This is a genomic window from Alteromonas sp. Mac1 (assembly GCF_001562125.1).
In the GTDB taxonomy this organism is placed as follows: domain Bacteria; phylum Pseudomonadota; class Gammaproteobacteria; order Enterobacterales; family Alteromonadaceae; genus Alteromonas; species Alteromonas stellipolaris.
The window spans coordinates 1,651,101-1,708,771 of the sequence record NZ_CP013932.1; the positions used below are offsets into that span (position 1 = coordinate 1,651,101).

The window sequence follows — 57,671 nt, forward strand, 5'->3', positions numbered from 1 at the left end:
CAGGGATCACCAGTACCTTATTGCCACCCATTTGCGCCGTACCACTTAACTTGGCAATACCTTCTCGAATTTTATCCACGCCCAACTGCTTTTCGCTTTCTAGCACGTAAAAATCGGGGTGATTGCCAGCAAGGCGCAAATGACAGCTTTGGCATGCGTTACACGCACCTTGCGGTGTTGGTTTTTTACACAAAAGGGTGTCCGACAGCCCTGCAACCAGCTTCGCTTTACCAATACCTTTAGCGCCAATAAATAACAGCGCATGATGCAGCTTGTTATTAAAATAGCGTACAAGCAATTCGTTATAGGTATCAGAGAACCAAGGTAGCATTTGCCCAGATTGCATTAAGAAAGATACTCCTGCACGGCTGTGATCACGTCTTTATGCACATCTTCCATAGCTTGCATGGCATTAATCACTACAATACTGTCATCTTGTGCTGCTAGGCTTAAATACCGTTCACGGGTACGCTCAAAAAAAGCCAAGCCTGCTTGTTCAATACGATCAAGCTCTCCCCTGCCCCTAGCGCGCTCTAAGCCGATGGCTGGCTCAACGTCTAGGTACAAGGTTAAATTAGGTTTAAAACCGTTAAGTGCTATTTTGCTAATGGCACTCATGGTATCAGCACTCACGCCACGACCACCGCCTTGATAGGCTTGTGAAGACAAATCGTGCCTGTCACCGACTACCCACTTCCCTGCATCTAACGCTGGAAGAATACGGTTAGTTAATAACTGCACTCGCGCCGCATACATCAACAGTAGTTCTGTTTCTTCGGCTACGGTCTCGTTCCAGTCGTGTTTAACGCACTCGCGAATGGCCTCAGCCATAGGCGTACCGCCTGGCTCGCGTGTTTGCTCAACCGCAATATCTGCATCTTGCAATTGCTTTACTATAAGCCCAATCACTGAACTTTTTCCGGCCCCTTCAAGGCCCTCTACTACAATAAACTTTCCGTTCATAATTATTCGTTGTTGGACTTTTTATTTTCTATTTAACTGATATTTTCGCACAGCCGCATTATGAGCAGCTAGCGAAGACGAAAATTCGTGGCTACCATCACCCCTCGCAACAAAATACAAAGCATCGGTTTCCATCGGGTTTAATGCGGCCCAAACGGCTTCTTTACCCGCCATCGCGATAGGCGTGGGCGGCAAACCTTTAATAGTATACGTGTTGTAAGGTGTGGGCGTTCGAAGGTGCTTACGGGTAATATTACCATCATACGCATCACCAATGCCGTAAATTACGGTGGGATCCGTTTGTAAACGCATATTCTTACGTAGGCGGTTCACAAACACGCCCGCAATTTTGGTTCGCTCTGCGCTCACCGCGGTTTCTTTTTCAATAATACTTGCCAATATTAGGGCGTCGTACGGTGAGTTCAATGGCAAATCTGCTTGCCGTTGCTGCCACTGGGTTTCAACATAATCTAACATAGCCTTGTGGGCACGTTTTAAAATGCTACTGGCCGCAGTATTCGCGGTAAAAAAATACGTGTCGGCTAAAAATAAACCTTCGGCGCTGCTAGCGTCATTCACCCACGGCGTTAAAGCTGCCTTTTCCTCGCTTAACTGGCTTGTGGTTTTAATCGTCTGTTCAACCTGCTCGAAGGTGACGTCGTTGATAAGCTCAGATTGCGCGTTTAGCGTAACCAACCACTCTTTTAGTGTAAGCCCTTCTACCAAGCTCACCGCAAAATAATGCTCTTCGCCACGGCTTAATGTGGCAAACACTTCGCGCAATGATTGCCCAGGTGTTAAACGGTATGTACCCGATTTCACATGGGTATTGGTCGCAAAGAATTTAAGCCAAAGCTTGGTGGCTAATTCAGGGCTATCGATTAAATCCCGCGCCCGAAGATCCCTTACCACTTTATATCCGCTACTGCCCTTTTCTACCGTATAAAGCTGGGGTTGAGAAATCGACAAGGGCGATGAAGCTTGCCCATTTACATATAAAACGCCAAAGGTAATTGCACCCACTACAAGCGCCAGCATTATCCCAATGCTAATAACTATTCGCATGATCTTCCTGAATTTTATCTAATACTAACCTAGCGAGGGTCTTTGCCCCTTCATGAGACGCATCAAATGCTAACTCATCGCCAGTTTTTCCGTTGTTTAGCACAACGTTATTAACGGGTATTACGCCCATTAAGGCATTGGTGATCACTAGAGCCTTGGCATTGGCTACATCAGCCAGAGTGTATTCGCCTTCGTGAACGACCAAGGCGTTATCGCTTATGTCGCTGCCTTTTGACGAGCTTGGTTGCAACATACTTAATATACACTGACGCACAACACCATTTACACCGCAGTTGTTTACCTTAGGCGTGTGCCAACCGCTGTCAGTTTGAAAAAATACGTTACCAGCACTGGCCTCAATAACGCGCCCTTGCGTGTCGAACACTAAGGCATCATCGGCATTGGCCGCAATAATTTCACGCTTAACCAATACCTGCTCTAACCGGTTCATATGTTTAATGCCACCAAGTAAAGGCTGTATTGCCAGGGGTGTTTTCGCGTTTATAAGGGTTAAACCACTAGCGGCAAGGTCAGAATAATGTGCCGGATACACATGGGTGGAGAACCGAACAATGGCCGGCGCTTGGCTATCTCGTGCGTATCCACGACCGCCCTCTCCTGAAGATACATGGATCTTCATTACCTTTTTAATGTTGGGATGTTCAAGTGATGCAGTAAGCGAACTCACATACTCATCAATAGCCTGTATCAGTGCAGCCATGTCGAGGGAAATGGCTAACGCTTTGGCATCATGATTTAGCCTAGCAAGATGAAAAGACAGTAGCTCTACTTTTCCATGGCTAACGCACATGGTAGTAAAAACGCCATCACCATAGTTCAGTGCCCTGTCGTTTAAGGCAATTGCATCGGAAGATGAAGGGGTTGACGATGTGGTGTCGGTGTTTGCGACTATTTTCACAACTAGCTCTAATAATTAACGTCTGCCGTGCAGTATACCAAGTTGTTGTGCGCAAACAAGAAAGGCAGCTTGCGCTGCCTTTAATCAATAACTAAGGGTGTCCAAACGATTGTTTGGGCTTAAATTCGTTTGAAAATAAGCGAACCGTTAGTACCACCAAAGCCAAATGAATTACACAGCGCATAGTCTGAAGTAAACATTTTTGCTTTATTTGCTACGAAGTCCAAATCGCATCCTTCGCTTGGCTCATCCAAATTAATCGTTGGCGGTGCCATTTTGTCACGTAGTGCCAATATGGTGAAAATAGCTTCTACAGAGCCTGCTGCACCAAGTAAATGACCAGTCATCGACTTAGTAGAGCTCACTAGCATGTTGTGCGCATGTTCGTTGAACACGCGTTTAACCGCTGCAACTTCAGCAATATCACCCGCTGGTGTTGATGTTCCGTGAGCATTAACGTAACCAATTTCACTGCTTTCAATTTTTGCATCGCGAATAGCGTTACTCATTGAAGCCGCCGCACCTTCACCGTCAGCAGGTGGTGATGTCATATGATAGGCGTCGCCACTCATACCAAAACCAACAAGTTCAGCGTAAATGGTTGCACCACGAGCCTTCGCCGCTTCGTATTCTTCTAGCATTACTACACCAGCGCCTTCGCCCATGACGAAACCGTCACGATCTTTATCCCAAGGGCGACTAGCGCCTTGAGGATCGTCGTTTCGAGCAGACAATGCACGTGCCGCAGCAAAACCAGCAATACCTAATGGGGTAATAGACGCTTCTGAACCGCCTGCAAGCATGGCATCTGCATCGTCATACGCGATAGTACGCGCAGCAATACCTATGTTATGCACACCAGTGGTACATGCCGTCACCACGTTTAGGTTTGGCCCTTTAAGCCCTTCCATGATAGACAAAAAGCCAGAAATCATGTTGGTGATAGTGGAAGGTACAAAAAATGGAGAAACGCGCTTAGGACCGCTATTCATTAATTTGGTGTGGTTTTGTTCAATTTGCTCTAGCCCACCGATGCCTGAACCAATAGCTACACCTACTCGGTGTGCATTTTCTTCAGTTATCGTTAAGCCCGAATCAGCCATAGCCTGTTTACCCGCTGCAATACCCAGCTGAATAAACCTGTCCATTTTCTTCGTTTCTTTTTTTTCTATATATTCCTGCGGGTCGAAGTTATCAACTTGACCTGCGAAACGGGTGGAATAGTCACTGCAATCAAAATGGGTGATTTCACCAATACCGCTTTCGCCTGCTAACAGACGACGCCAAGTCTCATCTACAGAAAGACCCAAAGGTGAAAGCATGCCAAGACCAGTAACCACTACGCGACGTTTTGTCACAAAAAGCCCTCGCATTGGAACCAATAAGGTGGGAATACAAAAACGGCTCTAAAGAGAGCCGTTTTTTAATTTACTATAACGAAGACTTAAGCGTCTTTGTTAGCATTGATGTAATCAATCGCTGACTGAACAGTAGTAATTTTTTCTGCTTCTTCGTCAGGAATTTCAGTATCGAATTCTTCTTCTAACGCCATTACTAGCTCAACAGTGTCAAGTGAGTCTGCGCCCAAATCATCAACGAATGAAGCTTCAGCTTTTACTTCTTCTTCTTTTACGCCAAGTTGTTCAATGATAATTTTCTTAACGCGTTCTTCAATGTTACTCATAATTCTAGGTTTCCCTTAAACGTCACTAGATAGTCAAAGTGCCGCTAGTTTATTTTGCAAGGTACAAGCTTGCAAGCACCAGTTTAAACAAACTTTCTGGTCAAACCAGCGACATCCCAAATTCTTAATGTTCTATTTTTACATCCAAGTTCGGGGAAAATCCACCCCAAACACAGTTAAATTCACAATTTTCGTGAATTTAACCCATATACATACCACCGTTTACATGGATAGTTTCGCCTGTAATATAGGCTGCACCGCTGCTCACTAAAAAGGCAACAGTGGCTGCTATTTCATCAGGTTCACCTAAACGGTTAGCAGGAATATCTTTAAAAATTGCGCTTTTTTGATCGTCCGTCAATGATTTTGTCATGTCAGTATCGATAAAACCAGGCGCAACAACGTTAATAGTTATACCACGAGAAGCCACTTCACGTGCCATAGATTTCGAAAAACCAATAACACCTGCTTTCGCTGCTGCGTAGTTTGCTTGCCCAGCATTACCCGAACTACCCACCACAGAACCGATATTTACGATACGACCAAAGCGTTTCTTCATCATACCGCGAAGTACCGCTTTTGACAGCGTAAAAATGGCTGTAAGGTTGGTATTAATGATGTCTTGCCATTCGTCATCTTTCATACGCATTAACAAGTTATCACGGGTAATACCTGCATTATTAACCAAAATATCAATGCCACCGAAGGTGTCATTAATTTCCTTGATTATAGCATCTATACTGTCTTTATCGGTAACATTTAGTGCAATACCTTTGCCACCAAATTCAGATAAATATTCAGTAATTGCACTTGCACCACTGTCACTTGTAGCTGTGCCCACAACCGTAGCACCCTGCGCTGCAAGCTGACTAGCAATAGCCTTACCAATGCCTCGGCTTGCGCCTGTTACCAGTGCTACTTTGCCTTCTAACTGACTCATAGCGTTTCCTTATTGTTTTAATGCTTCCACACTTTCGGGCGTGTTTACAGCAATGGATTCTAAACTTTTATTAATGCGTTTATTTAATCCTGTAAGTACCTTACCTGGGCCTACCTCAATGATGCGTTCAACACCTGCGGCAGCCAAGTACTCAACGGTACGCGTCCACTGTACAGGGCAATATAATTGGCGTACCAACGCACTTTTTATTGATGCACCGTCAGTTTCAATGGTCACATCAACATTATTAATGATATTGATTGCAGGGGTATGAACGTTTAATGTCGCCAGCGCGTCTTCTAATTTGTCAGCAGCAGGGCGCATAAGTTCGCAATGCGAAGGCACACTTACCGCTAGTGGAAGCGCTCGCTTAGCACCCGCTTCTTTACATGCAGCAGCAGCTTGCTCAGCGGCCACTTTTTCGCCCGCAATTACCACTTGACCTGGCGAGTTAAAATTAACCGGAGACACTACATCACCTGTTGCAATCGCCGTTTGGTGGCACACATTAGCAATGGTGTTGTCATCTAAACCAATAATGGCATACATAGCACCGGCACCCGCAGGCACCGCCTCTTGCATATATTGTCCACGAGCTTCAACCAGCTTTATCGCATCGGCGAATGACATGGCACCGCCACACACTAACGCAGAATATTCACCTAGACTATGACCCGCTAAGTAGCTCACTTCAATGCCTTGAGCTTCTAGTACGCGCCAAGTGGCAACACTACCTGCAAGCAAAGCGGGCTGAGTGATATGGGTTTCGTTCAGTTTCCCATCGGCGTCATTTTGTACCAGATCCCAAAGATCGTAACCTAATACGTCTGAAGCCTCTTTGAAGGTATCTAAAACCGAAGGATAGCTGTCGGCCAACTCTTTAAGCATGCCCACTGATTGTGAGCCCTGCCCAGGAAAGACGCAGGCTGTTTTTGTCATTGTTGTTCCTTATATTTTTTATAAACAACGGGTTTTTGAATGCAACGAATTCAATAAAATTAATAGAAGAAACTAGTATCGTACCAGCGCAGATGCCCACGCAAAACCGCCGCCGAATGCTTCTAATAATAAATGTTGCCCACGCTGAATACGACCATCGCGAATAGCGGTGTCTAGTGCTGTGGGTACTGTGGCAGCCGAGGTATTACCGTATTTCTCTAACGTCACCACCACTTGTTCTAACGACATATCTAGTTTTTTTGCTGTCGCTTTGATAATTCTGAAATTCGCTTGATGAGGCACTAGCCAATCCAGATCAGATTTTTGCATATTGTTGGCCGCAAGGGTTTGCTCAACCACTTCAGACAATTTGTTCACGGCAACTTTGAAAACTTCGTTTCCGCGCATCACGCCCCAGTTTTCGTGAACCGATGCTTCATCACCACGGGTTGGGTTACCAACGTAAAGTAAATCGCCGTAAGAGCCATCAGCGTTAATGTGAGTTGATAAAATACCCGGCTCATCACTGGCTTCTATAATAGTGGCACCGGCAGCATCGCCAAATAAAATGACCATAGTGCGGTCTTCAGGCGCTATCAGGCGACTAAGACAATCTGTACCTATAACTAAGATACGCTTGGCCATGCCTGATTTGATGTATTGGTCGGCCACACTTAATGCGTAGCAATAACCTGCACAAGCAGCAGCCACATCAAATGCAGGAATACCGTTAATACCTAAAATGCGCTGGATTTCACAGGCAGTACTAGGAAGTGCATAGCGTCCGCTAGTAGTAGCACACACTATCATGTCAATTGATTGAGGGTCGATGCCTGCCATCTCTATGGCTTTTTTACTTGCCTCTGCCCCCATGGTCGCAGCGGTTTCTTCGGCACCTATAATTCGGCGTTCTTTAATACCGGTTCTATCAGTGATCCATTCATCACTGGTATCAACCATAACTTCCAAATCGGCATTGGTTCGTATATCACTAGGGTAATAACTTCCGGTACCGATAAATCGAGAATATTTGCTCAAAGCTGCTCCAATAAAACCGTTTCTATCTTCGTTTTTATCTTGTCTGGAACTCGCATCTTTGCTTCTTTCATTGCTTGCACAATGGCGTAATAAAAGGCGTCTTTAGATGCATTTCCATGACTCTTGATAACAATGCCGCGCAATCCTATCAGACTCGCACCATTATACTGGTCGGGGTTCACGCTGTTATAGATAGATTTGAGCAATGGAAAAGCAATTTTGGCCATTAGCCGCGTATAAAAGTTCTTTTGTGACTGGCGCTTCACTTCGTTGATAACCAACTTAGCCAGCCCTTCACTAGATTTAAGCGCAACATTGCCGGTAAAACCATCAGTCACCACCACATCGGCTTTGTCGGTAAAGATGTCGTCACCTTCTACATAACCAATATAGTTAATACCTGGTGCATCTTTGAAGAGTTGATCGGCTAACTTTACGTACGCATTCCCTTTTATATCTTCTTCGCCCACGTTTAGTAACGCAACACGAGGAGAAGGAATGCCTGCTGCTTCTTGCGCTAACACCGATCCCATCACACCATACTGAAATAGAATTTCAGGCGTGCAATTAACATTCGCGCCTAAATCGAGCAAGAAAACATTATGATGACTCGCGGTGGGCATCATGCTGATAAGCGCAGGTCTATCAATACCCGATAAGGTTTTTAGTAAGTAAAACGATAAGGTTAACAACGCACCTGTATTGCCTGCACTTACGCACGCATCGGCTTCGTTGCTTTGAACATATTCAATCACACGACGCATTGAAGAGCGTTTTTTATTTCGTAACGCAGAGGTAGGCGCCTCACCCATTTCAACCACTTGGTCGCAATGAGATACAGTTACCCGACTTCGTTGAGAAGCAGTGAGATTTTGAATTGCTGGGGAAATAACGGCTTGGTCGCCGCATAGCAAAAAATGAACGTCAGAATGAAGTTCAATGGCTTTTACAGCCGCAGAGAGGATAACAGGGGGACCATGATCGCCCCCCATGATATCTAACGCGATGGTTAGCTTAGACAAAATGTAGACGCCGTATTACGCGCCGACTACTTTATTGCCTTTATAGTAACCGTCAGCTGTCACGTGGTGACGACGGTGTGTTTCACCCGACGTTGGGTCGACAGACAAAGTCGACGCAGTCAATGCATCGTGTGAACGACGCATACCACGCTTAGAGCGCGTTTTACGATTTTTTTGTACAGCCATAACTTACTCCTGGTCTCGCTTAAGTTCTTTCAAAACCGCGAAAGGGTTTTCTCGCTCTTGTTCCGGTTCAATCTTTCCAAATGACATATCATCTTTTTTCACTGAGCACTCCTCCTCTGCATGAAGGGGTACGATGGGCAAAGATAAAAGTAACTCGTCTTCAAATATCTGAAGCAGATTAACTTCTCCGTGGTCGTTGACCTCTACCGGTTCGTAAGCCTCGGGTATTGGATCTTCTTCATTTCGTTCTTCTCCCTGCACTGGAGTAAAACAAAAACCCACATCAAGTGTGGTATCAAATTCACCATTACACCGCTGGCAGAGAAGTGTTACCTGAGTGCCTAAATGGCCGTGAAATACAGTAAGACCCTGCTCGTCTTTTTTGAACTGCACATCAACGTCCACATATTCACTACATCGGACAACAGCCCCACTTAATCGTTCCATATCTTCAGACACAAGAACACCCCGATAATCGGAACGTTTCATAGCGCTGCTGGTCGGTTCGACCGTATGAGGGAGTTTCACTTTCTGCATAGGGCGCGCATTCTATAGATTCCACATCCCACTGTCAAAGATTTAATGGGCGTTTTTGTATAATAATTTAGCGATTTTGTACTTCTTTTCATAAACCGAATTTTAAGGGAATAGCACCAAATAACAAGTAAAAAGAACATGATGAGTCTAAAACATAGGGCGGTAGGCAAAATAGCGTATTGTTGAAAATACCCAAGTTGGCAAACGGGATTACGCTCGTTTATTAAAACACGCTATATTTAGGGTAAGTTGTGATTACTCTTTAGAGGATACGCAACGCGTAATTCGGTTAATTAACACTTAATGTAAGATTGAGGTTTTGTAGTATGACCACACTCGTTCTAGCTTCATCATCGAAGTACCGCCAGCAATTATTGTCGAATATTGGCATTCAAGCTGAAATAAGCAAACCAGATATAGATGAGACTCCCCTACCCGATGAAACACCCCTTGCGTTGTGCAAACGTTTAGCGTTCGAAAAAGCAAAAAAAATTGCCCAACAACAGCCGGGGAGAATTGTAATTGGAAGTGATCAAGTTGCTTCTGTAGAAGGACCTGATGGCAAGGTCATATTAGGCAAGCCCGGCACAGTTGAAAATGCTGTAGCGCAATTAAAAATGTGCCAGGGGAAATCGGTGTATTTCTACACTGCGATAAGTCTGTGTAAAGCAGAAGACGATGAAGACCTACCCGATATTCTTACTAGTAATTTAGACACCATTACCCGAGCCGAAGAAACCTGTGTGTATTTTCGTAGCCATAAAGAAGCGCAGCTACGCGCTTATGTTGAAGCCGAAATGCCACTTGATTGCGCGGGGAGCTTCAAATGTGAAGGCATGGGTGCCTTATTGTTCGAACGAATTACCAGCCGCGATCCTAATACTTTAATAGGGCTTCCCGTGATGCTGCTGCATAATATGTTAGACAGACATTTTAATATCGATTTGCTAGACCTAGCTACTGCCAAAGCCTAGCGGTTGAAGATTTGCTTTGCTATAGAACGCTAAACTAGCGAAGCAAAAATTGCTGAAGTTCACCAATGGAATGCACAATGGTTTCGGGCGCCAATGCTTCAAGGTGAACTTGTGCGTGCACCCCATATGAAACCCCTATTCTGCGCATACCAATAGATTTCGCCATTTGCATATCGTAGGTGGTGTCGCCAATCATAACTGCATCTTGGGCACTAATTTTTAGCTCGTCTAAAATTTGCAGTAACATGTCAGGTGACGGTTTCGACTGGGCATCGTCAGCGCACCGTGATGCACTGAAAAAGTGGCCAGTTTCGGTTTGCGACCATGCCCGATCAAGACCTCTACGCGCTTTCCCTGTTGCTACAGCAAGGGTAGCCCCCTCTGCTTTTAATGCTGACAACAATTCTTGTACACCATTAAATAACGGACATGGCGTAGCGTCATGGCTGACGAAGGCCTCTTTATAAGCCAGTACTAAACGCTCAGCTAGGGCGTCATCATCAATATCAAATAACTGCTTAATAGCGGGTTTTAAGCTAATACCAATAATGTGACTCACCGCATCAGCACTAGGAACAAGCATGTCACAGTGTTTTGCTGCTATCTGCATACAGTTGATAATTTTATCGGCAGAGTCCATTAAGGTGCCGTCCCAATCAAAAATAACCAACTTATAGCGCATAGTTACCGCGTTCCTTGTGTATCAGAGAGTTTATATAAATAAATAGAACTTAATTAATAAGTAAATTTACCGAATACCCTAAAAGCCTTATGACAACGCTTTTAAGGTATTGGTTAACGTGGCATCTAACGGTGCGGTAAATTTAACCCGCTCTTCTGTGCCAGGATGAATTAGCGAAATGCTATGTGCGTGCAAAAATAAGCGGTTTAACCCTTTTTGACGCATAGACTCATCAAACTCGGCATCACCGTATTTAGGGTCGCAAGCAATAGGATGCTCAGCGTGTAAACAGTGAACTCGGATTTGGTGGGTTCTACCTGTAATAGGTGAAGCTTCTACCAAAGTGGCGGTGTCGAATTTTTGCAATATGCGGTAACGGGTTTCGGATGGCTTGCCATCTTCACTCACGCTCACCATGCGTTCACCAGACTGCAACACATTCTTACGAAGTGGCGCTTTTACTTTAAAACGGTTTTCAGGCCACTGCCCTGCCACTAATGCTTGGTAGCGCTTATCCATTTTACCGGTACGCAACTGCTCATGCATATGACGAAGCGCCGAACGTTTCTTAGCAATTAAAATACAGCCAGAGGTGTCTCTGTCTAAACGGTGCACCAATTCCATAAAATTAGCATCGGGGCGCAGTGCGCGTAAGCCTTCAATGAGACCAAAGCTCAAACCACTGCCACCATGAACAGCAATGCCTGAAGGTTTATTAATTACAATAATGCGCTCGTCTTCAAACAATATTTGAGATTCTAGCGCTGCAATTTTATCGAGTTTGGGCGATGGGCCTGGTGTTCCTTCTGATACACGTACAGGCGGAATACGCACTACATCATCGGCAACGAGTTTATATTCGGGTTTTACTCTACCCTTATTTACGCGCACTTCACCTTTACGCAAGATGCGATAAATCATACTTTTGGGCACGCCTTTTAATTGGGTGCGCAAAAAATTGTCTACACGTTGCCCTGCTAAATCGGGTTCAACGGTAACGAAACGGACTGATTGTTGGGTTTGTTCTTTCATAGACTTCATTATAACGCAATGCAAAAGCAGACCGATACAGAAACTTTGATGTGCCTTAAAAATAAAACCCTTTGACTACTTTTGATACTAAACGAGCATTTAGCACAGAAAAACCGCATTATCTGGGCTTATTTACCCCTCACGCCTTGCTTAAATTGAACCTTTGATGCCATAATAAAAACTGTATTTTACGCGGCCAAATCATGCCGGTGAAAAACAACATTTAACATAGTGAGCATTTAGAGCTGGTTAATTCGTTACCCGCTTATTTCGCCACTTTTGTTATCCATAAGAACAGCGTCACGTTCCAATTGCATTATTCAATAAACACGCAATTTTATATCTGGAACGAGAATTATAGAGGCAACGACTACACTGCCGTTAGATAATTCAGATGCTGTTTGCGAACATAAAATAAGTTCGCCGTTTAGCTAACAGAATTGAATTGACAAACAAGCGCCAGCCTAAGAGCGGTGTTTGTTAAAAAGATAGATAGAGATAAGGGTATGTCGCTCCCGACATTCTTAAGAACAATATAAAACGCGGAACGAGTAACGAAAAACGTTACATGCCACGTAAGTTCAAGGATAATGCGGCGTTACAACAAGGTCCCCGTACAATCGTGAGATTGCGCGGTGAGGGTTTGTACATGTCACTTTAATTTTGTATCTGGACGGCTGTATTAAAAACAGAGTTAGATACAATGAAAAGAATGTTAATTAATGCAACTCAATTAGAAGAGTTGCGTGTTGCCCTTGTTGATGGGCAGCGGTTATACGATTTGGACATCGAAAGTCCTGGGCACGAACAGAAAAAAGCAAACATTTACAAAGGTAAAATAACCCGCGTTGAGCCAAGCCTCGAAGCGGCATTCGTAGACTACGGCGCAGATCGCCACGGTTTCCTACCTCTTAAAGAAATCGCTCGCACTTACTTCCCCAAAGGCTATCGTTTCGAAGGCCGCCCAAACATCAAAGATGTCATTAAGGAAGGCCAAGAAGTTATCATTCAGATTGATAAAGAAGAACGTGGTCAAAAAGGCGCAGCGCTTACCACTTTCCTATCACTGGCTGGTAGCTACTTAGTATTAATGCCAAACAACCCTCGTGCCGGCGGTATTTCTCGTCGTATCGAAGGTGATGAGCGTACAGAACTTAAGGAATCTTTGAACAAACTAGACCTGCCTGATGGCATGGGCTTAATTGTTCGTACCGCAGGCGTAGGGAAATCTTACGAAGAATTAGAGTGGGACTTAAAAGTACTACTTACCCATTGGGAAGCAATTTCTAAAGTGGCTGAAGAGCGTGAAGCGCCCTTCTTAATTCACCAAGAAAGTAACGTAATTGTACGTGCAATTCGTGACTATCTACGTCGCGATATTGGTGAAATCTTAATAGATAAAACAAGCATCTACGAACAAGCATTGCAGCACATCCAACTTGTGCGCCCTGACTTTGCCAACCGCGTGAAGCTTTATCGTGGCGAAGTACCTTTGTTCAGTCATTATCAAATTGAGAGCCAAATTGAGTCGGCCTTCCAACGTGAAGTTCGCTTACCTTCTGGTGGTTCAATTGTTATCGACCCTACTGAAGCACTTACCTCTATTGATATCAACTCTGCCCGTGCAACAAAAGGCGGTGATATTGAAGAAACAGCACTAAATACGAACCTTGAAGCAGCTGACGAAATTGCTCGTCAACTTCGTTTACGCGACTTAGGTGGCTTGGTTGTTATCGACTTTATCGATATGACCCCAGTACGTCACCAACGTGAAGTTGAAAACCGCATGAAAGACGCGGTTCGCAGCGATCGCGCTCGCGTTCAGCTAGGCCGTATCTCTCGCTTTGGCTTGCTGGAAATGTCACGTCAGCGTTTACGCCCATCATTGGGTGATTCAGCGCACCATGTGTGCCCTCGCTGTTCAGGTCACGGCACCATTCGTGGTACCGAGTCATTAGCACTGTCTATTTTGCGTATTCTTGAAGAAGAAAGCATTAAAGAAAACACAGGCCAAATTGAAGCACAGCTTCCTGTATCAGTAGCAACCTATTTGCTTAACGAAAAGCGTAAAGCGATTCAAAGCTTAGAAAAGCGTCATGGCGTTAACTTATTGCTTATCCCTAACGCCAACCTTGAAACACCTCACTACCAAGTAACACGCCGCCGTCCAGATGATATTCTAGATGATGCAAGCTACGAAGTAGAGTTGATGCCAACGGTTGAAACGGAAACTGAAACCACAACTTCAGCGCCGGTTAAACGTGAAGAGCCAGCATTAAAAGGGCTAGTTGCTCCTACCGCTGCGCCAGTTGTTGCACCTAAAGCAGAAGCACCTGAAGCTAAAGCTGAAAGCTCACCCTCACTCTTTGCCCGCATTGGTAAATGGTTAGGTGATGTACTTGGCGGTGAAGACGAAAAAGCAAAGGCAGAAGCTGAAGCGAAAGAAAAAGAAAAGCAGAAGCAATCTGAAGGTCGCAACAACCGTGGCGGCAATCAGTCTCGCAACCGCAATGGCGATGATCGTCGTCGTAAACCAAGAAAGAACACTCGTCGTAACCAGCCTCAAAACAAAGATGGTGAACAAGAACAGCGTACGCCACGTTCTGAGCAAGACGACAAGCCACGCGCGAGTAATAACAAAGGCCGTAAGCCTCGTAAACCTCGTGACGAGACTCAGAAACTTAAGCAAGAGCAAAGTAGAGATAACACCCAAGACGAAGCGCCTAAGACACAAGATAACAAGTCTCAAGATGCTAAGCCTCAAGAAGCGCAGAAGAAACAAGAAGTGGCTGAGCGCCGCAAACGCAGAGATACTCGTCGCAGCGTACGTGTGAAAAAAGATGACAATACTCAGTCAAATGAAGCACCGGCTAGCAAACCAGTTAAATCTCTTGCCGTTGAGAAACCTAAACCTGCTAAAGCAGCGCCTGCTGAAACTGAAGAAGTTAATACTGCGCCAGTTCAATCAACTGATGCACCAGCAGCTTCTGAATCAGCAGCACCAGTAGCGCAAGCCTCTCAACCAGCTGAAGTTAAGTCGACCACTGAACAAGATGCTCAATCTTCTTCAGAGCAAGCGAACAACGACACTGATGAAAATGGTCAAAAACGCGAAAGCCGTGGCCGTTCACGTCGTTCTCCTCGTCATGTTCGTGCTGCTGGTCAGCGCCGTAAGAAGGAAGCGCAGCAGTCTAATGATGACAACAGCGCTCCGGTAGATGAACAGTCAACTGCAAACGTTGACACTACGCCTTCACAAGAAGCACCTGCTGCCGACGTGAGTAAATCAGCACCTCGTGCAGAAGATACTCAAGCGGCAATGCCAGGTAAACTTGAGGCAGATACTGCGCATACTCAAAACGAGAATGCCCAGCCAGCTACTGTTGATACCGCTGCCGAAAATGCTGAAGCGCCTACTGTTGCTAAGACAGAAGACACTCAAGCCACTAAGCCTGGTGTATTAGCCCCATCGGAAGAAAAGGCAGCGCCTGCGACAACAGAAACTGCAACCGCTAAGCCAGAAGCCCCAAAAACTGAAACAGCATCTGAAGTCGTTCAAGACGAAATGCAGTTCGAGCTAGCTTCGCCAAAAAGTGAAGCGGATGCGCCTAAGCCAGCTAAAGCTGAAGTTACTCCTGCACCTGCCGCCGAAGCTGCACCTAAACAGGTTGAAATAAACCTAGGTGACGATTCGGCTAAAGCAGCAAGTGAAACTAAAACTAAGCCTGTGCCAAAAGCGAACCTTAAGAAAGCGAAAGCTGCGGTAACTAAGCCTATTACTACAGGTGCACCTGCTAGCAGCCGTGGCCGCATTAATGCATCTGCGCCAATGGCAGCACCTGCATCGGTTGATGATACTTTCAATGACGTAGCGCTTACCGCTAAGTCTGATGATAGCCGCCCAGCCATTGTAGTATCGGGTAGAAGCGCAGCTATTGCGAAAGCAAGTGCCGCTGCATCAGCACCAACAACACTCCCAACCAGTGTTGATGAAAACGCCTAAGCGTGACTAGCAAAGCCCTAGTTACTGATAACGATAGTCACTGCTGACTATCGTTATTACTAGGAACTAAGGTTGCTAATAAACGATAAGAAGCCGCTTAATTGCGGCTTTTTTATTGGTTATTTATATTATTGTACTGTGGGAGTAAGGCAATGGATAAAGTTAAACCCAACTTGATTGATTGGTTAGCGAGAGCAACCAATAAAGAGGTGCGCTCCCCATCGCTTATTCAGTCACTCTGGAGTGGTTATGGCGCGTGCTTTCGCGCTACTCTGTTTGATAACGCTGATAACTCCTTAACACCTGTAGTGGCGAAGTGCGTTCAACCTTCTTTAGAAATCAGCCACCCTAAAGGATGGCAAAGCAATACCAGTCATCTTAGAAAATGCCGTTCATTTGAGGTAGAGCACTACTTTTACACCCAATTGCAACCTAGCACTAATGCAAACTGCTTAACTCCTACGTGCTTAGCAGCCGCTAGCGAAACCAGCGTCACTTCAAATACACCTGCAAATTCCGCGGCTAATCTAGACGCCAAGGCAGTCATTAACGTAGATAATAATTTAGAGTCTAGTGGTAAGAACAATAGCAGTGCACATATCTTAGTGATGGGCGATCTGGTTGACGCGGGATACACCCAATGTGCAACCTCGCTAAGTGTTAAACAAGCGCAATCGGTATTGCGTTGGCTAGCAGCATTTCATGCCCGCTTTATGGGCATTGTTGATCCCAATGTTTGGCCAGAGGGCACTTACTGGCATTTGAGTACGAGGCAAGATGAATGGCAAGCTATGGAAGATGGCCCTTTAAAAAAAGAAGCCAACAGGTTGTCGACCCAGCTTTCATCAGCACGGTTTCAAACCTTATTGCACGGCGATGCCAAGGTTGCGAACTTTTGCTTTACGCCTGATTTTAGCCAATGCGGTGGTGTGGATTTTCAGTACACGGGGTTAGGAGTAGGAATGAAAGACGTGGCTTATTTTATTGGCAGCGCGTTAAGTGAAAGCGATCAAAGCGCCCATACTACTAGCAGCTTAGATTATTATTTCGATTGCCTTGGCTCTCAGCTAATAGGCACACAATACGAATTTCAATATCCTGAAATAGAACAGGAATGGCGAGCGCTATACCCCACTGCTTGCGCTGATTTTAATCGGTTCTTAGCGGGTTGGAGCCCCGACCACTGGAAAATAAACGGTGAATTGACGAGGCAAACCAATATCGCCTTGGCAACATTAATTTAGTGTTTTTTCCAAGGTAACCAGGGTAAACTCAGCCTCAGGCTTTCAAGTACATCAGCCTCATTTGGCTGCTGATAGCCGTATACCCGAATACCAAAAATAGCCATCATGACCGATGTGGCATACACTTCACTCAGCGCATCACCATATTCGCTAGCAATCGCTAGTTTGTATTGGGCTTTAGTTCGGCTTAAGCAGCTACCAGCGAGCTCTGCCAGTTTAGGTTCGGTGCTGGTAAGTTCCAATTGGGTTTTAATAATAAAGCAGCTTGCATATTCTTTTTGGGTATAGTCTTTCTGACCTCTTGCGGCCACCATGTCGGTCAGCAGCATCATAATGCCCTCGCCTGCTCCATGCGCCATTGCTCGCTTCATTTTGTCAGCACTACGCTGTGCGTAACGATTTAGGCTTGCAATAAACAACTGCTCTTTGTTGCCAAAGCTATTATATAAACTACCAGGCTTTAATCCTGTGGTGCTGGTGACGTCTTGCATTGACGTACCATGGTAGCCTTGTTGCCAAAACAGCATAATGGTTTTATCCAAAATGCTGTTTTTATCGAATTGTGCTTTAGCCATCACGAGAGCCTTTCGTTCGTTTATTCTCTATTTATCTGTTTACATCATAACAATTTTGAACAAACACTCAAAAAGTTATTGAACACTAGTGCAAAGTCCTTTATCGTTTTGAGCAATCATTCAAAATGTAAGCACCTATTTTTAGGTCTCTACTTTTAGATCCTCCGTCAAACTAGCGCCTATTATTCATTCGCTTACTTAGCCTACTCATTAAAAAAGGACATCCTATGAAACGATTTATTACTGCGGCACTTCTCATATTGCCGTTATTTTCAAGCTATGCTCAACAGCCTGCTGACACCACAATGGAAAAGGCTAAGCCTGTACCTCCTAAAGTTATTTTCTTCGATGTAAATGAAACCTTGCTCGACCTTACTGCAATGCGCAGCTCCGTAGGCGAAGCGCTAGGAGGCCGTAATGAGTTACTACCTTTGTGGTTTTCAACTATGCTTCATCACTCGTTGGTAGACTCTACCACCCAGCGTTTTCACACTTTCGGTGAAATTGGTGTGGCGTCGTTACTAATGGTGGCTGAAATAGAAGGTATTTCGCTAACCCAAGAACAAGCTAAAACCGCTATTGTTACCCCACTACGTAGTTTGCCGCCTCATGCAGATGTACGTAGTGGCTTACAAGCGTTGAAAGATAAAGGTTATACACTGGTAAGCTTGACCAACTCTTCTAACCAAGGTGTGTATACCCAGTTCAAAAATGCTGACTTGCTTGAATTTTTTGAACACCGCTTAAGTGTTGAAGATATCAATCTATACAAACCTGATCTTCGCACTTACGCATGGGCCGCTGAAAAAATGGGGATTAAACCTGAAGATGCCATGCTGGTTGCAGCACATGGTTGGGATATCGCTGGTGCTAAACAAGCCGGTTGGCAAGCTGCCTTTATTGCCCGCCCAGGAAAGGTATTGTATCCACTGGCTATTGCGCCAGATTACAACGTGAATGACTTAAACGAGTTGGTTGAAATGCTTCCTAAGCAATAACGGTTACCGGTATTTTTAAGGGCTGGTGTTTACCAGCCCTTATTCCTTTAGCAGTACTTGAATCAAGCTACTGCTTTACGCTTCATATCTACGTGGGGTATATCATCTTCTAAATACATTTGAGAGGTTTGCACAAAACCAAATTTACGATAAAAGGCTAACAAGTATTCTTGTGCACCAATTTCAATATCTTCTTTCGGCCACAAGTTTTCACACTGTTTGATAGCCTCAGTTAACAAACTTTTCCCTGCACCATTGCCTCTGAAATCTGCATGGGTAGCCACTCTGCCAATACTGACGCCAGGATAACTAACTCCCGCAGGTATTAAACGCGCATAAGCGACTAACATGTCGCCGTTAAAACCCAATAAATGTCGCGTATCGCTATGTCTGTCTTTTTCATCAAGCTCAGGGTATGGGCATGTTTGCTCTACCACAAATACGTCTACTCGAAGTTTCATAAGCTCGAATAACTGATGGGTATTGAGCTGGCTAAATGTTAAAACTTTCCAAGAAATCATAAGGCTGGTTATTCACTCTTTATTTATGGGGTTATTTTTATCAAACCTGCATGAAGATAGCACTAAAAAATGAACGGATAAATCAATGAACCAAATGGGATTTGTGCCGTCAGAACAATTATCTATAAACCATGAGACTGGCACTTCTCTTATTAAAGGTAATTTATGTTTAACAGCAAACTCGCGTCCTTCGCTTTAGTGGTAACTGTATCCCCGTTATTATTCGCCTGCACATCGCAAGATTTATACGAGGCCACGCAAGAGAACCGCCTTCAAGAATGCCGTAAACTCTATGGCGCACAACGAGAAGAGTGCGAAGCTCAATATCAAAAAAGCTATGGCACCTACGAGCGAGAGAGAAATGAGGTCATTAACAAGGGCAAGCAAAAGTAACTTATCAATCGTTATTCAAACGTTAGGTGTAACGCTTTTGAAAAGCGTTGTGCAGATTTCGTATGATCAACTTATTGAACAGCTTGTTAAATATCAACGCGAGATTACGAATTCAAGTACACGTCTTTTGCTAGGGCACTTTTGACATACTCTACGAATTTCTTCACTTTTTCTAGGTTATGACGGCCTTCAAGGCTGACCACCTGTATAGGTAACTTAACATCGTTAAACTCATCTAACACACTGACTAATTCGCCCTTCTCTATCGCATCTGCAACTTGGTACGACATAAGACGAGTTATACCTAATCCAGATTTTGCAGCGCTAATTGTTGATCGATTTTGGTTACACTCAAATCTAGGCTGTAACCGAATTGCTACCGTTTTGCCGTTGCGCTTAAAATTCCACACCGGCGGTTCAGTAAAGTCACTTGGGTACAGCAAGGTATGATGTTTTAAATCTTCTGGCGTGCTTAACGCTGGGGCATTAGCTAGATATTCTGCTGAGGCCACGGTTACCTTTCTTACATACCCCACCGTACTGGCATATAACCCAGAATCTTTAGGCTTACTAATTCTTATCGCCACATCAATATTTGTATCGAGTAAATCAACGATGTTGTCGTACATATAGCCATGCACATTCACTTCAGGGAAGTCTCGTAAAAACTGAACAATAATTGGCGTGATGTAAAGCTCACCAAATAAAACCGGCGCCGTCACACTCAGCGTGCCCTTCGGCAATAGCTGAACCCCCGCAATGGCGGCCTCACTTTGCGCAATATCTGCCAGGATTCTGTGTACGTCATTAAGATATTGTATGCCCGCTTCGGTTAAACGAATACGACGTGTAGTACGATGAAATAATCGTGTGTTCAACTGAGCTTCTAGGGTAGCGATAGCCCGCGTTACCGCCGGAGGCGACATCGACAACTGCTCTGCAGCGTTTACAAAACTACCAAGCTTGGCGACTTCAGCAAATACTGACATTGCTTGTATTCTATCCATAACGGGCTATTTGCTCTTTGCTAACGGGTTTAGCTAACTAGTCTACACACTTTATTGTTTCAAAAAATGAAATTATAAATTTCAAAATTGAGTAATTATTTATTTTTATCAAGCAATCATACTAACTGCAACTTAAATCACTAGGATGAGCTTGTGAGACCTCCACTTCCCCCTTTTACAAATGACACCGCTATTGAAAAAATTCGTATGGCAGAAGATGCTTGGAATAGTCGTTCGCCTAAGCGAGTTGCAGCAGCATATACGCCGGATTGTCAGTGGCGAAATCGTGCTGAGTTTATTACCGGAACAGCGCAAATTGAGGCCTTTTTAGCACGAAAATGGGCGCGAGAACTTAATTATAAGTTGGTTAAAGAGCTGTGGGCATACACTGAAAACCGTATTGCGGTGCGTTTTGCCTATGAATATCAAGATGACTCAGGTCAATGGTTTCGGGCTTATGGTAACGAAAATTGGGAGTTCAACCCAGAAGGGTTGATGCAGCGCCGAATTGCCAGCATTAACGACCACACCATAACTGACAACGAACGTAAGCTGACTTGGGAGGGCGATAGCCGCCCACTAGACTTCCCAGGGCTTACGGCACTTGGTTTATAAGGCGAATATCAATGACTTCATTATCTGCAAATGCGCTTAGCAACACACAAAAAAATAACGCGATTATTCACTATAGAAACCCGAAATCTGGCCACTGTCACAAGGTAGAGTTGTTTATGTCTCTGCTCGGTATTAGTTACCATAATCATAATCTTGATATGGTAAACGGCGCGCATAAATCTGCCGAATTTATTACTAAGAACCCTTTTGGACAGGTGCCAGTGATTGTTGATGGTGAACACACCGTTTCAGACTCCAATGCCATTATTGTTTATTTAGCAGATACTTACGGCAGTGATTACCCTTGGATGGGTACGACAGCAATTGAAAAAGCCAATGTTCAACGCTGGCTTTCGGTAGCTGCCGGCGAGCTCGCCAAAGGCCCTGCAGCGCTTCGTCTTGAATATGTATTTGGTGCCAATATCGACGTACCCACCGCACTAGCAACCACTGAAACCTTGCTACACGTGATGGAGGATACCCTATCCGGCCCCACATCACGCATCGAATCAAGCACCAAAGCATACTTGGCTACCGAGAGGCTGACTCTTGCTGATATCGCCATGTACAGCTACATTGCCCACGCGCCTGAAGGTGGGGTTTCATTGCACCCTTACCCCGCCATTCAATCTTGGATAAACCGTATTGAATCGATGGATAATTTTATCCCTATGGCAAATTCCGCTACAGCGGATTACAGACTTTAAGGTTCGTTATGAACAGTATCAATACAAGTGCCTTTCACACTGAGGAATATCGCATTCAGCAAGGTTTAGGCGTTGCTGAGCGTATCGGTGAACAGACGAAAGGCTTTATTCGCCCCTTTATGCCAGAACAGCACCGTGCATTCTTTTGCAGTAGCCCGTTTATGGTGGCTGGTGTAGTAGATAGTCATGGTCATCCTTGGGCGATACCATTTTGGGGCGAACATACTAATGTTGACGATCATCACTATATTGAGTCGCCATCGCCCACTCAGCTTTCTTTGGCCTTAAGTGACAATGTAGATTGGTTAATCAATGATGCCGCACAGTTAGATGTGAATACTGGCAGTAAAATTGCGCTGCTTGGGTTACAGCTAAGTACCCGCCGCCGTAATAGGCTTAACGGACTAATACTTCATAATCGGGGCGGTGTTATACGAGTGCAAGTAGAACAAAGTTATGGAAACTGTCCTCAGTATATACATCCCCGAGATACCTTGCCCCGTGATGTTGCGCCCGCACTGCCTGCCAGCTCAATCACAAATTCAAACGTTAAGGCTCAGTATGCCCAATCTAACGGGTTAACGAAGAAAGATGCTTTGCTAGTAGCTCAGGCTGACACATTTTATATTGCTTCGCGGCATAGTAAATTTACCGCCGATCCCCGCCATGGACTAGATGTATCGCATCGAGGCGGAAAGAATGGGTTTATCAAAGTAGACGGAGATACCTTGCTATTTCCCGACTTTAGCGGAAATAAGTTTTTTAATACCCTCGGCAACATCGAATCAGATGGGCGGGTTGGTTTATGCTTTGTTGATGATAACAATGGAGATATCTTGCTCGTCAATGGCAAAGCATCCATTTTGTGGTCTCACCCTAAACTAGCAGCTTTCACTGGCGCAGAGCGATTTGTACAAGTAGTAATTCAGAACGTTACCCGAGTGTTCGCTATTTACCCTTTCAAGCACCCTATCATTGAGCGGTCAATTCACACAGAGCATACCGGCGCGTGGTGAAACTTTCGTTGTCACGACGTCAAGTCAGGTAGATTAATTTAGGAGGCTGAAACGACCGAATTATGCGCGATTTGGGGAAGGACGATATTTTTCTATTTTGTTTAAATAAGTGGATAACTAAAACATAATCAAGAACCACTTTATGAAAATCAGCGGTATTTTTCGCAAAGCAATATTCACCATCACAACCATTTTGATAGCGTCTTGTTCGTCGAACAATGCATCGCAAATGAAAAATCTTTCATCACTTAGCACAAAAACTCAATTTCAATATGCTAATGAAAAGCTTCCTCATAAAGAGCTGCAGGTTATCTTTCAACTTACGAAGGATAAAATTGACGTCGTCGATATATCAGCTAAGAAAATAAGTCGGCAAGCACTAGTAAAGCTACTAAAGCAAAATGAAGGGAAAAATATAGCGAATGGGGATACGTTTATTGATTGTGTAGTGCTAACACATACCAATCGTTCAAAACCTTGCTTTACCGATGCCAAAAAGAACATACCTGAAAACTCGGTATTTCACGATTCAGAAGTATCTGGCGGCATGGTGCTTATGACGGTACTTGTTCCCTACATTGTTGTAGGGGCAGCTTCTGACGGCGACTTTTATGTGAACAATAAAATTGATAATGAATTATTAAATCGTGTTGGCGCAACAATAAAAAGTGACATATTCACCACAAAAAATGAAATTCATGATGCGTTAACTAATAATGCCATCACCACTTTTACTAAAAATGTAAAGCCATACATGAGTTTGATTGATCATGACTTCTTGATAAAAGCAATTAATAGCGCACAAAGCATAGAAAAGCTTGAAAGTATAAAGCGATTATTAAGTGACGATAATTATTACGGGTTTGTCGTGAAATCACCTGTCGTCAACCAACGAAATCGGCCTTCTACTAAAGGAAAAATAATCAATAAGCACAAGAAAGGTACGCTCATCATATCCGAAAAGATAGAAGATGGCTGGGTTTATAACGGCGAAGGTTGGATTTATAAAAAGATTTTGTTATCACGGCTTGCTGACGCGCAAAAAGCGATTTCATATCGAGAAAATAACTTAAGACTAAATCAACGCTACGCTGGCCTAGTTTCCGGTTCATCCGTGGCCTCAATTAATAAAGTCTTGAATAACAAAGAACACCTTGCTGGTATTCCCCAAGACAAAATAAACAAGCTCAAGGCCAAACGCTACGCACTGCTTGATGAAGCTGACTTCAAAGCGGCTAAACAGAAAAACACTGTAGCAGGATTCGATCGCTACCTCGCACAACATAAAAAGGGGGCGTACCGAAACGAGGCAGTACTCGCCAAAAAAGCAATTTTTGTCAGCCAAGCGTCATTTGATGGATATATGAATGCATTTGCACTAACAAAAAAACGCAGCTTTCTAGCGTTAGCGAAAAACGCAATTGTGAATTCTAATGAAAGTGTGCATGTAAATCGACAACTTCTAGATACGTATTTCGAAGCGCAAATCAAACATAAAAATTCTATATCTGAGTTTGCTGGCCTACTTGATAAAATAAACGATGCAAGCATAAACGACTACTCAAAAAAATTGTTGAAATTATCGGGGATTAACACAAGCTTCAGAACCGATAATTATTTAGAATCAATAGAATATCAATACATTTTGCAATACTTCACACCTCAATTAAACGTTAACTACCATCACAAGTATCTGAACTTGGACTTAACTTATCCTGACATTAATATCAGGATAAAAGAAGATGCTAATTGCGATTTTAAAGAAACCAAAAATGGCGTACGAAATAGAGGTTTCTTGGAATCGTTAGTGACCTTAAATGGTGACGATAAAGTGGCTTACACCTATGACGTTTTCAATTGTAAACTTGGTCGAAATGAACTTACATCGGTCAAAAAGCTATTACATGACCTACCTTACTATGCTGATTTTAGCGCTTCGACTTTATCAAAAAGCTGGGAAGCAACAGAAACAACAAGCAGTTACACTTACTCAACCGAAACCAAAAGCACTTCTTTTTCGTCGCAATTAGCTGATTGGAAGTATACGATTACATGTTCTGGTAGGCCCATATTTGGCCCGCCATCGCGCACGCATAGTGGTCTTATAAAAAATAGCACTCACTCTGATGCTTATCTAATGGCGCAAAAAGCAGCCGATGAACTTTCTTGTGTAGAACTGCACGGCCCAGAGTATTTTAAAACGGGCTATGTTGATATAGAAATACAATAGCGAATTTCACAAGAGAAGGTCTGCTATGCCGCAGGCCTTCTTGCATAATTGCAAATGAAAACCTTGCACTAACTCGATGCACCTGCCACTTATTGTCGCGTGACGCCATTAACGCAAAAACACCGCCTTGCTATTTAAGCACCTTATTTTCTTAACATTTGCCATTAAACACTTACACATAAAGGTAAACTGGAATCATATTTTATCTATTATAATTAATAACTTAAGCTTTTTTTAAAATTACAATGCGTTTGAACTAAGGCGTATTTATTGCATTATTTATTGCATTAGAAGCCAGTGCTTTAGATCTAGCGTTACTCTTAAGCCTGTACTACACAGCGTTTTGCGCCAGCTGTATTGATAACTGAGCACGTTTTCCGTCTGATATCCAATAAAAATAACACGAGGCCACATGCAAGAATTCATACAAAAAATGCCAAAAGCCGAACTCCATGTTCATATTGAAGGCACATTAGAGCCTGAGCTAAGCTTTGCATTAGCACAGAAGAATGGCGTAAGCCTGAGTGCAGAAACCCCAGAGCAAATGATAGCCGCTTATAACTTTCATGATCTCCCCTCTTTTTTAGATATTTATTACGCAGGGATGAGTGTATTAATTGAAGAAGAAGACTTTTACGCGCTTACCATGGCTTATTTTGAAAAAGCGGCGGCGCAGCACATTGTGTATGTGGAACTCTTTTTCGACCCACAAGCTCATACGTCCCGAGGCGTAGCATTCGATACTGTAATTGAAGGTATCTATCGCGCACAACAGGATGCTAATACCAAGCTAGGTGTACAAAGCAATCTTATACTGTGTTTCCTTCGTGATATGTCGGCCGACTCGGCCATGGAGCATCTAATCATGGCTGAGCCACATCTTAATAAACTTATTGGTGTAGGCTTAGATTCAGATGAACATAAGAACCCGCCTTCTAAGTTTGCTGCTGTGTTTGCCAAAGCCCGTGAGTGGGGATTAAAACTTACCATGCATTGCGATGTGAACCAGCAAGATACCCTAGAGCATATTCGCCAGGTGCTAGAAGACATTGATGTAGACAGAATAGATCACGGCGTGAATATTTTAGCCTCAGACGCGTTATGCGAATTAGTGAAGCAAAAAAATATTGGGTTAACGGTTTGCCCTGTGTCGAATCAATTCGTGGTGCAATCACTCACCTCAATTGAAATTAAAGACATGCTTAAACGCGGGTTAATGCCAACGATCAACTCGGACGACCCTTCTTATTTTCGGGCATATTTAAATGAAAACCTCATTGCGCTTCAGCAAGAAGGAGGATTTAGTGAAGATGAGCTAAGTACTTTAGTGGCGAACAGCTTTAAAGCAAGTTGGCTAAGTACGTCTGAAAAAGAGCAATATTTAGTGGGGCTCAATGATTATTTAGCCAAATGTGCTTAGTGGGTACGATTGTGGTAGTTATTTAGCTTTTTGAGTAAGTAAACAGTGCCAACACTGTTTACTTACTCTTTAAGTTATCTAACTACGCTTTTGTTTTCATCACGTAAACCGAACACAGAACAGCAATGGCACCGCATACTGCAAATACGCCACTGTCAGTCACAGGTAAAAACTCGAGTGCCGACGTTAAAAACTGACCCGAGAATACCGCCATAGCAAACCACGCTAAGTTCCTGCCCATGTTCGTATCAGAGCTACGCTCAACGGTGGCATGATTAAGTAGTGGTATAGAGAACCCGAAGCCCGTACCTGCAAATAGCGACGCCACTACAAGTAAACTCGTGGATTCAGCAATAGCGAAGGTTGCGTGGGCTGCTGCAAAGCTTATAAAAGCTAAAAATAACGTTACTTTCTCAGATTTAGCATTAACGACATGTGGCATAACCAACGCGGATAAAACAGCCATTAATGAAATAAAAGACAGTAAATAGCCCGTTTCAGCTTCGTTGTAACCTAAATCGCCAAGATGACTTGGCAGTGTTATAAACATACTAAAAAACAGTGACATGGCTAATACGGCATTAATTAAGACAGACCGTAAGTTTTCATTAATTTGACCACTTTCGCTAAGGGTAACAGGCTGAGTTTCTGGCTCTTTACGCGGGATGCTAATCGCGGTCAGCACCAAACAAACCAATGCCAGCCCGTAGAGCAAGAACGGCGCTCTCCAATCAATTTCACTTAACAGGCCACCTAAGAACAGTATTATTACGCCGCCTAGCTCAATGGCCATACCCTGTTTAGCAATGACAGAAAGTCTAGCTTTGCCGTGATACCACTGTGAAATAATCGCGGTGCCTGACGCCATCACTCCTGCAGCAAATCCACCTAATAGAATTCGGTCAATACTTACCCATAACGGGCCGTATACCCAAATACCCCCAATACCTAACAGTAAGTATCCCCACAAGGCTATGACTAAGGTTTTGCGAGCCCCAATACTATCAATGAGCTTTCCAAAAAATGCTGCAAATAGAATAGCGCCTAATGCTGGCAAGGTGATGAGCAAGGGTGCAAATTTACTCACACCTAAGGCAGGTGCAATAGAGTTTAATCCAGGCGCTAGTACCGCCCCAACCATAATGGTTAACATTGAAATCACTAGTAAAGTGATTTCTCCAAAACGTGATAACTGCATAAAACCCCATTGAAACTAAATTAACTCGGCTTGTATTTTACGCATTGGCAAGCTATCCGTTAAATGATAATTTTACGCACCTTTAATGCATATTCAGCATTAATCTAACAGTGCGAGCCCAGCTTTTATGAATCTAAAGCACATGTACACCTTTGTTGAAGTAGCTCAATGCAAAAGCTTTTCGTTAGCGGCCACGCGTTTACACACTGTTCAAAGTGCGGTTAGCCGCCATATTAATGCACTAGAGTCATCCCTAAACGTTAAGCTTTTTGAACGTACTACTCGTTATGTGGAGTTAACTGCACCTGGAAAAGTATTTCTTCGACATGTTGAAGATATCTTAACCCATTACCAACAAGCACAATATGAAACTCAGCGCGTTGCGAACGGTAAACAAGGGTTACTGCGTATTGGTTACTTAAGCTCAGCCTGTGCGCATTTTATGCCCGATTTATTAAAACGCTTCTCGCTAAGTGAGCCACTCATTGACGTACAAATATTTGAAATGACTGCCGCACAACAGCTAGAAGCCTTTAGTGAAGGGAGAATAGATATAGGCTTTTCACGGCCTATCGATGGCGGCTATAGTGGTTTAATCAATCATCAACATTTAACGGATGATCCTATTGTTCTTGTGGTGTCTGAAGCGCATCCATTGTCAAAGAATAGCAGTGTAAATTTGGCTGATTTAGCGCCTTATTCCCTCACTCTATTTGCCAGAGAACAAGCATCCAGCTTATTTGATGCCATTATTAGTGCTTTCCACCGCGTGAAAGTACAGCCTAAAGTGAGTAGTGAGCCCGGTAGTATGCAAGCGCTGCTAACTCACATAGCCAGTACGCAACATGTTGCGTTAGTACCTAGCTGCATTAAGAATTTACAGACACAAGGCTGTACGTTTATATCGCTTACTATGCCGCTGTCCGTGCCCCTAGAGATGCACTGGCAAGCTAACGGCGTACCGGTGACTGAAACATGGTTAAGTTGGTGTACTAGTCAAACACTGGCATTTTAAGGATGGTGATAAACCATGAAAGCTGGTTAGCGAGAACAATCGAATGAAAATCAAAGAGGGGCAGGAAAAAGGAAAAAGGAAAAAGGAAAAAAAAGATCCCAGAAAGAAAAATGACGTGAAAAAGAATTTCACGCCACTTTATTTCTGTACAAGGTCAGGATTTCGTTACCAAGTCAAATCATCTGGAATGTCGTAGTCGGCATACCAATCATCTTGTGCTTCTTCTTTACCGTCATTGTCGCTGGTGTCTAAGTCGGCACGGTAAATAATAAAGCTATCGTCACGCTGCGCAATTTTATCCGCTACAGGCGTAGGCACTAGCTCATAAGCATCACCTAAAATCACCACGGTTAAGCGGCCTTTAGTCACTTGCTTGTGCATTTCGGCACTAACATACATACGCTTCACGACATTATCGTGAGTGAAATTCAGTACGGTATCGCCTTTTCGCGGCTGTTTATTCACATCGATGAGCTGGCGCACTTGCGCAGCAATAGAGCGCTTTTCACGCTCTTGTTGCTGCAACTGATTCAACTCACGTGAGCGGGCTTTCTTTTCTTCAGCGGCTTTCTGAGCAGCAATAGTCGCTTCATCCACCACGCCTTGGTTGTTCTTTGTTTTTTGTTTATTCTTTTTGCGCTTTTCAGCACGCGCCTGCTTAGCAGAACCTTTGTCTGCTATGCCGGCTTTTAATAACTGTTCTTGTAACGAGGCCATATATTAAATCTCTTTATTTCTTCTTGGCTTTCGCTTTGGTTTTAGCTGCAGGTTTACTGGCGGCTTGTGTTTCCCACTTACCGTCATTATACCATGCTGACCAACCTGTGGCTTTACCCGCTTCATTTTCCGACATGACATATTGCTGCTTGGTCTTACGACTGTAGCGAACAATGGCAAGGTTACCTTCCGGATCTTTTTGCGGTGCATCGGCTAGGTAATAGAATTTTTCAGATATTCTATCTCTAAAGCGCGCCAGTTCTTCCACTTTTGGTGCACGAGTTTCCCGAGATTTAGGGAAGTTATGTGCGGCCATGAAAATACCTGAAGCGCCATCACGTAATACAAAGTGCGCATCCGACTTCTCACAAGGAAGCTCTGGTAAATCTACCGGATCTTCTTTAGGTGGCGCAGCCTCGCCGTTACGTAATAACTTACGCGTGTTTTTACATTCTTCGTTAGTACAGCCGAAGTATTTACCAAAGCGCCCGTTTTTCAGTTCCATGTCACTGCCACACTTATCACATTCGATAATGGGGCCGTCGTAACCTTTAATCTTGAACGTACCGGTCTCAACTAAGGTACCTTCACAGGTGGGTGTATTACCACACACATGCAGCTTACGGGTTTCGTCCACTAAGTAGCTGTCCATGGCAGTACTGCATATTGGACAACGCTTCTTAGCACGCAACGCCTCGGTTTCTAATTCTTCCTCGTCATCTACCTTCACCACTTCATCACCTGGGGTCAGGTTCATGGTGTTAGTGCAACGTTCTTTTGGCGGTAAATTGTAGCCAGAACACCCAAGGAATACGCCGGTAGACGCCGTACGCACGTTCATTTCACGTCCGCACTTGTCACATGTAATACCCGACGGAATAGCTTGATTAAGGCGCATTCCGCCTTCTTCAGGGGCTTTCTCGGCATTCAGCAACTTGCCATAAAAATCGCTGTAGAACAGATTGAGCACGTCTTTCCAATCTTTGTTACCTTCCGCTATATCATCAAGCTGTTGCTCCATGTTGGCGGTAAAGTCAAAACTCATTAGGTCGTCAAAGTTTTCCATCAAACGATCGTTAACGATTTCACCCATTTTTTCAGCATAAAAACGCTTATTTTCAAGGCGAACATAACCGCGATCTTGAATGGTCGAAATAATACTTGCGTAAGTTGAAGGTCGGCCGATGCCTCGTTTTTCCAGCTCTTTTACCAAAGACGCTTCGTTAAAACGCGCCACTGGTTTAGTGAAGTGCTGCTTAGGATCAAGTGCATTTAAGTTTAATACATCGCCTTTTTGAACATCAGGCAGCATCAACTCTTCTTCGCCTTTTTTGCGAAGCTGTGGTTGAACACGTGTCCAGCCATCAAACTTTAACACACGGCCTTTGGCTGTTAACTCGTAATTGTTTGCACCTACTCTAATGGTGGTAGCATCATATTTAGCTGGTGTCATTTGACACGCAACAAACTGGCGCCAAATAAGCTCGTATAAACGCTGAGCATCTCGTTCCATATCACCTAAATGCGCAGCATTTACCTTAACACTTGAAGGACGAATGGCTTCGTGCGCCTCTTGCGCTCCTTCTTTACTGCCATAGCGATTCGGCGATTCTGGTAGGTATTTGCTCCCAAAATTGTCTTCGATATATGCGCGGCAATTATCAAGCGCTTCTTGGCTCAAGTTCGTTGAGTCAGTACGCATATAAGTGATGTAACCCGCTTCATACAAGCGCTGCGCCATCATCATGGTTTTCTTAACACCAAAACCTAAACGAGTACTCGCAGCTTGCTGCAGCGTTGAAGTAATAAACGGTGCTGAAGGTCGGCTAGACGTAGGCTTAGATTCACGGCTTTCAACTAAGTACTTAGCGCCATTTAGATCTTCTAACGCTTTGTCTGCTTGCGCTTTATTAACCGGTTTGAACGCTTTACCTTCGTGCTTGGCTACCAACATACGTAGCGCCGCTTTTTGCTCGCTGGTTAAGTCGGCGTGAATATCCCAAAACTCTTCTGGAACAAACGCTTTAATCTCGCGCTCACGATCTACCACTAGGCGAACAGCAACCGATTGAACACGGCCTGCAGATAAGCCACGTGCTATCTTTTTCCATAGCAATGGCGACACCATAAAGCCAACAACGCGGTCTAGGAAACGTCTAGCTTGCTGTGCATTTACACGAGCAACGTTAACTTCGCCTGGGTCTGAGAAGGCTTCTTGAATGGCGTTTTTAGTAATTTCGTTAAACACCACACGCTGATAGGTTTTGCCTTTACTGCCCAGCAATTCTTGTAAATGCCACGCGATAGCTTCCCCTTCTCTATCCAAATCCGTTGCGAGATAGATAGTGTCAGCGTCTTTGGCCAAGCGTTTAAGCTCGTTAACCACTTTTTCTTTACCCTGTAAAACCTGATAGTGGGCTTTCCAGTTTTGTTCTGGGTCTACACCCATGCGGTCAACAAGTTTTAAATATTCATGTCTGCGAAGATATTCTTGTTTGTCTTCTTCGCTATAAGTTTTGAGTTCTTTCGCTGGCTTTTTGGGCTCAACTTTACCCAATGCCTTCGTAGGCAGATCGCGAACATGGCCGACAGAACTTTTTACGATAAAATCTTTACCAAGATATTTATTTATCGTTTTCGCTTTGGCTGGCGACTCGACTATGACTAGAGATTTTGCCATATAATTGAATTAAACCTATTGATTCTAAAGGACTATTTTAGTCATTCTCAAAGATAAAGGGCCCGTAGACTGTGCCATTGCGGTGCCCGTGCTTTTTTAACATATATCGACAAAGTGAATGGAAAACAAGATCTTCTTAATAGTTATTCTTCCCATTGCTTCAATCGCGTGCAATTCCTGTTCACTTTTCAACCACCTTGATTGGCAAGGCGCATAAAAACCGTATAATGCCAGCCATTATGCCTTTGCGCCTAGTAATTAACAGGCATTTATTATGCTTATTAATCCACGGCTAACAAAAAATGAGGCGTTAGCTTCTCTGTAAATACACCCAAAATCTTGGGTTGTGCATTTATAGGGTAGCGGTCAAACGCTCAAACACCAAATAGAGGGAAAGTATGAAGCAATTTGAAGTTAACTTTGATGGGCTTGTCGGCCCAACCCACAACTACGCCGGACTCTCGTTCGGTAATGTTGCTTCTCTGAACAATGCCAATGCAGTTAGTAGCCCTAAGCAAGCGGCTAAACAAGGTTTACTGAAAATGAAAGCCTTGTCTGACATGGGCATGATGCAAGGTGTACTTGCCCCTCAAGAACGCCCAGATATAGCTGCATTACGTCGACTCGGCTTTTCTGGTTCAGATGCCAGAGTGCTAGAAAGCGCTGCAAAGCAATCTAGAGAGATTTTTCTAGCATGTTGCTCTGCATCAAGCATGTGGACAGCAAACGCCGCCACGGTCTCTCCAAGCGCTGATACAGCTGATGGCCGCGTGCATTTTACACCTGCAAACCTAACAAACAAGTTTCATCGTTCGTTAGAGCCACAAGTGACAGGCAATATTTTAAAAGCGACCTTCGCAAATGAAAAACACTTTGCCCACCACTTACACCTGCCAGATAACGAACATTTTGGAGACGAAGGCGCAGCAAACCACACTCGTTTGTGTTCAGATTACAGCCATGCAGGGGTAGAACTCTTCGTATACGGCCGTCACGCTTTCGACCCAAGTAAACCAGCGCCCACTAAATTTCCTGCCCGCCAAACATTAGAAGCATGCCAGGCTGTGGCGCGCTTGCATGGGTTAAGCGAAGAAAGCGTGGTGTACATGCAACAAAACCCTGATGTTATCGACCAAGGGGTTTTCCATAATGACGTAATCGCCGTGGGCAACCAGAACGTGTTGTTCTACCATGACCAAGCTTTTTATAAAAAAGAAGCGGGGCTAAAAGAATTACAAACTAAGTTTGGTGATTCTCCACTTCATCTTATTGAAGTACCGACTGACGAAGTATCAGTTCAAGATGCTATTAAAACTTATCTTTTCAATACCCAAATCATCACTTTACCTAATGGTGACATGACGATTATTGCGCCTACCGACTGTGAAGAAAACGATGCGGTTAAGCGTTATTTAGACAAGCTAGTTACTCTGGGCACGCCGATAAAATCGGTAAACTATTTTGATGTTAAGCAAAGTATGCGTAATGGTGGCGGCCCCGCGTGCTTGCGTTTACGTGTAGCTATGAACGACCAAGAGCTTGATGCAGTAAATCCCGCGACCTTAATTAACGACCTTCAGTTTGCACGTCTTAATAAATGGGTAGATAAACACTACCGTGATGTACTCGTTGAAGACGATTTACGCGATCCTCAATTGCTTATTGAATCGCGTACAGCGCTAGATGAACTTACCCAGCTATTAAAGCTTGGCTCTGTATATCCATTCCAACAAGATTAGTTATTGTTTTAACAATAAAAAAGCCGGCTTACGCCGGCTTTTTTATTAATTGAAATGGTATTAATTAATAGTACTGCAATTGCCTTCAGACCCGAATGGGTTCGCAGGTAGCCCAGCCCCTTCATTGGTCAAGTCATCAGAAGAAATCCCCAAGCTATAATAGTGATTTTGACTTGCTTCACTACCTGTAGACTGACCGAAAATTGTAATCACAATATCATACCAACCACCATAACTTGCTGGATAACGATATTCTAATTCGGCCTGACCATTTTCGTCAGTTACGCTTGTATCAGCAAAAGTTAAGGTTCCGACGATACCGGGAGTTAAAAAACCGTCACTATTACTATCTTCACCAGCATCTAAAATCCCATCACCGTCAATGTCTTCATTCTGACAGGTAGCTGTAACATACAGAACATGAATAGACTCATCTTCATCCCAATCCGAAAAGCCCTTCCGATATGTGCCGCCATCGCTGTACTTAACTGGCGTACCTGAAGCTGTTAACTCAACGCCACTAACAGGCTGTCCTGCTGAATCAGAAACAAACACAGCAAAGCGTTTTAGGTAAGTGGTTGAATCAGGCTCTTCAATTTCGTTACCAGTGCCAATGGAGATATCAAATGCTCTGTCACCTACTGTCATATACACTTCATCAGTAATTGTTTCATCGCTTGCTACAGAAGCACGAACAATAACCGCATCTTCACTTGAAGGTGCGCCTGAAGTAAATACCGTAGAGGCAATACCACTGCTGTCGGTGGTCGATTGAGAAGGTGAAATAGAACCTGTAGATACGTCATCTACATTAAAGTTAACCACGGTATTTTTTACTAAGTTACCTGAAGGGTCTCTAACAACTGCAGTAATGGTACTTGTTTGACCATCAGGTCCGATAATATCTGGTGTTGCATCTGCAATCAAAGTAGCAGGCTCAACCGCGACAAATTCTACTTGCGTCACCGCATTCACCGTAGACTCATTACCCGCTTCAGTTCCTGTGGCAGTAATAGAAGCAAAACCGGCATTGTCAGACTCTATTGAGATAGAGGCAATACCGTCAGCATCGGTTGTTACAAGCGCTGCGCCAATAATCTCTCCGCGAGAAGTACTAAATGTTACGTTATTACCAACAGCTGGAGTACCATCTTGTAGCCATTGAACACTGATTGTGGCTGCTTCATTCAATGATATTTCTTCATCCGGCACTACCACAAAACTAAATTCGTCTTGTTGAACCTCTAATTCAAATTCTACTGACGCATTAAGCGACGAAGCTGTAATGGTATCTTCACCAGATGTGGTTGCCGTGTAAGTAATGGTAGCTTGTCCATCAGCCCCTGTATTAACTGAGGTTTCACTGAGTGTACCGTTCTCTGCTTCTAATAGGATAGTTTGATTAACAATGGCTACCCCATCAGAATCTTGTACACGTAGCGTATATTCGGCAGTGTCATTCAATATGACTGAGTTTGCGCCATTAATCGTCACCTCTGTGCCGGTGATCAAAATATCAACGGTTTTAACTAATGCGCCGGTTTGAGCCGTTAGGGTTACCGTGCGGTTCGACGCATCATTTTGAGTAGAGACTAATGCTCTGGCAGTACCATCGGCGGTAGTGGTAGATTGCGTTAATTGCAATTCAACACCGGCTTCATTACTAGCAGAGAAGTTAACGACAACCCCTTCCATCAAAACACTTTGTTCGTTTTTAATTAATGCAATGAGCTCAATGTCATCTGAACCGCTGGAGGCAAGCTGAACCGCGCTTGCATAAAATTGTAATGAGGCAGGTTCTTCACTAACCGTAGGAGCTCCCACAGCTGAAAAAGTAGTAGAGCCGCTTTCACCACTGCTCAAGCTACCTGTGATTTCACCATCACCTGAGGCAGTACTGGCATTAATAGCTATTCTTGCTATCCCGCTGTCATCGGTTCGCGCTGTACCGGTATCGTTCCCGAACACGGCTAGTTCGGTATTACTTACTGCGAACGTAACGAGTTGGTCGGCTTGGGCTACACCGTCAGTGTCAGTAACAGTGGCAATAACGGTAAGAGAATTGTCGGAGGTTAGGTTGCGGTCAGTTTCACCGCTGGCGTTTTGAACGGTTAATACGACATTAACAGTAGCAGAGGAACCACTGCCATCATCTGATCCATCGCTATCATCTCTAGAGACTGAATCGCCTCCTCCGCACGCTGTTAGTATAAATATTGCACTAAATAGCCAGAGTGTCTTAGACAAGACTCGCGTAATTTGTCGCATAATTCGTTCCTGAACCTCTATAAATGACAATTGGGTCGTTTTTTATGTTTTAAAATCAATAGAATCTGTCACACTAAATAAAAATATAAAAATGTACAGGGAATTTTAATGTCTCAATCTGCACATAAATTTAGTTTAACCACCAGAATCTTTATCGGCATGATTGCCGGTATCGTGATAGGTGTGCTTCTTCAAATATTATTCGATGATAGCGGAGATTTCACTTTTTCGGTATTTGGTTTCCAGTTCTCTGCGTATAGCATTTTTGTAGATGGTATATTTTCTACCCTTGGGCAGATTTTTATCGCTAGTTTAAAGATGTTGGTGGTGCCATTAGTATTTGTTTCGCTTATTTGCGGTACCAGTACACTTTCCGACCCAAGTAAATTAGGTCGTTTAGGCGCAAAGTCTGTTGGGCTGTATATTGTCACGACTGCAATAGCAATCACACTGGCAATGAGTATGGCTTTACTTATTTCACCAGGAGAAGGCTTAAATCTAACGACTGAAACGTCTTTTGAAGCGAAGACTGCACCAAGTCTTGGTGACGTTATCGTTAATATGTTTCCTAGTAACCCTATTAATTCGATGGCGCAAGGCAACATGCTTCAAATCATCGTATTTGCGGTGTTATTCGGTATTTCAATGGCGATGACTGGCGAAGCAGGCAAGCGAGTCAGTGCGTTTTTCGAAGATATCAACACGGTTATTATGCGCCTTGTAACTATCATCATGAACCTAGCGCCTTACGGTGTGTTTGTGTTGATGGCTAAACTCTTCTCTACTATTGGTGGCGACACTATCTTTAGCTTGGCCAAATACTTCTTCTTGGTATTTGGTGTGCTTATCATTCATGGATTAGTGACCTACTCAATATTGCTCAAACTATTGAGCGGCTTGAGCCCAGTTGTGCTGCTGAAAAAAATGCGCGATGCAGCCTTGTTTGCATTTAGTACCTCAAGCAGTAGCGCTACGTTACCAGTCACCATGGAAACGGCGCGAAACAAACTGGGTATCAACAATTCAGTCGCGTCTTTCACCCTGCCTTTAGGGGCCACTATCAATATGGATGGCACCGCGATTATGCAGGGCGTGGCTACCGTATTTATCGCACAAGTTTATGGCGTTGATTTAAGTCTAGGCGATTACATGATGGTGGTACTAACCGCTACTCTAGCTTCTATCGGTACGGCTGGTGTGCCAGGGGTAGGCTTAATCATGCTTGCCATGGTATTGCAACAAGTTAACCTACCTGTTGAAGGAATAGCACTGATTATTGGTGTCGACCGCTTACTTGATATGACCCGTACTGCGGTAAATATCACAGGTGACTGTATGGTGTCATGCGTAGTCGCGAAAAGCGAAGGTGGACTTGATGAAGATGTTTATTACGACGAACATGCCGGTGAAAAAGAAGAAGACGTGAATTTCAACGAGTTTGATAAGAACGCCTAATCCCCTCTTGTCTTTTGAACATGATAAAAGGGTTAGCATTGCTAACCCTTTTTTAATGCCTGTTGGCCATTGCGTTCCCCAATAGGAACGCGCTTTAGAAGTGCAGAGCACTGACAAGCTAAGTACATTCAGTGAAGGGATTGAGAGGGAGACACTTTCGTCGCTTTATGGGCGGGGTACCAAGTTGCTAATACGGACATGATGATGGCGACCACACAGGTGACTACCACGTCTTGCCACATAAGTGCAGAAGGTAAGAAATCGATAAAATAGATATCACCTGATAGCACTTCTACCCCAAAAACACCCTCTAAGAACTTCACAATACGTGAAAGATTAGGGGCAATAATAACAGCAAGGGTTACCCCTACTACTATACCAATGAGTCCATTCAGCACACCTTGGAACATAAACGTGCACCGAATTAGTGTGTCGGTCGCCCCCATAGTTTTTAAGATAGCGATGGCAGGTTGTTTTTCTCGTACCGCCATCACTAATGACGACACAATGTTAAAACACGCCACGGCAATCACCAGTACCAATGCAATATACACAACGGTGCGAACGAGCTGAATGTCATTGTACAAATGGCCTTGGGTACGGGTCCAATCTGACATATAGACCGCTTGAGGGTAGCTATAACCTATATCTCGCATGGTGATATAGGCCGAAAATGGATCGTGTAATGTGAAGCGCATACCCAATGCTTGGCCATCTATGCCAGCGGCCGCGGAAGCTTTCGCAAGGTGCATTAACCCCAATTGATTATCTAGCTCGCCGCCAACATGCATGAAGCCTGCGACGGTTAACGTTATTGATGTAGGTGCGCTAAAGCGTAAATCTTTCGTGGTGACGGGAATAAGCGCCTGTACGGTATCACCCACCACAATATTAAGTTTGTTGGCAATCCCCTTACCTATCAGCACACCGTCGCTGTTTAGCGCGAAGTTCTGCCAATGTTCGTCCGTTACTTGCCGGCTAAAAGTGTTTTGCGCGTCTGCCGCTATGCCCGTCAATGAAATCGCCTTTAACTCACCTTTGAATTGCAACATGCCGGTAAGCTCGGTGTAAGGCTCAACCTTAGCAATTCTGGGGTCTTGATTAAGTCGATACAGCTGCGCATCTAAGTTCTCAATGCCCGTCTTGTCGGTGCTATACAATTCGCCGTGAGGAATAACGGTTAAAATACGCTGCGTTAATTCTCGCTCAAAACCATTCATTACACTTAGTAAGATAATTAACACGAAACAGCCAAGACCTATGCCTACGGTAGACGACATAGAAATGAATGAGATGAAACGATTTTGGACTTTGGCTCGACGAAATCGTTTAGCAAGTTGCCATGCCAGCGCCACTACGATTGTTCCTCAGTTGCGGCGTTTAGTAATTCACCGTCTTTAATACGAAGTACTCTGTCCATACGATTAGCAAGCGTAATATCGTGCGTTACCACAACAAAAGCCGTTTGTTTTTGCTCACTTAAGCGTTTCAACAACTGATAAATCTGTTCACCTGTGGTGGCATCTAAATTACCGGTTGGTTCGTCAGCAAGAACAACCGATGGAGATGTGACCAATGCGCGGGCAATGGCTACCCGTTGACGTTCGCCGCCTGAGAGCGCGCTAGGTAAATGATCTGCACGGTGAGAAAGCCCTACGTCGTTAAGTAAGGCGTTTGCTTTTGCATTAGCGGTAGTAGCACTCTCGCCGCCAATTCGAAGAGGCATGGCAACGTTTTCAAGCGCAGTAAATTCACCAAGCAAATGATGGAATTGATAAATAAACCCCATTTCCTTGTTTCGCAAGGCGGCAAGCTGTTTAGCGTTTAAGTGTGTAAGTGACTCACCTTTGAACCATACTTCACCGCTTGTGGGCGTGTCTAAACCGCCAAGCAAGTGCAGCAGGGTACTTTTTCCTGAACCAGAGCTACCTAAAATGGCAACATGCTCACTCGCATTGATAGAAAGTGAAATGTTATTAAGGACAGGCGTACTATTCTCGCCTTCTTGATAAATTTTACAGATTTTGCGGCAATGTAATACGTCCTGCATGCAGCCGTTCTTCGTCTTTTAACAATAACTGCATGGTATCGCGGAACGACTGGCAGGCCAACCGATTAATGGGTTTGGGACGACAGCTCAATGGTATTTGCTAAATTCTCAACCGTTTGCGGTTTACCAAATAACCATCCTTGACCGTACTCCACATTCATATTCACGAGCTCCTGACACTGGTCGGTGTTTTCAACACCTTCCGCAATCAATGTCACTCTTAATTCGTCGGCAATACTGACAATGTGGGGAATTAAAGAGGAACGAATACTATGATCCTCCATGTCCATCACGAAACTACGATCGATTTTTAAAAACTCACATTTAAGAGATTTAAGTTGGCTAAGGTTCGAATACCCTACCCCAAAATCGTCTATGGCCATCCAAAAACCTCTGCTTTTGAGGGCTTTTATATGTTTAACCGCACTGCCTGTGGCAAGTTGCTCATCTTCGGTTATCTCAAGAACCAATTTAAAATTCTTGTCATTCATAGTGAGCACCCAGTCTAAGTCGAGCAACTCATCTTTCATAAAGTCTGACGGAAACAGGTTAAATGAAACTTTAAAGCCTTCTGGAATATCCTTGTTCTCATTAAGGGCAATCATTGCCGATTCAATCATGACCGTAGTGAACTCCCATGTTTTACCTAACTCTTTGACTTGAGGTATAAATTCGTCAGGGTAAATTGGACCAAACTCATCTTCGAATCGGCTCAATACTTCACAGCCAACTACTTCACCAGACTTTAATATTACGAATGGCTGGTACAAACAATAAAACTTACCCGATTTAAGCCCACGACTTATACGCGACTCTAATGAACGTCTGCGTCTTAAGTAATTAAATGTAAGCATATGAGATAGCGCCGCCGTCATTAACATGACACAAACGAACAACACTAGTTTGCCTTTATGAGTATTAAAAATTCGGCCTTGGTCGGATACCACGCTCAAACAAGTGGAAGAATAATACTTATCACACTTGATTAAACTTAGAGAGAAGTAACTAGTATCAAGTTTTGCGATACCTCCGCCCGCGCTCTGTGGCATTAAAGAGGCGTTTCCCGCCATATGAAATAGCTCATCTGCTTTGTAAAAGAGTGCCCAATCCTGACTAAAGTTTAGGCCAATTACTGCATCCATATCTAATACAGCATTGTATCGTCCACGCTTTGCAATAGTGCCTTTTGACTGGTTGTCAAATAGCTCTAACGGCGTATTAATCCAAAACGCATCACCCAAAGAAGTGACAAAATCTGGGATTGCTTCGTCTATGGGCTGCTTTAATAGCCCAAGATAGGTACTGCACAATAACTTTCCATCACCAAAGAAACCAATTTCTTTCACAAAACGAGAGCGAAATAAAGTGCGTCGCATTTCGTTTAAATTGTCTTCACTGCATGAGTAATAGGGAGAGGCGTTCAAATAATCTAATGCGGTCTCGGCATCTTTAAACACCATGTTCACGTTTGATAATATATCTTTTGCTCGGTCTTTTTCATGTTCTTTTATAACTGAGAACATTAATAGGCCAAGCGCGGCGCTAACAAGAACAACAGACAAAAACGATACGGCGATGGCTTTAATATTGTCAGCTAGTAGAAATTTTTTATGCTCACTATTGCTCATTCGTACCACATAAAATTAAGACATATTGTTGTGCGTATACACATCAAAATAGTCGAAAATTTGATTATTAGAATAATACTTTAGATGCATTTAAGCATTGCAGAAGATTGAGTTAAGTCAATGAACTGAAGAGAATAAAATTATCTAGCGTTGAAGTGATATGCAGCCACAATACCACTTAAAATATGCGGTTTGCTGCGGTAGCTAATTATTCAGCTGGCTAACAATTATGTGCAATCAAAGGGCATTCACAGCCGATATGGGAAAAGGCTATTGTAAGGCTAACTAGAAACCAAAGGTGGATAATACTGCAAGAAAAAAAAGGAGAAGCTAGGTAGTGAAAAACTAGGTAGAGAGAAACTGGGTAGAAAAAAGATGAAACGACAGCTGATAATAAGCAAAAAATAGTAGTCGGAAAAAGTATAACGTTGATAAAGAGGTTTTATCAGTGCGCAGTTGAACCTGCAAGGTAGTAGTAAATGCTTTCCCGAAAATGGCGGAGCGGACGGGACTCGAACCCGCGACCCCCGGCGTGACAGGCCGGTATTCTAACCAACTGAACTACCGCTCCGCATAATGGGAAAGTGTGCTATTTCGATAAGTGGCGGAGCGGACGGGACTCGAACCCGCGACCCCCGGCGTGACAGGCCGGTATTCTAACCAACTGAACTACCGCTCCACATCATCGAAGAGACACTTTGTTATAACTAAATGGCGGAGCGGACGGGACTCGAACCCGCGACCCCCGGCGTGACAGGCCGGTATTCTAACCAACTGAACTACCGCTCCGTGGCCTTTTAGTTATATCATTGAAAGTGGCGGAGCGGACGGGACTCGAACCCGCGACCCCCGGCGTGACAGGCCGGTATTCTAACCAACTGAACTACCGCTCCACAATTTCAATGTTATCAGTGAGTTAGTTGGGTTGTTAAAACCCCTTGCCCTCACTGCGGCGCAGATAATACGGTTTAGACCTTACAGAGTCAATGCTTTTTATTAATAAAATTGTCATCTGGGCACTGTTTGCGCGATAAATAAACACAATGTTGAAATATAATTCAATCAGGCGGGAATTCGTACACCTAAAACTAGCATACTATTCCCACAGGCCACGCTCACCTTAGGATGGCTAACTTGAACTTTTGTATTAGTAACGAGAAAAAGTACTCCCGGTAGGGCGATATAGCGCTATTTATGTGCCCTATTTATTGCCCCTACTCTGCCGGTTTCGATTTCTTAAACTTTGCCAGTAACTTTTTAAAGCCCTTGGGTTCATTATCAAGAGATAAGTCAGATTCAGACACCACTTTCTTTTTGGCTTTTTTATTTTCATTTTTTGTGGCTACTTTTGCAGATGCAGGGCCACTGGCCTTTCTTCTTTTTAAGATAATAATAACGGCAGCAACAACACCTATTAAAATAATCGTGCCATTCATCGCGACAATAATCAGGGTTAGCGTACCTGAATCCATTCCATCATCTTCATTTTGCGATTGTGAAGGATTTTGTGTGTTTTCTTGATTAGGTGATGTTGAACCTTCTCCCATGGCAAGCGGATCTTCACTGCCATCAACAATAGGATCTTCGCCGTCAATAAGCGGGTCTATCACTTCTGGTTCAGGTGCTTCAGCCAAAAAGGTATATTCAGGCACATCCAGAATAAAGTCTCGGCCTTCCGATGTTGTGCCATAAGCGGTTAGTTTAACGCGATAAACTCCTTCTTCGTACGCCACAATAAGATGTTCTCGCACGCCATCACCGCCCTCGGTTAACGAGAAGTTTTGAATATCTGCGTTTGGAAATCTAATTTTACCATCTATGAGAAGTGACTCTATATTGACTAGTTCGCGGTTCACATCAATGAGCAGTGTGTGATAACCATCTCCCGTGCCATCGGTAGGGTCTAGTTCAACGTCTACATAAACAGGGTTGTTGTGCAGGATAATAGGTGCACCAATTTGCTCTCGCGTGAACATTGGCGTGTCTACCCGATACACAGGCTGCCATTTGCCCGCCGCCACTTTTAAATTAAATTGGCCAGTGAACACACCATCTGAAGGACGCTCATCCATGCCCCGGCCGTTATCTTCAAACTTTGCTATTTCTGCATCGTTGGCCCCGAAGTTGTCGTAATTGGGGTCATTGGCACTTTCAAACTCAATAGATAACTCCACGACATCACGAAACTGTTTGTTATCTATTTTTTCGCCACCGTTGGTTAGGTATGCCGTAGATTTTAATATTTCGCCCGAAAAGAGAATACTGGGAAGCGGTGTGGCGTGAAGTTTAATATCAGAAATAACCATAACCCGACTGGCAGGGTTAACCTGACCTACCGCCTGCCAAGGGCCAGGCATAGGGTTCTCAATGGTGATCATATCGAAGGTGTCAGCATCAAACCACTTAACGAACGCCTCGTCTACCCGGCCTTGAAATAGCTTTGAACCATCGGGGCGGACTAATACTACGGGGGCTGAACCGTATTCGCGAAAGAAAATCATAGAGACCTCTTTCACGTTGTAATCAATACGAAAACGATTCTGTAATAATTTAATCGAGTTCTCGTATTCATCCCCCAAGTCAGTAATAGGAGAAGGCGCAGCGTCGGCTTGCGTATCCGATGTCGACGGAGCAGTCAACGAAGTATCTTGTGAAAATACCGTTGAAGCACATCCCAATAGGCACAACGCCAACACTAGTTTCATCACGCCTATTCTCACTGTTGCCCGCTCCTTTGGAAATGTATTCTAAAATATGGTTAGGTATGGCTAGCACCTAAGGCTATAGACGATAACTTGCACCTAGCTTAGTTATGCATCGGTTTGCTCTTGCTCTGGGCGCCACAAACATTTACCCCCCGCTTTTTCTACGATATCTAAACGAGATTCATGCTGTGCTAATTCATCGGCGTTAGCCTTGATAACCTTTAATTTATTTCCATTTCGGTTCAGCCGGCGAAGTGCATCTGATTGGGTTTCGCCGCTGCCCTTAGACGCCAAATTAAGTTTAGTTTGCCCACCTGTCATTAGCAGGTAAACATCAGCTAAGATTTCAGCATCCAGCAGTGCACCGTGAAGCTCACGGTGGCTGTTGTCTATGCCGTAACGCTTACACAACGCATCTAGGTTGTTCTTTTGCCCTGGGTGCATTTTGCGTGCAACCGCCAAGGTATCAAGAACACTACAAATATCTTTGGTAATAACGCCACGGGTTTTCGGTTCCATTCCGAACTCATGATCCATAAAGCCCACATCGAAGGGCGCATTGTGGATAACAAGCTGAGCGCCGCGAATAAAATTCACAAAGTCTTCGGCCACATCTCTAAATGTAGGTTTGTCGGTTAAGAACTCATTGGTAATACCGTGAACATCAATGGCCTCTTGTTCTATTTGGCGGCCAGGATTAATGTATACATGAAAGTGATTGCCAGTAAGTTTACGGTTAACCAGCTCAACACACCCAATTTCAATCACTCGGTGACCTTCTTTAGGGTCGATACCTGTAGTTTCTGTATCTAGTACAATCTGACGCATGATTCCTCTAATCTTACCTTTTGTTTTTTGATAGTATATCAACCCCTTCGCCACAGGCTAAGGGAAAAGCGAAATATGAAAGTAAATAATTTAAGGACACCCAGTGGCTCAAAAAACCATTCACATTTTTACTGATGGCTCATGCCTTGGAAACCCAGGCCCTGGCGGCTATGGCGCTGTACTCGTTTATAACAGTCACCGCAAAGAGCTTAGCGGCGGGTTTGCCCATACCACGAATAATCGTATGGAATTAATGGCTCCTATTGAAGCATTAAACAGCTTAACTGAGCCCTGCAATGTGGAATTAACGACAGACAGCCAGTATGTGAAAAACGGTATCAATCAATGGATCCACAACTGGCGTAAGAACGGCTGGCGTACTTCAGACAAAAAAGCGGTGAAAAATGCCGACCTTTGGAAACGCCTTGATGAAGCGGTTAGCAAGCATAAAATTAACTGGCATTGGGTGAAGGGCCACTCGGGTCACCCTGAAAATGAACGCTGTGATGACCTTGCGCGCGGCGCGGCAGAAGCCAAGCCAACAACGCCAGACAGCGGCTTTATAGGCTAATAGCTTTACACCTAATAGCTTTACACCTAATAGCTTTAACTCTCTAAAGCGTTAATGATTTTTCAAAAAGAAAAGGCGGCACCGCCTTTTCTTTTGTAACGTCAAACTCTGCCTATTCTTTTGCTTCTACTTAACACTCAGCAATTACCACTCTACAATTATTTTGCCCTGTGTGTCGTTACCCTCTAAACGCGCGTGAGATTTCGCGACATCATCAATTGCGTATACTGTATCAATGTTTACGCTAAGCTCGCCTGAGGTAAACGCGGGTAAACAGGTTGTCGAAAAATCACTAATAAGCGCACTTTTATATTCATCCGTTCTGTTGCGTAACGTAGTGCCTTGTATTCTGGCTCGTTTACCCAACATTAATGCCATATCGAGATTGTCGGCATAACGTCCCGCTAACATGGCAAGGTAAACCACAATGCCGTCGCGCTTTAGTATTTGAAGGTTCCGATTTAAGTAATCGCCACCTACCATATCAAGCACCATATTGACGCCTTCTGGCCAACTCGCTTTTATTTCTTCAGCAAAGTTTTTATCTTTGTAATTTATCAGTAAGTTAGCGCCGTTTTGTTTGCACTGAGCTAACTTTTCTTGGGATGACGCGGTAACTGCACTTTCTACTCCCCAATAATGACAAAGCTGAGTGGCGGCTAGCCCTACACCACTGGCACCACCGTGAATGAGTACCCGCTCTGCCGGTTTTACATTGGAGATTAAGCGCAAACACTGAAATGCAGTAAGAAACACCTCAGCAAGTCCGGCCGCCGTGCTATACGCCATATTTTCTGGAACCCGCATTAAATGATGCGGATTAACAGCAACTTGTTGTGCATAGCCGCCGCCAGCAACTAACCCAAAGACCTTATCGCCGACTTTCCACTCACTTACTGTAGCACCAACCTCAATAACCTCACCGGCTACTTCCAGCCCCAGAATCTCACTTTCGCCGGGAGGGGGTGGATAGTGCCCTTGTCGTTGTAGTGTATCGGCACGATTCACACCAAAAGCGTGTACCTGCAATAACACTTTATCGTCGGTAAGTACGGGGGCATCAACCTCTGCTATTGTGAGGCCTTCAGGAGCACAGCCTTTTTCGAAGTTTACAAATTGCATTAGTATCCTCTTTTTGAACTTTCACAGCAGGTGCTGTGTTTGTGCACGTTAGTGATTACATGAAAAACACGTCAACCTATGACTACGTGGGCGATACGTTTTGGTGCATAATTGCGTTGGTATTTTTAGCATCATAACCCTAGCGCTTAACTTGTTGTGCTAAATTTGGTTTAAAACACTGTAACCTAAGGTTATTACAACAAAACTCATGATTACCAAGAGTTTGCCATAACGCCGTGTTTAATCTAACGGCTGCGCTTGCCCAACAAACTTACTTTCATACTGCGTATAATACTTAACTTCAACGCGGTAAACTTGCTAATCATTCGCATAGCCACCGCTTTGTCGCTATACTTCGCACCGCCGCTTACGTGTGGTTGCAAGGGCCGTTTATTAGCTAAAGGCTTTTAACCCAGCTAAAGGCTTACCTACGCAACCCCACTTCCTAGCTAATTCAAGAAATAGAGTACGTTTCATGTCATCACAAGTTATATTGCATCCTAATAGAGATAAATCCCTTCGTCGTCGCCATCCTTGGGTGTTTGAAAGCGCCGTGGCAGAACTAAAAGGTAGAGGGCGCAGTGGTGACACCGTTGATGTATTCGATTCAGAAGGTGACTGGTTAGGTCGCGGCGCCTACTCCCCTACTTCGCAAATTCGAGTGCGCATGTGGACCTTTAGCAAAGAAGAAAGCATTGATAACGCGTTTTTTCTACGCCGCATGGAAATAGCGCTTAAATTAAGAACCCGTTTATTTGACCCCGAAGTTACTAATGCTTTTCGTTGGATAGCGTCTGAAAGTGATGGCCTTCCTGGCGTTACCATAGATTTGTATGACAACGTAGCCGTGCTGCAATTGCTGAGCGCGGGCGCTGAAAAACACCGTGATAAAATTGTGTGGGCAATAAACAAGTTGAAGCCCGGCACTCATGTTTACGAGCGAAGCGACGTTGATGTGCGCAAAAAAGAAGGCCTAGAGCCAGTAACCGGCGTGGTGAGTGGCGAACCTCCAATGCAAGTTACAGTAAAAGAAAATGGGCTTTCTATTATTGTTGATATAGAGAACGGCCACAAAACGGGCTTTTATCTTGATCAGCGAGATAGCCGTGCTGCCGCTGCACATTATGCCAAAGACGCTGACGTGCTTAACTGCTTTAGCTATACCGGTACCTTTTCCTGCTATGCATTACAAGGCGGTGCTAAATCGGTCACCAATGTGGATGTTTCTCAGCCAGCCCTCGACCTTGCTAAGCAACACGTTGCGATAAATGGGCTAGATGAAAGCAAAAGTCATTACGTTAAAAAAGATGTATTTAAGCAATTGCGTGAATACCATGACCGAGGCGATCAGTTTGACATGGTTATCCTCGATCCACCCAAGTTCATCGACAACAAAGCATCACTTACTCGTGCCGCTCGTGGCTATAAAGATATTAACTTGTATGGTATTCATGCGGTGAGAAATGGTGGATTACTACTTACTTTTAGCTGCTCTGGCTTGATGCCAGCCGATCTTTTCCAAAAAATAGTGGCTGATGCCGCATTAGATGCCGGAAGAACCATTAAGATTATTGCTCGACTGAATCAAGCCACCGATCACCCGGTAATTGGCAGTTACCCTGAAGGATATTACTTAAAAGGTTTAGTTTGCGAAGTAACTGACCTGTAATATCAGGCGTAATTTTACAACTCATTTAATACCTGTAAAAGATAAGCAAACAAGCTGATTAATACAGGCTTTTTGTTTAATTCATTTAGCATAAAAAAGTGGCGCTAAGGTTTTATTAAGTGTAATTAAACTTAACTCACCGTTAGCGCCACATTCTTCGAAAATTCAAATAAGAGGCAAACTTAGCAAACGCTTATGATGCCAATGTCATCTCATTTGAAGCAAAAGTCTGCTCAGGACGACTACTTAGTTGCTGCTCGCTATCTTGGTCTTTAGACTGGCTCTCAAATTTCTTCCAAACTCGCTCGTGGAAATAAAAAACTACAGTATTCACAGCTGGCTCGACTAAGGCTACTGCCCCACCCACTACTGCACTACCGGTTAATAAGTATGCCACTGTAAAAGCGACGGTGAAGTGCATGCACGCAAAAGTAATTGTCTTTTTCATAATGATTTACCTAATAAGTTTGTCTCGAATCGTTAATGAGAATTATTATCGATTAGAGCTATTAAAGACAATTGATTTTTACGAAGGATGCCATCGAATTATTCGATTTCACTACTATGAAAGCGTTGATATGAAAAAAGTAGGTTTGTAGGTTTTAGCATAGGCTATGCCTGACTCACGAAAGAGTTCGTGAGTCATAATAAATAAGCTTAGGCTTGCGAAGGCCCTTATACAGCTTATTTCATTTCTGAGATTTCAACCCCAATCAAACAGCTAGATTCTGTGTCTGGCTCACAGCGAACCACAGTAGCAATAGCTGCTAATGAAGGCACTTGAGAGCTTGGAGAATCGATAGCAACACTAACTTGCGTACCAATTTCTAATGAGGGTTCATCAACTTCTAAAGACATGCCCGTTGCGCTGATGTCCTTACACATCGCTTGCATAGTGCGGCTCGATTCATCATCAGTAACCTGTAACTGACAAGGCGAATTAACCATCATCCTGAAAAAGTTTCGCTTATCGTCGTATCCCAACATTTCTACATCTCCGCTACGTATTCAAACCACATGTTGCTCTACCTGTTATAGGGCGAGGTAGGCCGCTTGTCAATCAGACTGACCAAGAATTGTCCGATTATATTTAGAAAATTATTTCCTGTTATTTGGGAAATTACACAAGGTGCTTAGTTTTCTACTTAGAAATCAGCTAAAAACAGTGAGATACGCTTTGCCGATATGGGGTAAGCCGTACCTAATGCTTGCGCAAATAAAGACACCCTTAATTCTTCAATCATCCAACGTGCATCCAATAACGCTTGTGGTACTTTGCCTTTCGGGTATTTACCACAGGCTTTTTCCCACTCACTGACCGCCTTTTCTACCGTGAGCTGATGCATTCGGTCTTTGTTCGGATCAATCGGTAGCTTTTCTAAACGACGAGATAACCCTTTAATATAACGGTTCCAATCGTTAAGTCGTGCTTCACCAATATCAGATACAAAGCCTGGGAACACCAAGCTTGAAAGATGCCCTTTGCAATCGCCCAATGCGTTTATCATGTTGAGGGGCACATTACCTTTCATTTGCTTTTGACATTGATGTGCAAGGGTTAAGCCCTGCTCTACCTGCTTAGCTATTTCTAGTACTTTGTCGTTAATTTCTGCCCGCACGATATCTACGCAGGTATCAAAATCAGCCTTGTTACGAATTTCGGTATTATGCTTTTCACAGTATTCCCCCACCAGCGCATCTATACCGGCAAAAATACAATCATCAATAAGCGCTTTAATTTGCCCAAACGGGTTGAAGTAAAGCCCCAACTTAGCTTTATTGGGCAGCTTACTCTGTAAGTAATTAAGCGGCGACGGCATGGCGTTTTTTATCAACACGTTCACACCTTTTCGGTGCATAGATTGCGCTTTTTCAGGCTCGTCGATAAGCGCGATATCTACCTTATCGCCCTTTTCTACCAATGCAGGGAAAGCTTGCACTTCAAAGCCCCCCATCTTTTGCGCAAAGGTAGTCGGCAGTGTGTCGAAATCCCAGCTTTCGATACCACTTCGCTCAAGTTCCGGCGTGGCCGCTTTTTCAAAAGTTTCTTTCACTTGCCCAGCACATTGCAGTTTTAGGGCGTGTAGGTCATCAGAACGGGCGATTGTGTCGCCTTTATCGTTCACTACCGTAAAGTGCATGATTAGGTGTCTGTCAAGCTGCGACAAGTTCCACTCGTCTTCTTCTACGGTGATACCTGTCATCTTACGAAGCTTGGCAGTTACGGCCTCTACAAGACTAATTGGACGGCCGTTTTTATCCGTCTCGCTGATATCGGCAATACAGGCATCAGCAAAGTTGGGCGCAGGTACAAAGTTGCGGCGCAAACGCTTTGGCAAGGTTCTGATCATCGATACTATACGTTCATGCCTTAGCCCTGCTACTTGCCAATCAAAGCCAATGTTTTCCACTTGATTGAGTACTGGCAAAGGAATAATCACACTAACACCATCGTCATCCGCATTCGGCTCAAAATGATAACGCAGTCCCATGGTGATGTTTCCCTGTCTCCACGCATCAGGAAACGCATTCTCTATAGCTTGACCAGGCTGTTGGCGATATACGTCATCTTCGGTAAAGGTAAGTACGTCGCTTATTTTTTTGGCACCCGACTTTTCTCCACCCGCTTGTTTAGCGAAGGCTTCTTGGTTTTTGTACCATTTCTTAAACGCCGCTTCGTTGTTCGCTTCTACAGGAATACGGGAGGCGTAAAAACGTACCAATTCGTCGTCATCAACCAAAAGATCTCTGCGTCGGGTCTTTTGTTCAAACTCATCGGCTTGCTCGAGTAACGCCTGGTTTTCTTTTAAGAAACCAAAGTTAAGCCGTGTATTACCCTCAACTAAGCCTTCACGAATAAAGAGTTCATGACATACTGGTGGATCAATTAAGCTATACACTTTGGCTCGTTTCATCACGATGGGTAAGCCAAACAGCGTCACTTTTTCAAACGCGATAACCGCGCCACGCTTTTTAGACCAATGGGGCTCTGAATAGCTGTGTTGACTAACATGTCCTGCTAATGACTCAATCCACGCGGGGTCAATTTTCGCCACCATGCGTGCAAATAATTTAGAGGTTTCTACTAATTCCGCCGCCATAACCCATTTAGGCTGTGACTTAGAAAGACCAGAACCTGGAAATATCATAAAGCGGGTATTGCGCGAGCCTAAGTATTCTCTGTCTTTATCTTTAAAACCAATATGCGATAGCAACCCACTTGCAATGGCTTCGTGAATAGCTTGATAATCTGGCTCGTTTTTCACAATTCCAAAGCCAAGTTCTGCCACCGATTTTTTCAGTTGGCTAACAATGTCTTGCCATTCGCGCATACGCAAATAGTTGATAAATTGGCTCTTACACCATTTGCGCAGATGATTCTGGCTTAATTCATTTTGCTGCGCTTTAAAGGCATCCCACAGGTTATACAAACTAATAAAGTCTGAATCTTTATCGGTAAATTCGCTGTGCTTTTCATCTGCTTGTTGGCGTTTGTCTTGTGGTCGCTCACGAGGGTCTTGAATAGATAACCCTGCCGCAATAACCATCACTTCCATCAACGCATTGGTACGCTGCGCTTCTACTACCATACGGGCGTAGCGCGGGTCGATAGGTAAGCGGGCAATCTGCCTGCCCATTTTGGTAAGCTGCATGCGGCCTTTTTGTTTCACGATGGCCTGAATTTCTTCTAGTAATCTAAAGCCGTCGTTGATGTTGCGGTTATCTGGCGGCTGAACAAACGGAAAATCGGCAATATCCCCTAACCCCAACGCAAGCATTTGCAAAATAACCGAGGCCAAATTAGTACGCAGTATTTCTGGGTCGGTAAATTCAGGGCGGCCGAGATAATCATCTTCACTATACAAACGAATACAAATACCGTCTGACACACGCCCGCATCGCCCAGCCCGCTGATTTGCAGACGCCTGCGATATAGCTTCTATAGGCAACCGCTGTACTTTACTGCGTGCGCTGTAGCGTGAAATACGGGCCACGCCTGGGTCGATTACATACTTAATGCCCGGCACCGTTAATGAGGTTTCTGCCACGTTGGTAGACAGCACAATGCGCCTACCGGTGTGAGACTGGAAAATACGATTTTGTTCAGCGGCGGAAAGCCGCGCATACAAAGGCACAATTTCGGTGTTTCGGTATTGCCTGCGCATTAAGGCGTCTTGGGTGTCACGAATTTCCCGCTCACCACTTAAGAACACTAAAATATCGCCCGGCTTCTCGGTTAATAGCTCATCTACCGCACCTACAATGGCATCGGTTTGGTCAGTATCGTTCTCATTGTCTTCAGGGCTGTGGTAGCGAATTTCTACCGGATACGTACGCCCACTCACTTCAATAATAGGCGCGTTATTAAAGTGCTTCGAGAAACGTTCAGGGTCGATAGTGGCCGAGGTTATAATCAGTTTAAGTTCGGGGCGCTTGTCTAATAGCTGTCTTAAATAGCCCAGCAAAAAGTCGATGTTTAGGCTGCGTTCGTGGGCTTCATCAATAATAATGGTGTCGTATTGATTTAAAAAACGGTCGTTTTGCATTTCTGCCAGCAACATACCGTCTGTCATTAATTTTACGTAGCTTCGCTCACTTACCTGATCGCTAAAGCGAATTTTAAAACCAACCTTTTCACCTAAGGGGGTATTGAGCTCTTCAGCAATACGAGTAGCTACACTGCGTGCAGCCAATCGACGTGGCTGAGTATGGGCAATCATGCCGCTAACACCACGGCCAAGCTCTAAGCATATTTTCGGCAACTGTGTAGTCTTACCCGAGCCGGTTTCACCTGCAACAATCACCACCTGATTCGCGGCAATCGCGGCTTTTATGTCGTCTTTTTTATCGCTCACCGGCAACGGCGGATACGTGACTTCTGGTAAGTTTTTCAGCCTAAACGCACGCTTATCTTTTGATGCTTGAATATCGTTCGCAAGTTTCTCGTATCGAGTGGCTAATTTAGTTTGCGGGTTATCGACAGAAGCATCGCTGTTATTTTCCTTTGCATTTTCACCACTATTAAGCTGCTTCGCGAACTGCTGAATGCGCCGTTTTAATGGGAATTTATCCGCCGAAAGACAATCATCGAGTTGTGTATAAAGCGGTTTAATCTGAAAAGCGACAGGCGACGAAGGCGCGTTAGGTGAAGACAATTTACCATCCTACTTTTTGATACGAACTGTACTATCTGTACTATCTGTACTTACGGTACTTATTAGCGAAACGAACTGTTGGCCATTGCTGTTAAAACAGCTTGTATCTTTATATACGGCTAAACAGCGGAGGTCGATCCTAGAAGAAGTTGCGTTAAATTTCCACCGCTAATCACCGTAGCATGTAGCATAGTGATACGAACCGGATATTTACCCTATTAGAATAACAACGAAGCGATGTTTACTTGCGTTAATTGCCAATGTCTCCATCGCTATTGCTGCAGGTATTAACAAGTGGTTTGAGTTACCAATTGTTAATACTCCTAGGCGAAGATAGGTAATAGGTATTCAATGCAGAATGTTAATTTGTACTGAACACAACAACGTTGAATAAGCGCTATTTCACGGCGGCCGATGCGCCTGTTAATTCATCGTCAATTTTCTGTTCAAACGTAGGGAAATTGAACCATATAGCCAGTAAGCCAAACACAAAAATAAGCATGGGGTACCAGCAGTATGGTGTAATGGCTAGTGGTGAAATGCCTACTACGGCAGCAGCACTTAATAACTGCGCACCATAAGGCACTAGCCCTTGAAAGCTGCACGAGAAAATATCGAGTAGCGATGCAGTACGGCGAGGATCCACGCCATACTTTTCATTTAAATCGCTCGCAATGGGCCCTGCTGTCACAATCGCAATAGTATTGTTAGCAGTAGTAATATCTAAAAAGCTGACCAAGCCAGCAATACTAAACTCTGCGCCCTTTTTGCTAGTAACACGTTTGGTTAAACGGTTAATCAGCCAAGTAATTCCGCCGTTCGCGTGCATTAAAGCCACAATACCGCCAATAGTAATGGCAATCATGGCTAAGTCTTGCATCCATCCCATGCCTTTTTGAATGCTATGCATCATGGTAAGCACGGTGAAACTACCTTGAAGCAATCCAACCACACAGGCACTGGCGATACCCACTGCCAACACAGTAATAACGTTAAAACCGGTTAACGCAAAACCAATAATGAATAAGTACGGCAATATGCGCCATACATCGTAATCTTTGGTTTCAATAAGCTCTGAGGTATCTACATCAACAAAGACTAACAGCAGCACCATGGTGGCTATGCAAGCTGGTAACGCTACCATCAAGTTTGCACGAAATTTATCTTTAAGCTGTACACCTTGGGTTCGGGTGGCCGCAATTGTGGTGTCTGATACAAACGACAAGTTATCACCAAACATAGCGCCCCCTACTACTACGCCAAGGGCTAGCTCAACCGGTAAGCCTAAGCTATTTGCCAGACCTGCCCCTATGGGTGAAAGCGCAGTGATGGTGCCCATAGAGGTGCCCATGGCAAACGAGATAAAACAGCAAATCAAGAATAGTCCGGGTAATATCATGGCCGTGGGAACAAATTGTAGTGCCATATTTACCGTCGCATCTCGCGCACCAATATCGATAGTGACCGCGTAAAAAGCGCCAGCAAGAAGGAATATCAGCACCAGTAGAATAATATTTTTATCGCCGCCGCCTTTGCAAAACGTTTGTACTTTTTCTGAGAAGCTTATCTTTTCGCCTTTAGGGTTTAGGCATAGGCCGTAACCAGCACTAATAAAGAACGCCACCAATATGGGCATAGCGGTAATATCGTTAGTAATTAGGCCTGTAGCTACCACTAGAACAACAAATAATAAAATGGGTGTTAGACCCATTGGGTTTGACTTAGGTTGGCTACTTGAATTTGATTGCTGCACAGAAAACTCAACTTCTTTAATCAGATTGGGCACGGCGAATAGCCGACGATTATTATATCTATAAGGCGTTTACGTAGGAATGACTAAAAATAAACGAGTTCAGATTAGCGCGCTTACATTTACAGGCAATTAGACAATTACGCAAAACAAGTGAAAGGATAAAAGGTTTTGCACCCAATGCAAAGTAAATTAACGAGCACGCAGCTCACTTGGGGTTAAGCCGGTTAACCGTTTTATTGCACGGCGAAAGTTAGGCAGGTCGGAAAAGGCCATTTGAGAGGCGCTTTGTTCGTTGTTTAGTTTTCTAAGCGCCAGTAATACGATAGCTTGTTGCCGCCGAGCTTCTTCGCTTAACCCCCGGTATGTGTAATTGTGATCGCTCAGCTTTCGTTTTAACGTTGCGGTACTGCATCCTAAGCTTTCAGCTAAATCTGCCAACCCTTTTTGCGGTTCACGTAAGGTCTTACTTCTTACATAGTCGAGTAAGCTCAAGTTTGATGTGGCTTCGCGTGAAGTTTGGAGTAAGGTTTGGGGTTGCTGATACGCCAAACCTCTCTCTGTGTCGCCTAGAGCTTCGCCAAAAGCATCGCCTGTTTTATCATCGGCAAAAGGGAAAGGAATAGTCATACATGATTTGGGTAGGGTTATAGACATCAACGGTGCATTGAAAGTAACCCGAAGCCCTAGGTAAGTTTCGAAATCTTGAACATTGCGTGGTCTATCAGAATCTATTGTAAAGCCTAAAGGTAAACGGGTGCCTGTCCACTGTTTAAGTAAGGCGACCAGCATGGACAAATACAACTGGGCAATAAACGGCCAAAGCTTGTGGCTGCCTCTTTTTTCACACCCCATGGTGTCTTGTAACACCCAAATGTATTTGTCTTGTAGCACAAAGCGCTTAAAAGATACCAAAGGAACACTCTCCCACCGTATTGCCGAAAGTACTTCAATCGCCTGCTCAAGATTTTGGCTATCTTTAATGTTGGCTATGTCTTCACGTAGCCATACACCACCTAGGCTTTTACCTATCAAAAAGCTAACATCGTTACCTTGGCATTGACTTCTTACGTTAGAAAGTAAGGCAATACATTGCTTGGCGCTAATGCGGGTATCCATCGTGAGGCTATCGTCAAAAATGCCCGTGCCACGAAGTATTTTGTCTTTACTTGCTCCGCGGGGAATGGCAACGTCCAGCACCGCATGGACAAGATGATACGCGGGTATCACCTTGTCCGATTTTGTCACTGGTGCAGGGGAAAGTTCTGGCCCTTGTGTTAGCCCTTGTGTAGCCATTGAGCAAGCTATCACTATGCCGCGTTCCTGCTACCGGGTTTAGAACCGAGCTTGGTTCCGGGTTTAGAACCGGGCTTAGCGCCGAGATTACTGCCCTTGTAGCTCCCTTCATCGCCAACCTTATCGCCTTCGTTCCTGCCGGCGTCTTCAAGTTGAAGTAGCAAATGCTGCAAGGTATCGGTGAGCGAATCTCCTTGACTAAGCGGCGCAACCACTGCTCGCGCACTAGTATAAATGGCGGCTGTGTCTTCTTTATAGCGAAATGCCACATGACCAATACTTGCTCTAACTTCCTTTACAATATCTTGTGCTTCGGCTTCATTCACATTGGGCAGTAACAACGCGAATCTATCGCCGGCATATCGACAAGCTAAATCTTGTTGTCTGAGATTCATTACCACCAGCTGCGCAACTTCATGCAAATATCGGTCGCCTTCGGCCTGCCCATAGCACTGATTAAAATAAGAAAATTCATTAATATCGATGATGGCCACATAACCGTTATGTCCAGATGCTTGCAAGGCGGTAACCCGTGATTGCCAGTAATCGCCTCGATACAATTGAGTAATAGGATCGATTTCTTGGTGGTCTCGGTAGTCCCACTCTCGGCGGCGAAGCTGCAAATTGATTGCACGCTGTTCTAAATGCCACAAGTAAAGCGCCGCTGTCATAATGATCATACCAATAGCTGCGGGTATCGACTCAATCATGCTAAGCCACACGGCAGAGTCGGGGTAATGCAAAAACTCATCAAGTAAGTCAAGTGTCATTGAAAATAAGAAAAACACTAAGCCCATAATTAACAAGCTGGTGACCTTACCCGGCGGCCGACTGGCCAACACCGCGACAATCCACCCTAGCGTTAGCAGTACTACACTGCCCTCACCCACAATATCTAGCCCAGATATAATGGCGAGCGGCTTGGGGTTGCCAAAGGTCAGGCTCAATGAGCTTGCCAGTGCACAAGTAGCAAAAGTAAAGAACAGCCAGCCTTTATGGTGACCAAACTGCGTGGCATTTCGTAACGTAAACATGATGTAGCACTCTCATGGGTAGCAAACTGTGCTTTCCCTGCAATTACGAATAAAAGTAATTGGGGACAAGCAGTAGGACA

General features: G+C 44.1%; 48 protein-coding genes and 4 tRNA genes (1 of these 52 only partly in view). 15 read left to right on the top strand and 37 right to left on the bottom strand.

Annotated features, from left to right (window positions below):
* The 12 genes from AV939_RS06980 to yceD all read right to left on the bottom strand — a co-directional run.
* A protein-coding gene (locus AV939_RS06980) for a DNA polymerase III subunit delta' (protein ID WP_057792368.1) crosses the window boundary here: on the bottom strand, window positions 1–346 show its 5' portion. 551 nt of this gene lie to the left of the window's left edge; only the first 346 of its 897 coding nucleotides appear in the window; the start codon lies at window positions 344–346; its stop codon lies beyond the left edge, outside the window.
* Complete coding sequence (tmk, locus tag AV939_RS06985) at window positions 346–963, bottom strand: dTMP kinase (RefSeq protein ID WP_057792370.1); 618 nt, start codon at window positions 961–963, stop codon at window positions 346–348. Before tmk ends, AV939_RS06980 begins: the two co-directional genes overlap by 1 nt.
* A 21-nt stretch (window positions 964–984) precedes the next feature.
* Window positions 985–2,028, bottom strand: a complete 1,044-nt coding sequence (gene mltG, locus AV939_RS06990) for an endolytic transglycosylase MltG (protein WP_061997403.1) — start codon at window positions 2,026–2,028, stop codon at window positions 985–987.
* A complete protein-coding gene (gene pabC, locus AV939_RS06995; RefSeq protein ID WP_061997404.1) occupies window positions 2,012–2,947 on the bottom strand; it encodes an aminodeoxychorismate lyase in 936 nt (311 codons plus the stop codon). The genes mltG and pabC overlap by 17 nt, the downstream gene beginning before the upstream one ends.
* A gap of 119 nt (window positions 2,948–3,066) precedes the next feature.
* Complete coding sequence (gene fabF / locus AV939_RS07000) at window positions 3,067–4,305, bottom strand: beta-ketoacyl-ACP synthase II (protein ID WP_057792376.1); 1,239 nt, start codon at window positions 4,303–4,305, stop codon at window positions 3,067–3,069.
* Window positions 4,306–4,391: 86 nt separating this feature from the next.
* Window positions 4,392–4,631: an acyl carrier protein gene (gene acpP / locus AV939_RS07005; protein ID WP_013784457.1), complete on the bottom strand. Its 240-nt coding sequence runs from the start codon at window positions 4,629–4,631 to the stop codon at window positions 4,392–4,394.
* A gap of 199 nt (window positions 4,632–4,830) precedes the next feature.
* The gene (fabG, locus tag AV939_RS07010; protein WP_057792377.1) at window positions 4,831–5,571 is read right to left on the bottom strand and encodes a 3-oxoacyl-ACP reductase FabG; all 741 of its coding nucleotides are present in this window, start codon (window positions 5,569–5,571) and stop codon (window positions 4,831–4,833) included.
* A 9-nt stretch (window positions 5,572–5,580) separates the two neighbouring features.
* Complete coding sequence (gene fabD, locus AV939_RS07015) at window positions 5,581–6,510, bottom strand: ACP S-malonyltransferase (protein WP_057792379.1); 930 nt, start codon at window positions 6,508–6,510, stop codon at window positions 5,581–5,583.
* 72 nt (window positions 6,511–6,582) lie between these two features.
* Window positions 6,583–7,548 carry a beta-ketoacyl-ACP synthase III gene (locus tag AV939_RS07020; RefSeq protein ID WP_057792381.1) on the bottom strand — a complete coding sequence of 322 codons (966 nt, stop codon included), beginning with the start codon at window positions 7,546–7,548 and terminating at the stop codon, window positions 6,583–6,585.
* A complete protein-coding gene (gene plsX / locus AV939_RS07025) occupies window positions 7,545–8,570 on the bottom strand; it encodes a phosphate acyltransferase PlsX (RefSeq protein ID WP_057792382.1) in 1,026 nt (341 codons plus the stop codon). The genes AV939_RS07020 and plsX overlap by 4 nt, the downstream gene beginning before the upstream one ends.
* Before the next feature lie 15 nt (window positions 8,571–8,585).
* The gene (gene rpmF, locus AV939_RS07030; protein ID WP_013784462.1) at window positions 8,586–8,756 is read right to left on the bottom strand and encodes a 50S ribosomal protein L32; all 171 of its coding nucleotides are present in this window, start codon (window positions 8,754–8,756) and stop codon (window positions 8,586–8,588) included.
* A 3-nt stretch (window positions 8,757–8,759) separates the two neighbouring features.
* Window positions 8,760–9,293: a 23S rRNA accumulation protein YceD gene (gene yceD / locus AV939_RS07035; protein WP_061997405.1), complete on the bottom strand. Its 534-nt coding sequence runs from the start codon at window positions 9,291–9,293 to the stop codon at window positions 8,760–8,762.
* A 326-nt stretch (window positions 9,294–9,619) separates the two neighbouring features.
* Here yceD and AV939_RS07040 point away from each other — a divergent pair, with 326 nt between their 5' ends.
* Complete coding sequence (locus AV939_RS07040) at window positions 9,620–10,267, top strand: Maf family protein (RefSeq protein WP_061997406.1); 648 nt, start codon at window positions 9,620–9,622, stop codon at window positions 10,265–10,267.
* A gap of 34 nt (window positions 10,268–10,301) precedes the next feature.
* Here the strand turns inward: AV939_RS07040 and AV939_RS07045 are convergent, their stop codons facing one another.
* Window positions 10,302–10,949, bottom strand: coding sequence for an HAD-IIIA family hydrolase (locus AV939_RS07045; RefSeq protein WP_061997407.1), 648 nt, complete (start codon window positions 10,947–10,949; stop codon window positions 10,302–10,304).
* Between the two features lie 87 nt (window positions 10,950–11,036).
* Entirely contained in the window at window positions 11,037–11,981 is a 945-nt protein-coding gene (rluC, locus tag AV939_RS07050) for a 23S rRNA pseudouridine(955/2504/2580) synthase RluC (RefSeq protein WP_057796195.1), read from the bottom strand.
* A gap of 703 nt (window positions 11,982–12,684) precedes the next feature.
* On the opposite strand from rluC, the gene rne reads away from it, so the two are divergent.
* Both rne and AV939_RS07060 read left to right on the top strand, forming a co-directional pair.
* Window positions 12,685–15,984, top strand: a complete 3,300-nt coding sequence (rne, locus tag AV939_RS07055; protein WP_082746038.1) for a ribonuclease E — start codon at window positions 12,685–12,687, stop codon at window positions 15,982–15,984.
* Between the two features lie 152 nt (window positions 15,985–16,136).
* Complete coding sequence (locus AV939_RS07060) at window positions 16,137–17,228, top strand: oxidoreductase family protein (RefSeq protein ID WP_061997408.1); 1,092 nt, start codon at window positions 16,137–16,139, stop codon at window positions 17,226–17,228.
* Here the strand turns inward: AV939_RS07060 and AV939_RS07065 are convergent.
* The gene (locus AV939_RS07065) at window positions 17,225–17,803 is read right to left on the bottom strand and encodes a TetR/AcrR family transcriptional regulator (RefSeq protein WP_061997409.1); all 579 of its coding nucleotides are present in this window, start codon (window positions 17,801–17,803) and stop codon (window positions 17,225–17,227) included. The two genes, AV939_RS07060 and AV939_RS07065, sit on opposite strands and share 4 nt — an antisense overlap.
* 227 nt (window positions 17,804–18,030) lie before the next feature.
* Here AV939_RS07065 and AV939_RS07070 point away from each other — a divergent pair, with 227 nt between their 5' ends.
* Window positions 18,031–18,801, top strand: a complete 771-nt coding sequence (locus AV939_RS07070; RefSeq protein WP_171008953.1) for a haloacid dehalogenase type II — start codon at window positions 18,031–18,033, stop codon at window positions 18,799–18,801.
* Between the two features lie 62 nt (window positions 18,802–18,863).
* On the opposite strand, the gene AV939_RS07075 is transcribed toward AV939_RS07070, so the two are convergent.
* Window positions 18,864–19,322, bottom strand: a complete 459-nt coding sequence (locus AV939_RS07075; RefSeq protein WP_057792394.1) for a GNAT family N-acetyltransferase — start codon at window positions 19,320–19,322, stop codon at window positions 18,864–18,866.
* 165 nt (window positions 19,323–19,487) lie between these two features.
* On the opposite strand from AV939_RS07075, the gene AV939_RS07080 reads away from it, so the two are divergent.
* Complete coding sequence (locus AV939_RS07080) at window positions 19,488–19,715, top strand: hypothetical protein (protein ID WP_061997410.1); 228 nt, start codon at window positions 19,488–19,490, stop codon at window positions 19,713–19,715.
* Window positions 19,716–19,819: 104 nt separating this feature from the next.
* On the opposite strand, the gene AV939_RS07085 is transcribed toward AV939_RS07080, so the two are convergent.
* Complete coding sequence (locus tag AV939_RS07085) at window positions 19,820–20,722, bottom strand: LysR family transcriptional regulator (protein ID WP_063458432.1); 903 nt, start codon at window positions 20,720–20,722, stop codon at window positions 19,820–19,822.
* A gap of 153 nt (window positions 20,723–20,875) precedes the next feature.
* On the opposite strand from AV939_RS07085, the gene AV939_RS07090 reads away from it, so the two are divergent.
* The 5 genes from AV939_RS07090 (at window position 20,876) to add (ending at window position 26,710) form a co-directional block, all read left to right on the top strand.
* Entirely contained in the window at window positions 20,876–21,337 is a 462-nt protein-coding gene (locus tag AV939_RS07090; protein WP_082604933.1) for a nuclear transport factor 2 family protein, read from the top strand.
* Window positions 21,338–21,348: 11 nt separating this feature from the next.
* Window positions 21,349–22,044 (top strand): glutathione S-transferase family protein, encoded by a 696-nt coding sequence (locus tag AV939_RS07095; protein ID WP_061997411.1) that lies wholly within the window; start codon window positions 21,349–21,351, stop codon window positions 22,042–22,044.
* Between the two features lie 8 nt (window positions 22,045–22,052).
* On the top strand, window positions 22,053–23,060 hold the full coding sequence (locus tag AV939_RS07100; RefSeq protein ID WP_061997412.1) for a pyridoxamine 5'-phosphate oxidase family protein: 1,008 nt from the start codon (window positions 22,053–22,055) through the stop codon (window positions 23,058–23,060).
* Window positions 23,061–23,673: 613 nt separating this feature from the next.
* A complete protein-coding gene (locus AV939_RS07105; protein ID WP_156454630.1) occupies window positions 23,674–25,290 on the top strand; it encodes a hypothetical protein in 1,617 nt (538 codons plus the stop codon).
* A 412-nt stretch (window positions 25,291–25,702) separates the two neighbouring features.
* Window positions 25,703–26,710: an adenosine deaminase gene (gene add, locus AV939_RS07110; protein ID WP_061997414.1), complete on the top strand. Its 1,008-nt coding sequence runs from the start codon at window positions 25,703–25,705 to the stop codon at window positions 26,708–26,710.
* An 82-nt stretch (window positions 26,711–26,792) separates the two neighbouring features.
* Here add and AV939_RS07115 read toward each other — a convergent pair whose 3' ends face one another.
* Complete coding sequence (locus AV939_RS07115) at window positions 26,793–27,908, bottom strand: MFS transporter (protein ID WP_061997415.1); 1,116 nt, start codon at window positions 27,906–27,908, stop codon at window positions 26,793–26,795.
* A gap of 127 nt (window positions 27,909–28,035) precedes the next feature.
* Between AV939_RS07115 and AV939_RS07120 the strand changes: the two genes are divergently transcribed.
* Entirely contained in the window at window positions 28,036–28,923 is an 888-nt protein-coding gene (locus AV939_RS07120; RefSeq protein ID WP_061997416.1) for a LysR family transcriptional regulator, read from the top strand.
* Between the two features lie 165 nt (window positions 28,924–29,088).
* Here the strand turns inward: AV939_RS07120 and AV939_RS07125 are convergent, their stop codons facing one another.
* Entirely contained in the window at window positions 29,089–29,640 is a 552-nt protein-coding gene (locus tag AV939_RS07125; RefSeq protein WP_057792409.1) for a DUF2058 domain-containing protein, read from the bottom strand.
* 13 nt (window positions 29,641–29,653) lie between these two features.
* On the bottom strand, window positions 29,654–32,320 hold the full coding sequence (gene topA, locus AV939_RS07130; protein ID WP_057792411.1) for a type I DNA topoisomerase: 2,667 nt from the start codon (window positions 32,318–32,320) through the stop codon (window positions 29,654–29,656).
* A gap of 398 nt (window positions 32,321–32,718) precedes the next feature.
* Between topA and astB the strand changes: the two genes are divergently transcribed.
* Entirely contained in the window at window positions 32,719–34,059 is a 1,341-nt protein-coding gene (gene astB / locus AV939_RS07135; protein WP_061997417.1) for an N-succinylarginine dihydrolase, read from the top strand.
* 60 nt (window positions 34,060–34,119) lie between these two features.
* Here the strand turns inward: astB and AV939_RS07140 are convergent, their stop codons facing one another.
* On the bottom strand, window positions 34,120–36,327 hold the full coding sequence (locus tag AV939_RS07140; RefSeq protein WP_061997418.1) for an Ig-like domain-containing protein: 2,208 nt from the start codon (window positions 36,325–36,327) through the stop codon (window positions 34,120–34,122).
* 108 nt (window positions 36,328–36,435) lie between these two features.
* On the opposite strand from AV939_RS07140, the gene AV939_RS07145 reads away from it, so the two are divergent.
* Window positions 36,436–37,782, top strand: a complete 1,347-nt coding sequence (locus AV939_RS07145) for a dicarboxylate/amino acid:cation symporter (RefSeq protein WP_057792417.1) — start codon at window positions 36,436–36,438, stop codon at window positions 37,780–37,782.
* A 128-nt stretch (window positions 37,783–37,910) separates the two neighbouring features.
* Here AV939_RS07145 and lolE read toward each other — a convergent pair whose 3' ends face one another.
* The 9 genes from lolE to dnaQ form a co-directional block, all read right to left on the bottom strand.
* Window positions 37,911–39,137, bottom strand: coding sequence for a lipoprotein-releasing ABC transporter permease subunit LolE (lolE, locus tag AV939_RS07150; protein ID WP_061997419.1), 1,227 nt, complete (start codon window positions 39,135–39,137; stop codon window positions 37,911–37,913).
* Entirely contained in the window at window positions 39,137–39,832 is a 696-nt protein-coding gene (lolD, locus tag AV939_RS07155; RefSeq protein ID WP_057792422.1) for a lipoprotein-releasing ABC transporter ATP-binding protein LolD, read from the bottom strand. Before lolD ends, lolE begins: the two co-directional genes overlap by 1 nt.
* 65 nt (window positions 39,833–39,897) lie before the next feature.
* Window positions 39,898–41,460, bottom strand: coding sequence for an EAL domain-containing protein (locus AV939_RS07160; protein ID WP_061997420.1), 1,563 nt, complete (start codon window positions 41,458–41,460; stop codon window positions 39,898–39,900).
* Window positions 41,461–41,954: 494 nt separating this feature from the next.
* Window positions 41,955–42,031, bottom strand: a tRNA-Asp gene (locus tag AV939_RS07165).
* Between the two features lie 31 nt (window positions 42,032–42,062).
* Window positions 42,063–42,139 (bottom strand) — tRNA-Asp (locus AV939_RS07170).
* Window positions 42,140–42,172: 33 nt separating this feature from the next.
* A tRNA-Asp gene (locus AV939_RS07175) sits at window positions 42,173–42,249 on the bottom strand.
* Window positions 42,250–42,276: 27 nt separating this feature from the next.
* Window positions 42,277–42,353 (bottom strand) — tRNA-Asp (locus AV939_RS07180).
* Between the two features lie 321 nt (window positions 42,354–42,674).
* A complete protein-coding gene (locus tag AV939_RS07185; protein ID WP_057792426.1) occupies window positions 42,675–44,180 on the bottom strand; it encodes a TIGR03503 family protein in 1,506 nt (501 codons plus the stop codon).
* 90 nt (window positions 44,181–44,270) lie between these two features.
* Entirely contained in the window at window positions 44,271–44,993 is a 723-nt protein-coding gene (dnaQ, locus tag AV939_RS07190; RefSeq protein ID WP_057792428.1) for a DNA polymerase III subunit epsilon, read from the bottom strand.
* Window positions 44,994–45,096: 103 nt separating this feature from the next.
* On the opposite strand from dnaQ, the gene rnhA reads away from it, so the two are divergent.
* Window positions 45,097–45,564, top strand: a complete 468-nt coding sequence (gene rnhA / locus AV939_RS07195) for a ribonuclease HI (protein WP_057792430.1) — start codon at window positions 45,097–45,099, stop codon at window positions 45,562–45,564.
* A gap of 144 nt (window positions 45,565–45,708) precedes the next feature.
* Here rnhA and AV939_RS07200 read toward each other — a convergent pair whose 3' ends face one another.
* A complete protein-coding gene (locus AV939_RS07200; protein ID WP_057792431.1) occupies window positions 45,709–46,686 on the bottom strand; it encodes an NAD(P)H-quinone oxidoreductase in 978 nt (325 codons plus the stop codon).
* A gap of 475 nt (window positions 46,687–47,161) precedes the next feature.
* On the opposite strand from AV939_RS07200, the gene AV939_RS07205 reads away from it, so the two are divergent.
* Entirely contained in the window at window positions 47,162–48,355 is a 1,194-nt protein-coding gene (locus AV939_RS07205; RefSeq protein WP_061997421.1) for a class I SAM-dependent rRNA methyltransferase, read from the top strand.
* Window positions 48,356–48,548: 193 nt separating this feature from the next.
* Here the strand turns inward: AV939_RS07205 and AV939_RS07210 are convergent, their stop codons facing one another.
* From AV939_RS07210 to AV939_RS07235, 6 genes are all read right to left on the bottom strand, one after another.
* Window positions 48,549–48,803, bottom strand: coding sequence for a DUF2061 domain-containing protein (locus AV939_RS07210; RefSeq protein WP_057792435.1), 255 nt, complete (start codon window positions 48,801–48,803; stop codon window positions 48,549–48,551).
* Between the two features lie 236 nt (window positions 48,804–49,039).
* On the bottom strand, window positions 49,040–49,342 hold the full coding sequence (locus AV939_RS07215; RefSeq protein ID WP_057792437.1) for a PilZ domain-containing protein: 303 nt from the start codon (window positions 49,340–49,342) through the stop codon (window positions 49,040–49,042).
* A 158-nt stretch (window positions 49,343–49,500) separates the two neighbouring features.
* Window positions 49,501–53,511, bottom strand: a complete 4,011-nt coding sequence (hrpA, locus tag AV939_RS07220) for an ATP-dependent RNA helicase HrpA (RefSeq protein ID WP_061997422.1) — start codon at window positions 53,509–53,511, stop codon at window positions 49,501–49,503.
* Between the two features lie 397 nt (window positions 53,512–53,908).
* A complete protein-coding gene (locus tag AV939_RS07225; protein ID WP_061998176.1) occupies window positions 53,909–55,222 on the bottom strand; it encodes a Na+/H+ antiporter NhaC family protein in 1,314 nt (437 codons plus the stop codon).
* Window positions 55,223–55,453: 231 nt separating this feature from the next.
* The gene (locus AV939_RS07230; protein ID WP_156454631.1) at window positions 55,454–56,572 is read right to left on the bottom strand and encodes a helix-turn-helix domain-containing protein; all 1,119 of its coding nucleotides are present in this window, start codon (window positions 56,570–56,572) and stop codon (window positions 55,454–55,456) included.
* Window positions 56,572–57,591 carry a GGDEF domain-containing protein gene (locus tag AV939_RS07235; protein ID WP_231751176.1) on the bottom strand — a complete coding sequence of 340 codons (1,020 nt, stop codon included), beginning with the start codon at window positions 57,589–57,591 and terminating at the stop codon, window positions 56,572–56,574. The genes AV939_RS07230 and AV939_RS07235 overlap by 1 nt, the downstream gene beginning before the upstream one ends.
* Between the last annotated feature and the right edge of the window lie 80 nt (window positions 57,592–57,671).

Bases quoted from the DNA above. Each gene is read 5' to 3' on its own strand.
- rluC (WP_057796195.1), bottom strand. From the start codon at position 11,981: ATGAAAGAACAAACCCAACAATCAGTCCGTTTCGTTACCGTTGAACCC.
- add (WP_061997414.1), top strand. From the start codon at position 25,703: ATGCAAGAATTCATACAAAAAATGCCAAAAGCCGAACTCCATGTTCAT.
- AV939_RS07125 (WP_057792409.1), bottom strand. From the start codon at position 29,640: ATGGCCTCGTTACAAGAACAGTTATTAAAAGCCGGCATAGCAGACAAA.
- AV939_RS07075 (WP_057792394.1), bottom strand. From the start codon at position 19,322: ATGATTTCTTGGAAAGTTTTAACATTTAGCCAGCTCAATACCCATCAG.
- AV939_RS07060 (WP_061997408.1), top strand. From the start codon at position 16,137: ATGGATAAAGTTAAACCCAACTTGATTGATTGGTTAGCGAGAGCAACC.
- acpP (WP_013784457.1), bottom strand. From the start codon at position 4,631: ATGAGTAACATTGAAGAACGCGTTAAGAAAATTATCATTGAACAACTT.
- AV939_RS07100 (WP_061997412.1), top strand. From the start codon at position 22,053: ATGAACAGTATCAATACAAGTGCCTTTCACACTGAGGAATATCGCATT.
- AV939_RS07215 (WP_057792437.1), bottom strand. From the start codon at position 49,342: ATGTTGGGATACGACGATAAGCGAAACTTTTTCAGGATGATGGTTAAT.
- AV939_RS07120 (WP_061997416.1), top strand. From the start codon at position 28,036: ATGAATCTAAAGCACATGTACACCTTTGTTGAAGTAGCTCAATGCAAA.
- rne (WP_082746038.1), top strand. From the start codon at position 12,685: ATGAAAAGAATGTTAATTAATGCAACTCAATTAGAAGAGTTGCGTGTT.
- AV939_RS07210 (WP_057792435.1), bottom strand. From the start codon at position 48,803: ATGAAAAAGACAATTACTTTTGCGTGCATGCACTTCACCGTCGCTTTT.
- lolD (WP_057792422.1), bottom strand. From the start codon at position 39,832: ATGCAGGACGTATTACATTGCCGCAAAATCTGTAAAATTTATCAAGAA.
- AV939_RS07225 (WP_061998176.1), bottom strand. From the start codon at position 55,222: ATGGGTCTAACACCCATTTTATTATTTGTTGTTCTAGTGGTAGCTACA.
- AV939_RS07160 (WP_061997420.1), bottom strand. From the start codon at position 41,460: ATGAGCAATAGTGAGCATAAAAAATTTCTACTAGCTGACAATATTAAA.
- AV939_RS07205 (WP_061997421.1), top strand. From the start codon at position 47,162: ATGTCATCACAAGTTATATTGCATCCTAATAGAGATAAATCCCTTCGT.
- AV939_RS07040 (WP_061997406.1), top strand. From the start codon at position 9,620: ATGACCACACTCGTTCTAGCTTCATCATCGAAGTACCGCCAGCAATTA.
- AV939_RS07145 (WP_057792417.1), top strand. From the start codon at position 36,436: ATGTCTCAATCTGCACATAAATTTAGTTTAACCACCAGAATCTTTATC.
- AV939_RS07045 (WP_061997407.1), bottom strand. From the start codon at position 10,949: ATGCGCTATAAGTTGGTTATTTTTGATTGGGACGGCACCTTAATGGAC.
- mltG (WP_061997403.1), bottom strand. From the start codon at position 2,028: ATGCGAATAGTTATTAGCATTGGGATAATGCTGGCGCTTGTAGTGGGT.
- AV939_RS07140 (WP_061997418.1), bottom strand. From the start codon at position 36,327: ATGCGACAAATTACGCGAGTCTTGTCTAAGACACTCTGGCTATTTAGT.
- AV939_RS07065 (WP_061997409.1), bottom strand. From the start codon at position 17,803: ATGGCTAAAGCACAATTCGATAAAAACAGCATTTTGGATAAAACCATT.
- AV939_RS07085 (WP_063458432.1), bottom strand. From the start codon at position 20,722: ATGGATAGAATACAAGCAATGTCAGTATTTGCTGAAGTCGCCAAGCTT.
- dnaQ (WP_057792428.1), bottom strand. From the start codon at position 44,993: ATGCGTCAGATTGTACTAGATACAGAAACTACAGGTATCGACCCTAAA.
- AV939_RS07080 (WP_061997410.1), top strand. From the start codon at position 19,488: ATGTTTAACAGCAAACTCGCGTCCTTCGCTTTAGTGGTAACTGTATCC.
- fabG (WP_057792377.1), bottom strand. From the start codon at position 5,571: ATGAGTCAGTTAGAAGGCAAAGTAGCACTGGTAACAGGCGCAAGCCGA.
- AV939_RS07095 (WP_061997411.1), top strand. From the start codon at position 21,349: ATGACTTCATTATCTGCAAATGCGCTTAGCAACACACAAAAAAATAAC.
- yceD (WP_061997405.1), bottom strand. From the start codon at position 9,293: ATGCAGAAAGTGAAACTCCCTCATACGGTCGAACCGACCAGCAGCGCT.
- fabD (WP_057792379.1), bottom strand. From the start codon at position 6,510: ATGACAAAAACAGCCTGCGTCTTTCCTGGGCAGGGCTCACAATCAGTG.
- AV939_RS07235 (WP_231751176.1), bottom strand. From the start codon at position 57,591: ATGTTTACGTTACGAAATGCCACGCAGTTTGGTCACCATAAAGGCTGG.
- tmk (WP_057792370.1), bottom strand. From the start codon at position 963: ATGAACGGAAAGTTTATTGTAGTAGAGGGCCTTGAAGGGGCCGGAAAA.
- AV939_RS07115 (WP_061997415.1), bottom strand. From the start codon at position 27,908: ATGCAGTTATCACGTTTTGGAGAAATCACTTTACTAGTGATTTCAATG.
- topA (WP_057792411.1), bottom strand. From the start codon at position 32,320: ATGGCAAAATCTCTAGTCATAGTCGAGTCGCCAGCCAAAGCGAAAACG.
- AV939_RS07200 (WP_057792431.1), bottom strand. From the start codon at position 46,686: ATGCAATTTGTAAACTTCGAAAAAGGCTGTGCTCCTGAAGGCCTCACA.
- astB (WP_061997417.1), top strand. From the start codon at position 32,719: ATGAAGCAATTTGAAGTTAACTTTGATGGGCTTGTCGGCCCAACCCAC.
- AV939_RS07070 (WP_171008953.1), top strand. From the start codon at position 18,031: ATGAAACGATTTATTACTGCGGCACTTCTCATATTGCCGTTATTTTCA.
- rpmF (WP_013784462.1), bottom strand. From the start codon at position 8,756: ATGGCTGTACAAAAAAATCGTAAAACGCGCTCTAAGCGTGGTATGCGT.